The sequence below is a fragment of the Halobacillus alkaliphilus genome (assembly GCF_900113125.1).
Classification (GTDB): Bacteria; Bacillota; Bacilli; order Bacillales; family Halobacillaceae; genus Halobacillus; species Halobacillus alkaliphilus.
On the sequence record NZ_FOOG01000024.1, the window covers coordinates 1 to 57,671 of the forward strand.

Genomic DNA, 57,671 nt, shown 5'->3' on the forward strand with positions numbered 1-57,671 from the left:
ATCCCCTAAAGTTTCTGTAATAGCTTGAGCCATAGACCGAAGGTGTTTATTAAGATCCATAAAATTATCCTCCTTTAGAAATTTCATCTAAAAGAGTAACGTTTATAAGGGAGTTACGAAATTGTAGAGCTTAGCTTGACGGGTATGGGGAAATGGCGAGACTCCCATGGGAGAAGGGACTAGGTGAGATCCCGCAGGGAGTGAAACGAGCGAGGAAGCTCACCGTTCCCCCATAGGAAAGCGAGTTATTTCCCCACCAACCCTCATCCCCATTTTAGTAACGGACCCATTTATCTCGAAATCGAGTCTTCTAGTAACGGGAGCTTAACTGTAAGATCAGCTTCGCTGCTTTTGTTAAATTACGCAACCTTTACTGTCGCTTTCAGGTAAAAAAACAGGCTGCCGCTGATTTGCGACAACCTGTCCGCTTTTACTGGTCGAATGTTTTCATTAATGTAGCCATTTCAATGGCTCCGGTCGCGGCTTCCCAGCCTTTGTTGCCTGCTTTAGTCCCCGCACGCTCAATAGCTTGTTCGATCGTATCGGTCGTAATAACCCCAAAGATGACAGGAATTCCGCTTTGCTGAGACGCCTGTGAAACTCCCTTAGCAGCTTCTCCACATACGTAATCAAAATGAGGAGTAGATCCTCGAATAACGGCACCGAGAGTAATCACGGCATCATAGTTTCCGGTTTTCGCCATTTTAGAAGCTACAAGCGGAATCTCAAATGCTCCCGGGACATGAGCTGTTTCCACGCCGTTCATATCCACTCCATGACGTTTAAGAGCATCTAAAGCTCCCTCGTACAGCTTACTGGTGATAAAATCATTGAACCTTCCTACTACAATACCAACTCTCAAACCAGTTCCTACTAAATTTCCTTCGTACGTCTTCACCATTTTATACCGCTCCTTTTTATAAATGAAACATGTGCCCCATTTTAGACTGTTTGGTTTTTAAATAAAGTTCATTTTCCTTCCGAGATTTCATCTGAATAGGTACACGTTCTACTACTTCAAGATTATAGCCTCGAAGTCCAGAAATCTTTTTGGGATTATTAGTAAGCAGATTAAGTTTCGAGATACCCAAGTCTCTTAAGATTTGAGCTCCGACTCCATAGTCACGCAAATCAGGTCCAAATCCCAGTTTCTCGTTAGCCTCTACTGTATCAAGTCCCTGCTCCTGAAGCTTATACGCTCGCAGCTTATTCACAAGACCAATACCTCTGCCTTCCTGACGCATATATAACAAGACGCCGCTTCCATTCTCAGAAATCTGTCTTAATGCATTGTGAAGCTGCGGACCGCAGTCACAACGGTAAGAACCAAATACGTCGCCCGTCAGACATTCAGAATGCACACGAACCAACGTTGGTTTCTCAGGGTCGATTTCTCCTTTGACTAAAGCAATATGTTCTTTGTAGTCAATATCATTCGTGTAGGCAATCGCCCTGAAATCCCCATACTCTGTCGGTAAAGCGACTTCTACTTCTTTATTCACATGGTTTTCGATACGGTACCGATATTGAATCAAATCGGCAATCGTAATCATTGGAATATCAAATTCATCGGCCATTTCACGCAGATCAGGTACTCTCGCCATCGTACCATCATCTTTAATAATTTCACAGATAACTCCAGCAGGCCGCGCTCCTGAAAGCTCCGCTAAATCTACGGAAGCTTCCGTGTGACCGGCACGACGCAGAACGCCCCCTTCTTTAGCAATCAGAGGGAAAATATGACCGGGTTTTTGAAAATCTGCGGCTGTCGCTTGAGGGTTCAGCATTTCCCTGATAGTAAGTGCCCGCTCATCAGCCGAGATGCCGGTTGTCGTATCCTTATGATCAATACTCACGGTAAAAGCCGTCTGATTGGGATCCGAATTTTGATCGACCATCGGCATTAGTTCTAGATGATCGGCTAATCCACCTGTGATCGGTGCGCATACCAGTCCGCGACCGTGCTTGATCATAAAGTTGATCATCTCCGTACTTGCGTATTCCGCAATTCCAACAAGATCCCCTTCGTTTTCACGATCCTCGTCATCACAAACGATAACCAGTTTACCCTGCTTCAATCTTTCTATGGCTTTTTCTATTGTATCAAACATTTTTTCACCTTCTTTTCTAGGCAAAGCCGTTATCAGACAAAAACTGTTTGGTCATTGTCGATTTCGGCTGCTCTGAATGATCGCCCCTTAAAAAGTGGGCGACATACTTACCAATCATGTCACATTCTATATTCACACGGTCTCCGGTTTCTTTCTTCCCTAATACGGTATGCTCCATCGTATGAGGAATAAGAGAAATCGTCACACGGTTGTCTTCCACTCCAAATACGGTTAAAGACGTACCATCTACAGCAATTGAACCTTTATAAACAAAATAATAAATAAGGTCTTCTGACATTTCAATTTCATAATAAACCGCGTTTGATTCAGGTTTCTTTGAAACAATGGTCCCCGTTCCGTCAATATGACCGGATACAAGATGACCACCGAACCTGCCCCCGGCAGCCATGGCCCGCTCCAGGTTCACGGCGCTGCCCTGTTTTAATTCATTTAGATTAGTAGCTCTATACGTTTCCGGCATAATATCAAATTCTACGGAACGGTCTGTATAGCTGGTTACGGTTAAGCACACGCCATTAATGGAGATGCTGTCTCCTAAATTCACATCAGACAGAACTTTTTCTGCTGAAATACTAAGTTCTAGAGCTTCCGTCTTGCTTTTAATGGATTTTAGTGAACCGATCTCTTCAATAATCCCTGTAAACATGATTCTCTCTCCTTCGTGCAGAAACAATTTTTATATCCTCACCAATTTGGTCATGAGATACGACCTGATATTCAGGTGCACTCTTCAATTCGCTGATCCCTTTCCCCGATACTGGTGTAGAAGCATCTTTTCCTCCGATCAGTTTAGGGGCCATGTAGGTGATTATTTCTTCAACTTTTCCAGCTCGGACAAAAGCATCCGCAATGGTTCCTCCACCTTCTACCAGGAGAGAAGTCACTTTCTGTTCCCCTAAATACTGAAGCGCCTGGTGCACGTCTACCTGCTCACCTTCCTGCTGAATCACTATGACATGGTTAAAGGCTTGCAGTTCCTGCACCGCTTCTTTGGACGCCTGCTTACCAGTGAAAATCCAGGTCGGCGCTTCTTCATTTTGAACAAGATAGGAGGATCTCGGAGTTCTTAGCTTAGAATCGAAGACCACTCGGATGGGGTTTCTCCCTTTACCTTCTATTCTCGTAGTCAATTTGGGGTTATCCGAAAGTACGGTCTGTATCCCTACTAGAATAGCATCTGATAAATGGCGATAGGTATGACCATCCTCTCGTGCTTCTTCCCCCGTGATCCATTGACTCTCTCCTGTATGGGTCGCTATTTTCCCATCTAAGCTCATCGCCGTTTTTAAACGGACATAAGGCTCACCAGTTTGGATAAAATGAAAAAAGTCCAGATTAAGCTGGTCTGCTTCTTCTTTTAAAACGTCGGTTCTAACTTCAATTCCAGCTTCCCGCATCATATTTATACCTTTTCCCGATACCTCGGGGTTGGGGTCATGTGATGCTATAACCACCCGCTTAATCCCCGCATCGATAATCGCTTTTGCACAAGGAGGGGTCTTACCGTAGTGGCTGCAAGGCTCAAGCGTCACATAGATTTCTGCACCCTCCGCTTTTTCTCCGGCCATCTTAAGAGCGTGAACCTCGGCATGAGATTCCCCTGCCTTCACATGTACGCCGAGCCCCACCAATTCATTATCTTTGATAACAACGGCTCCTACAGATGGATTCGGGCTGGTCTGACCAACTGTTTCGCTCGCCATCTGGATCGCTGTCTTCATATATCGTTCATCACGGCTCATATTCCGCCTCCTTACGATGAATAAAAAAATAAACCCTGAAGAAGACATACTTCCCCAGGGTTTGTTATTACTTGTGATTTACGTACACCAAATAAACGGTACGAGTTTATCTCCCAGTACCTTGGCGTGCTCCACATCCTTCTCCCATCCAGACTGTAACTGTCGGCTTTGGTTTCTCACCAAATCAGGAGGAAGAGTGCTTTACACTTCTTCCCCGTCGCGGGCTTAGAACGATCGTTCATCACCGCCGGCTGGGATTTTCACCCGACCCCGAAGGACTCTGTATTCTGTTGTATTACTATAAATATATATGAAATGACACGATCTCGCAATTCTTTAGGTTTATTTTTGGATCCTCATTCATTTAATCATCAATGGAACCTGCATTTCATTTGAGTGATTATAGTCTTTCTCCCTATTCCTCAGTATGTTAATCATTCATATGTGAATAATAAAAGAAAATGGGAGGTTAGACACGATGCCATATATAGAGACAGATTCTTCATTCCATATGTACTATACATCTTCAGGAGCCGGGATGCCGATCGTATTTATTCACCCACCCCACATGGGTCATCATGTATTTAAATACCAGGATAGCCTGTCTAATCAATTCAGAGTTATTACCTACGATATCAGAGGGCATGGAAACAGCGGAAAAAATGAGGAGTCCCCAACGATTCCACAGTTTGCTAATGACTTACAGCTACTCCTAGATCATTTAGGTATTGAACAAGCCGTTATCGTAGGATATTCTGCCGGCAGTTCTATTGCTCAAGAGTTTGCACTCAATTGCCCTGGTAGAATTAAGGCCCTTGTGCTTTCAGGAGGATTCCCAGAAGTGAGCACCTTTCTTTTAAGAATGCAGTACTATATAGGATTAGCATTATTAAAAAGTGGAAATAACAAATTTCTATGTAAACACCTGGCTAAATCTCATCAAGTTCAAGAAAAAGATCGAACCTTACTTTATGAAGAATGTATAAAGGCAGATATACAAACGGCTCTAAGTTATTACGAAAATAGCATGAAATATAATTGCACAAACCTATTGAATCTTATGGATTTCCCTGTCCTTACATTATATGGACAATTCAGTCATATTCGACCTTATTTAAAAATATATCAACAACACTTACCGCACGTGAAAAGCGTCTTGATCAGCAGAGCATTTCACCAATTGCCCATCAGAAGTTATTCTTCCTTTAATCATGCCCTATCCACGTTTATCCATGAGATGAAAATTTAGCAGATGACCTTCCTCACATTCTTCTTTAAGAGTGAGAGCCTTAACCCTGCTAAATTAATCACTTCTACATAAGGATAATAACAAACAACTATCAAATTAGAACCATCTCTTTTGAAACAAACTTTAAAAAAGAGGGGAATCTAAAAAGACCCCCTCTTTAGTTGTGTAAACAATGATTATAAAAAAATAGGAATGTATTGCTCCTGTAATAAATCAATCCTTATTTTTGCACTTCCTTGGAAAGATCGTTTACGAGCGTCATGTTTATCGTTACCATCCGTGTACCAAACAAAATAAATAGTTTGTATTTGATCTTTGATGGGACTCACATAATCTTGATAGTATTCATAGTGAGTGGACGCGTTCCCCTTATTTGAAATAAAAGAGTACGATTCTCTTTCCGTTTTGGAAAGTATAGGTGGTTTCAGCCAGCTTACGTTCACCACTTTTTCCCAGGCAGTTGGATGTTTTGTAATCTGGATAGTACGTTTATGAGGATCACTTACATAATGAATATCAACCTCAAGTACCCCGCTTATAAACGCCGTAGATGAGTGTGGAAGTACATGGGTTTTCACAGATTGAAGCTTACAGTCTAAGTTTAATACCTCAAAGATGTCATCTGCCAGGTTCAAAGATTCTAATACTTGGATGTCAAGGTCCAACTGGGTCAGCACTACAGGCATCTTGACTAGAAGAAGTTGTTTTTCTTCTAGAACAGTTGAATCACCCTGTTCAATCGTCTCTTCGTTTTCTTCTAATGTGACTTCATGCTGACAGCATTCTGGTAAAGCCGGCATTTCTTTTTGTTTTGTAGTCAGAAAGGGAGGGCAGAACTCGCGCTCAAGAATATCTGAAAACCTATTTGATAGCGGGAAGACATCCTTTAAATAAATGACAGGATCCTTCTCATATTCACCGGAGGAAAATAAAAGTTCCTGGTCTTGGTTGAAAGAGGATTCTAAATCAGCTCCGTCAATTCCATCCAAAATCTCTGATGAAGATTCGTTTAACATGGAAGAAATTTCTTTATAGATTGCCGGCTCACTTATATGAGATGGGTTACCGTCCAGATCTGGGTCTTCCTCATGAGGTATTTCCGAAGACTCTTGAGAAAACATATCTGACTGACTGCTTTCCATTTGAGCTACATAGTGTTTTTTAAAATTATCGTATTCATTGGAGGACTCGTTTTCAATCGATGAAACAATATCTTTTAACATAGAGTAATCTTCTCCAAAGAATGGTTCATGCTGGGCATGGCTCTCGTGTGACTGACCTACTTCCATTGACGATGACTCGCCTAACATCGAAATAAACTCTTTTAAGAGAGACTCGTTTTTATCATGATTATCAACAGATTTCCCTTCTACTGAATCCATCTTCCCCCTCCAGCCAAACTCATTTTCATTTGAACGTGCAGCTAGATCTTCTTGCATAGGAGGCGCGGTTTCATGAACATTCATTCCTGTAGTTTTTTTTAGGTTGTTGAAATATTCTCTTCTGTTGGAGGAAAGACGCTTTCTCATTTCAGAAGCACTGTCTGCTTTTTTCTTTTTACTTTTAGCCTTTAGTTCAGGCACCTTTTCATGCTCAGAATCTTCCTTTAATTCTTGGTCAAATACTTCCGGCGGCGAAGAAATAACTGGATGGAGTTCTTCTGCTTTCTTTTGAGGAGAATAGATTCTGTTCCTTTTTGAGAGATTCCTTGCTTGCTGCTTTTTCTCTTCAGGGTGGAGCTCATCATATGCTTCCGTAAGATCACCCTCAAAAATCTCACTTGATGAAGTTGTAAGTTTTCTTCTTGTAAGGTGAGGGTTTCTCCATTGCTTTTGAATGAACGTGTTTTTATCCCTTTTCATATACCCTTGAAAGGTGCTTTATTAAAAGCATCCTTTCCAGCCCTCCTTTCTTTAAACTTCGGAGAAATGAGTTCAGCAAGGATCATTCGTAGTGGAAGCGACACGTATTTGCTGGTCTTGCAGGACTTTCAAGCGTACATCCAATACCATTTTTTCTTCTACTTTGGTGAAGCACCCTTCGTAAAAAGAAGCTGGATCATGAAGAGGCAGGCGATCCAGCGCTTCATCCCATTCAATAATCTTACTGGATACTAGTTCACAATACGCAAGCTCATTGTAGAATTGAGAGCTCTCCTGGTGAAATTGGGAGATGTCACTGGATAACAACTGATCTTTTTCAGGGTAGCCTGAAGGTAATGACTTCGATATTCCAAAGTCAAACTCTTGGCGATCATTCAGCTTAGGCAAAACTGGCATCGACAGGAAATCCTTGATTTCTGTTACACAGTCAAACGGAATATCTACCGTGTACGAATGTAAATCAGAAGCGACTGATTGATGTGTACTATGCTCAATCTCATGACAAGGACTGGCGTATTGAATGTTTTTTCGGACAAAACCTTTAACAAATAACTTATGAGTGGGAAGCAATAATCGGCATTGAGTAAGAATGACGCGTTTCTTAATATCTTTGATCTCCAGTACTGGTTCTGGAAAAGTAATGGTTTCATTTATATTGATTTGTAAATCGAGTTCTGCCAGAACCACGGGAACCTTGGTGAAAACCTTTCCAATACTGACGCTTGGTGTAACGGATTCGTTTTTACAAGCGTTGATAGTGGAAGACCCCTTACAATCATAATGATGTGAATCCTTGTGTAAATTTTTGTGTGTATCAGTCATTTGATTTCCTCCTCAAAAATTATAGTACATCGTATGTGGGCCAGATCACTATGTTTGGGCGAAAGTCTGAATTCTGATTTGGTGTATAGGCTATAGCCCTTGAATCGCAAGGAAATTATTTGGAGAGATTTTTTTATTATACTTGTCCATCATTACTCCGAGATGAATGACCCAGCGCCGCGTTAACGGCCCATATGTTCAAAGCTTACTGCTGGATTAAAATCAGGATTAATAAAAAAACAACCATCCTTATCAAGTCTAAGGACGGTTGTTTTTGACTTAACCAGCTGTAATGCGAACTTGTTGTTCCTGTAAAACGCTCACTGTAAAAGTAACCATCATTTTTTCAACTACGTGATGGAAGTGTCCTTCCTCTACAGGGCTGTGATCATAGTCGTAATGATAAGATTGTCTGTCTGTAGCTTCATCCCATTCAATTATTTCGTGTGACAATAATTCACAATACGGAAGAGCATTGTATGCAGCTGTACTTGTTTGATGGAACTGGGAGATATCACTAGATAGAAACTGATCTTTTTCAGGGTAGCCTTTTCCAAGGTCCTGAGATCTGAAAAAGTCGAACTCGCTTCGCGTATTCGTAACAGGCAATTGAACAGGTGATTCAAGAAGTACACTCGTCATACACTCAAATGGAACTTTTACCGTTAATGATTTCAATTTTGAAGACACGCATTTTCCTGCTTTATTGTAACAAGGGGTGGCATACTGAATGTTTTTGCGTACATACCCTTTAATGAATAATGGGAAAGGCCCACTGGCGAATTGATCATCTCCCCCGGTGGATGTACGAGTCATAAGACGGCACTGAAGAATAACAACTCTTTTCTTAATGTCTTTAATCTCTGAAACCGGATATGGAAACTTAATGTTAGCTACCATGTTCGTAGTGACATTGAAATCTCCTAAATTCACAGGAATTCTAACTAAACGCGTACCTGCAGGTGTGACAGGTGTGTCCGTGCCCTCATTCATACATTGTTCAATAGAGGCGGACGTATTAAGGTCCACACAATTGTGGTGGTGATGTTCTTTGTTACTCACTTTTTTTCCTCCTTTAATTTTTACCTCACTGTATTCTATGCAGTTCAACCTACTAAGCATAGTTAGATGAATCAGTCTATTAGCGGAATTTAGTAGGAAATGATAGAAATAGAAAACCATCTGCAGTCTTTGATTTTTTTAAGAAGTTTCGGTTGTACGCGCACCCTTCCCCGCCCAATTAGCATAGGCTAGCCCATCGGGAGGTCGATTAAATGACGAGAAATAATATCTTTGCGGTTGATTTAGGAAACAGCTGGTATAAGGTTATGGCTTCAGATGATGGAGAGTTGGTGGAATATCAATTACCTAATGCACTTGCATTGTTTGATGAAGAATTTTACGAAAAGCCCTACGAGGAAGAAGATGTAGACTTTGAGGAAAATTTAATCGTAGAAATTAAAAGCTCTGCCGTCGTGGACAGACGCGAAATTTACTACATCGGCAAATCAGCCATGAAACAGCGCAACGTCAGTCTCACTTCGTTTAATAACCAAAAAATTGATGAAGATCGCACTTATATTCTTTTACATTCAATAGCCGCTTATCATGCCCTGATCTCTCATCCATCTAAAGGGGAAATTAATTACCACATTGACCAATTAGCTGTTTCGCTTCCAACCACACAGTATAAGGAGAAAAAAGATGTATTCAAGGAACGCTTAAAGGGTGTTCATACGGTCATATTCCATAAAGTGCCCGGGATGCTTGAGCCGAAAGAAGTAGTTGTAAAAGTGCATATTGAAGATGTCATTGTAGGTGCTGAAGGGGCCCTTGCGTACCTGAGCTTGACACGTGACCCTCATTCTTTAAAGGTTACCAATGAATCGCTTGCTAAAGAATCCCAAAAAGGAATTATTATCGGAGATTTAGGCGGGGATTCCGTTGACTTTGTAGGGATTAAGAATAGTAAGCCTGTCGCATCTGTGGAAGGCGAACAGTTTGGGATTAATCAATTTCTTGATAACATCATCCAAAAAGTCAGTAAAAATGAACTCTACAAATTCAATTCACGATCAGAGCTTGAAGAGAAATTAGCGGCGGGACAGTCGGAATGGTATGTAGAGCCTTTTGCGGGTGTTAAAAAAGATATAAGTAAATATATTATTCCACAGCTCAAATCTATGGCTATCAAATATTTGGAACATTTTGACCGGGTGCGAAGCAATTCAAACGAAATCAATGGAGCGGTAAGATATATTGCTGTAGGAGGAGCAGCTGACATTGCTCAAAGACAAATTAAAGAAGCTGCTGTTAAATGGAGCGAGCGAGGACGCCCGATTGACTTATTATTCCCGGAAGACATGGTTAAATTAAACGTTCAAGGATTGATGATCCTTGCAAAAATGAGTCTGCTCAGTAAGGAAAAGGAATATGCGATCGCTAAAAAATAGAGGGTGAAAAAATGTCACGAATATACAGAGATTATTTTAATCAAACTGTTCTAACTATTCCTGACAGCTTTATTGATGTTAAAACAGGAGAAAAACGCCTGGTTGCTCCTCCTATCATTGAACAACTTGAGTACCATTCCAGGAATAATACACTCCAACACTTTATCATTTCAGCCCTTACCAGCTACTTAATTGCATCCCCTAATCACCAGGGCCATGCGGATGAAGTATTGCAGGAATTATTAGAAATAAAAAGAATGCTTCAAGTTGGAAATGGTGGAAATCATAACATGGATAAGACCTCTGTCGGGAATAAATTCTTTTCATCAGGTGAAGTAGGATCAAAGGAAATTGAAGATGTTTTAGAAGCATTCGGAGGATAAACATTTATGTAAGAAGGTAGTCTAACAAGGATTACCTTCTTCTATGTTTTTTACAACCATTATTTAGTGACGTAAATGAATGGCTGGCAGGCAAGTGATCGAACAGAAGCATGACAAATCAACCGTAATGCAAATACCAGTTCCTATTAAGTCATCCAACTCTTTATGATCAATCTGACCGCAAGCAGAATGATCACCTTTACTATGGCATTTGTCCGTATGATCCTTGGAATACTTTAAATCTGATTTGAATACGAGTAATTCGAGAACCGCACACTCTTTTTCGATGTCTTTAACCTTGAAAAGAAAAGAGTTTACACATTTGAACTTTGTTTTCTTCGAGTGACAGTGATAGGTGGTAACCCCTGTGCCTTTATAAGGTTCACATCCGCAATATAAAATAAATGGAATTGTATTTTTCTTTACTTTCTTCTCTTCTCCAAGCAAATCTGCTATAGACTGTCTACAGGATGTGTGACAGCTATTATCTTTATCTGCTTTCTTCTGAGCGGCTAGTATAGCTTCCAATACGTCTGCCACACAGTTTTCATAGTGCTTTCCCTTTTTTTTATCTTCTTTTTTGTGATAGCCGCAATCTTTTTTATGATCGTCCTTCCAGTCCTGGTCATAGCTTTCATAATCATAATCTTTAAAATACATAATTATATCCTCACTCCTTAAAGGTTTAAGGTAGTATACGCTGAACAAACTACTTCGCGTAATAACTACGCCTACCTGGAGTGAAAAAACATCCTCATGGTTCTACAAATAGTGATATAACTTAACTAATTATTGGTTATTTTTAATCAAAAACAATGGATGGAAGGTCCATGGTGTCTATGCATAGTGACCACCGATTTTCTTACTCCGCTCGATCGTGATCCCTCCACTCGTGTAACTGCTGGCTCTAAGGAGAGCCGTAGAGCCATACTCATCACGAATGCGGTCCACCACCTGTGCTAAATCCTTCTTCTTCGGTTCGTTATCAAATAAGCTGAGCTGAACATCCATCCCCTCCCCTAAGTTGGTTAAAGCAACAGATGCTCGCCGGATCTTACTTTCTCCATCATAAAAACGATGAAAAAGTTTCAAACACATATGATACATATCCTCTGTTATATTGGTTGGAGACTGTATGGACATGGACCGGCTGAAACCTCCTCCTGTTTCACTCGAATATCCTATTCCCAGATGAACCGTCCTGCCTTCCTTGTCATCGGTTCTTGCCCTGCGGCAAGCTTCCTCGCATAAATCAAGCAGGCAGGCATAAATTTCCTCTTTTTCATAATCTCTTAATAACGTAATTCCGTGACCGTAAGATTTCTGCTCTGTCTTTACAAAGTTTCCATACACAGGACTCAAGTCAATCCCCCAGGCATGCCAGTACAATTGCTCTCCCATGATGCCGAAATTTTTCTTCAAATACTTTAAGGGGTGGCGCGCTAAGTCCCCGAGCGTCAAAATCCCCATTCGATTTAAATTCTTTGTCATTCTTGATCCAATTCCCCAAACGTCATGAATATCACACGGCCACAGCTTTGCTTCTACGTCTTCGTACCGGCATTCTGCAATTCCGTCTTCTGCCTTTTTTGCATGAATGTCCATAACGACTTTGGCAAGAAATTTGTTATCCCCAATTCCAATCACAGATTCTATGCCGAATTGCTCTCTTATCTCAAATTGAAGCATATGAGCGATTTCATACGGGTTTCCATACAGCTTATTCAAGCCATTAATGGTGACCCATAATTCATCCACCGAGTATACGTGGATAGCCTGCTGAGGCACATAATTCCTGATCATTTTGGTAATTTCCACAGATACTTCCAGGTAATCTCCCATGTGTGCAGGCGCTATAATTAAACTGGGATCGTCAGGCAGTTCAAAATATCTGCTGACGTTACTGATTCCATATCTCCGTTTCAGCGTGGGAGAAGCAGCGAGAACAATACTCCCTCTTCGCGTAGTATCCCCTACCACCGCCAATAACGCTTTCTTAGGATCGAGTCCTCTTTTCATACATTCCACACTTGCGTAAAAACTGCGCATATCAATACAAAGCACATCATTTCGCGGATATCCTTGATAATCCACTCTCACCACTCCATACGAACATTTGTTCTTATTATAAAAAAATATTATCATGATGTAAAGGATTCTAATCCACTATATATTTTAAGCATTTGATGATTTTTTACACCATAAGGAGATGAATAACAAAATAATCAATATGTGAGGAGATGGAAATGAGCGCTTAGGCATCATAGCAGTAAAAGAAGGGTTGTGGTACGTGCTATCTCTCCATCAAACTTTCTCCAGAAGGTAGCAATGAGTTCTTCATCATTAATGATCTATGGTTCACCATGTAATAGCACGAGACAGTTCTTTCGTCTTAAAACCAACCGCTACTAGAATACAGAAGGAAAAAATTCATACTTAATTTGCTGTTGAAACGAACCAACAACAGTTAAAAAGTCCATTCACCAGCTATTGTCAAAGTAAAGAAAATCAGATACTATATAATTACTAAAAAAGGCAAACGATTGCACAATTGGTTACTATTTTTCCATGAAATAATTATTCAATTAAAAATTAAGCAATGTAATAATTAGTAGTGCAAGCGCTTGCACTACTAATTGCTTTAATTACTCATTCTTTATTTTTCATGTACAATAGTTTAAAAGAACCTGTCTTCATAGCAATTAAATCCAGAAGAAATGAGGGATCGATATGGAACGTGTTTGGTGGAAGGAAGCTGTAGGATATCAAGTTTACCCGCGAAGTTTTCAAGACTCAAATGGAGACGGTATTGGTGATATACAAGGAATGGTCGAACGACTCGATTATCTGAAAGATTTAGGAATCGATTTTATTTGGATCTGCCCCATGTACAAATCCCCGAAGGACGACAACGGATACGATATCTCCGATTACAAGGATATTCTCGAAGAATTCGGTACAATGAACGACTTTGACCAGTTATTAAAGGAAGTTCATAAACGGGATATGAAATTAATCATTGATCTCGTACTCAACCATACCAGTGATGAACATCCATGGTTCATTGAGTCACGTAAGTCTAAAAATAACCCTAAACGTGATTGGTATATTTGGCGTGACCCTAAAGACGGGAAAGAACCAAATAACTGGGAAAGTATTTTTGAAGGGTCAGCCTGGGAGTATGATGAAACATCAGGTCAATATTACCTTCATGTGTTTTCCACTAAGCAGCCGGATTTGAATTGGGAGAATGAAGAAGTACGCGAAGAGTTATATGATACGGTGAACTGGTGGCTTGAGAAAGGAATTGATGGATTCCGTATCGATGCGATTAGTCACATTAAAAAACGTCCGGACCTTCCTGATATGCCGAACCCAGAAGGCGAAGAATACGTTTCTTCTTTTGATATGCACATGAACCAGGAAGGGATTCACGAGTTCCTTGAGGAGTTTAAAAATAAGACGTATGCTAACTACGATGTAATGACAGTAGGTGAAGCAAACGGAGTAAGTGCTGAGGAAGCAAATCTCTGGGTCGGTGAAAATGGAAAAATGGATATGGTATTCCAGTTTGAACACTTGGATCTCTGGAATAAAGATGGAGACGACAAGCTTGATGTTGTAGGCTTAAAGAAAGCTTTAACACGATGGCAAAAAGCATTGGAAGATGATGGTTGGAATGCTCTATTCATTGAGAATCACGATAAAGCCCGCGTAGTTTCCACATGGGGAGATGACGAACAGTATTGGAAAGAAAGTGCCACTTCTTTTGGTACGATGTACTTTCTGATGCAGGGTACTCCTTTTATCTATCAGGGACAGGAAATCGGGATGACCAACATCGCCTTCCCTTCTCTTGAAGACTATGACGATGTTGCGGCTAAAAACCTTTATAAAAAGAAGAAAGCTCAGGGAGCTTCTCATAAAGAGATCATGGAGATTCTTTGGAGCACCTCCCGTGACAACAGCCGGACACCGATGCAGTGGAATGACCAGCCCAATGCAGGTTTCACGAGCGGAACTCCCTGGATAAAAATCAATCCTAATTACAAGGAAATTAACGTAAAAGACCAGCTGGGACGATCCGACTCCGTTCTAAACTATTATAAACAAATGGTTTCTCTTAAAAAACAGTATCCCCTTTTCACTTATGGAATCTATGACCTACTGTTAGAAGAAGATACTCAAATTTATGCTTATACGAGAACACTGGAAAATAAATTGGCGCTGATTATTACAAATCTAACCTCAGATGAAGCTGATTTTGAATCAAATTACTCTCTCTCTAGTGATCATTTAATATTATCGAATTACGACACGGAATCCCACGAGGATATAAAGTCGTTTACTCTCCGCCCTTTTGAGGCAAGAGTTTATATCATGAATCAATAAGCAAAGAGAAGGGTGAACGTGACACGTTCACCCTTCTCCTTTAATTTGTTATTCTCTGCCAATTGAGGGTTGTAATTCAAGCGCTACATTTCCTTCAATTGCTCTTGAGATCATACAGCTCTTTTCAGCTTTTTCAACCAGCTTGTTCAACTTATCCATATCTTTATCGGAAGCTTCAGACTTCAAAAGAACACGTGGCTTGTGAATGATTTTATTATATGTGAACACTCCGTCGGTTACGTCCACAATCCCTTCCGAGTCCATGCTCATCTCTTTGAGCGGTAATCCTGCTCTCTCAACCATTGCACCAAGTGTAATAATATAACAAGTCGCCGCAGCGCCTAGCAGCATTTCATCAGGGTTAGTCCCTACATCTGGCCCGTCCATTTCTTTGGGAATGGATATTTGGGTTTTAAGTTTGTCTGCTTCTATCGTGCCTACTTCATTACGACCTCCAGGCCACTCGGCTTTCAAGTGAAAGTGATGCCATGTCACTTTGACCCTCTCCTTTCTGCTGAACACTCTTTTTTAATTATAAAGCTGTTTTAAACGTTATGGTTAACCTTTTTTAAGAAAAGCTTTCCACTATGATTAAAGAAAAGCGATTTTATATGAAAAATTAACAGTAAGGGTACCAGAATCTATTGTAAAAGACTCCCCTTACCACATGTAACCATTATGCTCACACAGGAATACCACCTTTTAGGACGAATAAATACAGAAAGGAGGAATTCTACATGAGATACCTATCTACAAAGGCATTCGAGACTTCTAAAAATTATATCCTAACAAACGCTCGTGATCTTGAACAAGCACGCTGCTCTTATCTCTTTGATAGGGGAGCGGAGCAAGCGATTATAAAAGCGTTAGATACCTACCAAAATCAAGATGGAGGATTTGGCCACGGACTGGAAGCAGATTTCCGTCTTCCTGCTTCCTCACCGATTGCTTCTTCGGTAGCTTTGCAGGTTTTATATTCCATAGATCATTATCCTGAAGCTCAGGAGATGATCAGTAAAGCGCTCAACTACTTTGAACGGTCTTTTAATAAAGAACGTCAAGGCTGGCTCGCCGTACCTTCTGAAGTAAACCATTATCCTCATGCCTTCTGGTGGACGGTACACGAAAATGGAACTTCGTGGATCGATGACAACTGGGGGAACCCTTCTGCTGAAATTATCGGTTATCTTCTGGCCTATAAAAATGAGGTCTCAAAACTGAATGCAGACCAACTCGTCAGCTTATCAATAAAGCACTTACTGTCTATTGATAAGTTTGAATCAGAACATGAAGTTTTTTGTTATCTGCGTTTTTTCAAAATGCATCCTTCTTGCATGAATCAGGAAATTCATACAAAGCTCAAGGAGGGTGTACGTCAACTTGTGACTGTAAATCAGGAAGAATGGAAAAACTATGTTCCCCTCCCTTTGCAGTTCAAGCCCACACCAAATAGTCTTAATGTAGGAATCTCTTCATATGCGATAGAAAACAACCTTGATTACTTAGTAGACCGTTTGGAGGCCAAACCTTATATTGAACCAGCCTGGAAGTGGGATGCCTATGAAGATGTTTGGCGTAAGGCGAAAGAGGAGTGGCAGGGAGTACTTACACTGGAAGCCTTACAATGGCTCTCTTCCTATGGTAGAGTAGTCAGCTAAGTTTTTTCATCTTCACAAATTCATATACATTTCCATTTGTCGGTTGCATATACGTACGAATAACCTTAAAACCAGCATTTTTATAAACTCGGATTGCCCTTTTATTAAAAGTGGCGACAGACAAAGTAAACGAGCGGGCTCCATAATGCATATCAGCGTAATCAAGAGCTTTTTGCAGGAAGGGCCCGCCTTTTCCTTGTCCTGTCATATCAGGTCGCAAGCCTAAACCTAAGTCAACGGTTTCTGGTTCAACGGGAGTTATTAAATAAAAGCCAATTAATTTTTCTCCTTCGTACACACTAAAGGCATGCTCTCCTCTCGTTTCCTCATTAATGAACTCTTGGTAGTCCTCTTCATCTGCTGTCATGTCATAAAAACTATAAATTCCAGAGTATTTCCAGTTAGCAATGATTTCCGCTTCTATTTGCAACATTGGCTTAACCTTCAATCTTGGACCTCCTTTGTTCCTTATTCTGCAGTAAGTAAACCATCACTCCAATGACGGGAAGAATCCCCCACAAGAAGCTTTTGTTTTGAACGCCGGTTTTCTGTTGATCCCAATGAAGCGTAAAGATACTCAATCCTGTCAGGACAAATAAATCAATGGTCATAACATGTACAAATTGAGAGTTTTGAAAGGCCTGAGCATAAAAAGTGAAATCACCCTGCAGAAGTCCGTAAATGATAAGGATAGCAGTACCGATCATCAATAATACGTGAAAGTAAACAGCATTCAACACTTTTTTTAGTATGTTAGGTATTCGGTCGCTTCGCTTCTTCTCTGCAGTAGATAAGAAGAAAAAAGGGAGCAGGGCGAAGGCCCCCAATACAAACGACCCGGCAGCAAAAGGCCAGGCCGGGAGACGGCTGTTATCATGAGACAGCAAAAGAATCATAAAAGTAATTGGAAACAGTCCAAGCAGGCTGAAAACAGTGAAGAGCAAGGGATCAGGCTCATTCATACGAATCAACTGATTTAAATAACCATCATTCCCGTTTGGAGCGACCATCCAAGCATAGAGAATAAAGCCTGACCAAACGAGAAAAAACACGATTTGTCTTATCTTCATTCCTGATCCCAGTCTTTTTTGAAACGCTCCATTTTAATTTGCAGCTGTTGAATCATATCCAATATTCGGTTGAAGTCCTCCATATCTACTTGATCAGCGTCCATGGAGGACACGACTTGATTTAACATTTTGATTCTGTTCTTTATGTAATGGAACTGATCTGATGGATGCTGTGCAGCTTTCCCCATCTCTTTCCCCTCCCTAATGATTTACTTTTATTTTACCTTTCTCTGAACATAAGGAAAACTTTTAAGGCTTATATAACTCTCTTCTCAAAGGAAATTGTTTTTTGTTGTTTCATGCCATAGCCCAAGCTTTAAAAAAGACCTGTAAGATTATTACAGGTCTTTCAACTTATTTCTTGTTTTTTTTGGGTGATAAAAACCACCCGAGAGCCGCGATAATGACCAGAACAGCATAGAAGCTTACTTTCCAAAGTGCTGAATGAGCAAAATGTTCATCAATGACCTGAACATTAGGGTGCGCGAGGGTAGAAACCACTAATTTTACCCCTACCCAGCCTACGATAACAAAAGCCGCTATTTCCAGGCCGGGCCTTGAATGAAGCAGATTAACAAATACATTGGCTGCAAACCTCATAATTATAATTCCAATCATACCACCAGTAAGAATGACAGCGAATTGACCGCCATCCAGGCTCCCTACGTTAGGAAGGCCTGTCTCAGGCAGAGCAACCGCGAGAGCAACAGCTGCTAATATAGAATCAACAGCAAAAGCAAGATCTGCCAACTCTACTTTTAAAACAGTTGCCCAAAACCCTTTGCCTCTTTGGGTTTCCTCATCCTGCTCTTCTTCCTCCGATTGCTCCTCATCCTTAGTGCGCCATTTGTCCCATAAGTGCTTCCCTGAAATAAACAATAGATAAGCGGCCCCAAGTGCTTGAACCTGCCATACATCCACGAGAAATGAAATAATGAATAAAGACCCAAAACGGAGCAAGAAAGCACCAAATAACCCGTAAAACAAGGCTTTTTTACGCTTTTTCTCAGGAAGGTGTTTAACCATAATAGCTAGAACCAGTGCATTATCTGCAGCTAAAATACCTTCCAGTCCCACTAATACGATCAATACCCATCCATATTCAAGTAATAACTGTGCATCCATGTTTCTCTTTCCCTTCATTAAGCAAGATGATTTGTCTTATGGGTAAAAACCGCATCTCAGCGGGTAAAGGTCTCGCCAACAATGATTAATCTTACCCGTAAACATGGGGATCTATCCCAGAATAAGGACTTTATTGTTCATCTTTCCCTTTACTTAGTATTCAGCCTTGATTTGTCAATTGCATGCCGACCGCTCTAATCACAATTATTTCAAATATTGTCAAATTCATGTTCCTTTACGAATAAGCATTCCCTTAACACCATTAAACAAACGTTCAATTAACAGACAAAATGGATCAAAATCAGGATTTTTCTTCAAATAGCCGAGCAATTTCAACAATAACGTTCACGGCCTTTACCATATGATCGAGAGAAATATATTCGTACTTGCCGTGGAAATTCTGCCCGCCCGTAAAGATGTTAGGTGTTGGCAGTCCCATGTACGACAGCTGGGAACCATCTGTTCCTCCACGGATAGGTTTAATCAACGGCTCGATACCCAGATTATCCATCGCTTCTGAAGCAGTATCTACAATTTGTTTAACAGGTTTGATTTTGTTTCCCATATTATAGTATTGATCACTGATATCTATAGATATACGCTCTGCCCCATACTTCTTTTTCATCTCCTCTACTAAATGAGAAAGCCTGTCCTTTTTCTCTTTGAATAAATGCTGATCGTGATCACGTACTAAGTAAGTGAGCGAAGCATGTTCTACATCTCCATGAACAGAATTTAAGTGATAGAATCCTTCATAATTCTCGGTGTACTCAGGAGCTTCTTTTTTAGGGAGATTCTCTTGAAACTCAATAGCCAGTTTGACGGCATTGATCATTTTTTCTTTTGCAGTTCCAGGATGTACACTATTTCCGTAGAAGTCAATACTTGCAGTTGCCGCATTAAAACTCTCAAATTGCAGCTCTCCAAGTGGCCCTCCGTCTACTGTATAAGCATAAGAAGCGGCAAATCTATCTATATTGAATTTATGAGGTCCACGGCCGATTTCTTCATCCGGTGTGAAAGCTACCCGAATTTTCCCGTGCTTGATTTCCGGATGTCTGATCAAGTAATGTAATGCGGTCATAATTTCAGTGATGCCTGCTTTATTGTCTGCCCCCAGCAATGTCGTTCCATCTGTGGTGATCAATGTTTGTCCTTTGTAGCTGCTTAATTCAGGAAAATCCAAAGGAGAAAGGTTCACTTCTTCGTTTAGAGAGATGTCTCCTCCATCATAGGACTCGACTACCTGGGGGTTCACATTTTCCCCTGTGAAGTCGACAGCTGTATCTAAATGGGCAAGAAAACCGATAACAGGTACATCTTTCTCTGTATTAGCCGGAAGCGTCGCCATAACATAAGCATTCTCATCAATAGAAACTTCACTCATACCAATCTCCTCAAGCTCCTCTGCCAATTGACGGGCCAGGTTCCACTGCCCCTCCGTTGATGGCGTCTCTGAACTATTTTCATCTGATTGGGTATTTACCTTTACATAAGAACAGAATCGTTTTAAAATTTCATCTTTCATTTTTATCCTCCTTTGATATCCTATATAAACTCCATTCCATTATAAGTATAATTGGTTAAATGATGTAAATGTATGACTATTATCCATTAGTTCTGGTATCCTTAACTAGACCTTTTCTTTTTTTGTGATAGAGTAATGAATCCAATTTATCTTGAAACTGGGCCTTACCGAATCGAGGCCTTATCCGAAAGAGTTAATATCAACAATATGATTTAATAGAGCCATTTATTTAAGAAGGGATAGCCCCTTCCAGTAACGAATATTCATAAGAGCATTTAAATTTACATAAAGGTGTGTCGTCTTTGATCCATAAACGCTGGTTCCAAACCATTGTCGCAGGTATCTTAATTTCGCTTCTTATACTTCTCCTTCATGAAATCCAGTTTTTCTTTGAACCGGTATTCACGTATATAGGTGCCATTGCGCTCCCTTTGATCGGCGGAGGAATATTATTTTATATTTCCAGGCCTGTCCTGCATGTTCTGGAAAGATACAAGATTCACAGGCTTATTGCCATACTAATCATCTTTTTACTTTATATTTTAATAGGCTTTATCATCGTTCAGTTTATTGCTCCAATTGCCCAACAGCAATTTACGAGATTGATCAACAATCTCCCAGGCATGATTGATATGTTCGGGGATACAATCAGTTACTGGCAGCAAAATCAGGATATTATCCCAAGCCAGTTTGACAGCACAATAAACAATGTCGTGGAAAACCTTCAAAGCTATTTACAGGACGCTTCCAAAATTATTATTAATGTTATCAGTCAATTGATTGGATTTGTATTCGCCCTCGTACTCATTCCTTTCTTCCTGTTTTTTATGTTGAAAGACGGGGACAAATTTGTTCCTTTTATTCAAAAGTTTCTTAGTAAACGTGCAGCCAGAAGCTTTGGAAAATTAGCTTATTCGGTTGATCATACACTGAACGCTTTTATTCTCGGCCAAATGACTGTAAGTATTGTTGTGGGGCTATTGTTACTAGTCGGCTATTTAATCATCGACCTGGACTACTCTTTAACGCTTGCTTTATTCGCTATGCTCATGAACGTCATTCCTTTCGTAGGTCCCTTTCTCGCCGTAATTCCTGCGATGCTTGTAGGACTTCTTCAAGAACCAATCTTAGCTTTATGGGTAGCTATAATTATGGTCATTGCTCAACAACTGGAAGGAAATTTCGTCTCTCCTAACGTTATGGGGAAAGCGTTAAGTATTCATCCGCTGACGATCATTACGTTAATTCTTGCGGCTGGAAGTCTGGCAGGTTTTCTTGGTCTATTATTTGCAATCCCTACCTACGCTGTCTTAAAAGCCGTCACCACTCACTTTTATGAAGAGTGGCTGGAAAGAAGAAAAGAAACGCATGATTAGACAGCATTCTATTGACCTTCCCCCACCAATCATTATAAGCAGTGGGGGTTTCTTATGAATTCTATAGAAAGTGAGAGATCCCAAATGCAGTCATCACTCCCGAAGCTATGGACGTGGCCCTTTATATTTTTAATACTTGGGAACTTGTTCACGTTTATGAGTTTTCAAATGCTATTGCCAAACCTGCCACCTTACATAGAATCGATAGGCGGAAGCAGCCTGCAAATCGGTTTAATCACCACCATGTTTGCCTTTGCTGCTATCCTTATCCGCCCTTTCATAGGCCATCTGCTTATGACACGCGCTCGTAAAAAGCTGGTTCTTATTGGCTCCATTTCACTGCTGATTATGACGACATTGTATCCGATCACTCAGATAGTTGTTGTTCTTTTAATCATCCGCTTTGTGCATGGTATGGCCTGGGGATGGTCCACCACAGTGAACGGAACGGCAGCAGTCGATTTAATTCCCCGGCGCCGCGTTGGCGAGGGTATGGGATATTTTGGTCTGTCTGTTACAGTAGGCATGATTATGGCACCAAGCTTAGGAATTTATCTATATCAAAATTTCACCTTCCAGCTCCTCGTCTGGATTGCAGCAGCTTTAGGTGCTGTAGCTCTCATCTTACTTTCAGTGACCAGCTTTGTAACCCCTGAAAGTGTGTACGAAAATCAAAAGCAGCCTCCTCCCTTCTCCTTTGTAGGTTCTTTAGTGGAAGGTAGAAGCCGATATCCTGCTCTTGTAACTTTCCTGAACACTTTCGGCTATGGAGCAGTAGTTACTTATCTTGTTATTTTCGGCAATGAACAAGGGTTAACCGGAACCTTCCTTTTTTATTTTTTCAATGCGGTGCTGGCTACCATCTCCCGACCGATCACTGGTAAATATTTTGACCGCAAGGGACCCTGGAAGCTGATAATGGTGTGTTCAGTGTTATCCTTTATTGCCATGTGGATTCTCTCCCTTGCCAGTACTAATGTTCACTTGATTATAGCCGGGGCTATCTTCGGCATTGGATTTGGCTCTATGATGCCCGCGCTTCAGGCCTGGGTGATTTCTAAGACCACTACGGAACGAAGTGGCATTGCCAATGGCATGTATTATTCCTGTATTGACCTTGGCATTGGGTCAAGCGCACTTATTCTCGGCTTTATCTACCAATTTGTCGATACAGCCACGCTGTTTAAGCTTTCAAGCTTCTTGTTCATTCTTGTGCTCATCCTTACTTATATGGATTATCGTAAACAGACGGATCCCTGGGAGCCGGTACATTAAAAAACCATCATGTCCTTAATCGGACATGATGGTTTTTAGCCAATAACGATTATTCTCCAGCTGCTTCAATCTCTTCCTGGAGTTTATCAAGGATTTGTCCATCTACCGTTGAAACCTCGTTACGATAATAGTCACGTACAGGCATCGCCTTATCTTTAAACATTTGACGCTGCTCATCCGTCAACTCAACAATCTCTGTTGGGTTCTCTGTATCCTCTTTAATCGTTTTTAAATATTCTTCGTTTTGTTTCTTCTGTTCTTCAAATACCCACTCTTGCATTTCCTGAGTCGTTTCATCTACCATGGTTTTCATTTCATCGTTCAAACCTTCATACCAATCCGTATTAACGGTCGTCATCGCAACGTAGTTGTTATGATTAGACAATGTCATATAGTCCTGTACTTCGTGGAAAGAAGCATCCCCAATAAAGAAAATCGGGTTCTCTTGTCCTTCGACGGTTCCACGGTCAAGAGCTGTGTATAATTCTGACCAGCTCATCGGAGTAGGTTCAGCACCATAAGCTTTATAAGACTCCAGAATCAAAGGAGAGGTCTGCGTACGCATTTTGAAGTTCTCGAAATCGGCTGGTTCCGTAATTTCTTTACTGGATGTCCATTGCATCGCACCTTCTGTCCAGAAAGAAAGTGGTGAAATACTGTGTTCTTCATACTTTTCACGAAGATCTGTGTTTAAAGCTTCACTGTCATTCAAAATCTGCTGGGTTTTCTCAACACTTTCTGGAAATAAGAAATGGAGAGCAAAGATCTGTCCTTCTTTTACCATGTTGCCGGTAAAACCTGGAGACATAACCGCCATTTCTACAGCTCCATTTTGCAGCTGCTCGACCTGGTCGGTTTCACTTCCTAGTCCTCCAAATTCATAGACCTCGATGTTTACAGCCCCGTCAGACTTCTCATTCATGCGTTTAGCAAATTCTTCTGCGTATTCAAATTGAACTTGTCCATCTACTTCTTCCGTAACAAACTTCCAATTGTAAGTCTGTCCTTCTCCGCCGCTGGCACTGTCTCCGCCATCGCCGTTTCCGCCACCACAGGCAGCTAACAAGATACCTAATACAAACATCATGGCTAATCCAACCATACGTTTCTGTTTAATAATGATAATGACCTCCCAATTTTTTATATAAACTCCCTCTTCTTGTTAAATCAATAGAAGGGAAAGCTCCTCAAAGAATATGAGTAAGAATGAAATAACTACCATCATAATGATATAAGGCGGAGTGCCCTTAATCACTTCCAGATACGGCTTATTAAATACGGCACTGGCCGTAAATATATCCACTCCAAACGGTGGTGTAGCTGAGCCTAAGGCAGCTTGGAAGGTAATGACGACTCCCAGGTGAATAGGATCGATTCCAGCATCCATTGCTGCCGGGTAAAAGATCGGAGTTAACACCAGGATCACGACTATAGGATCCACAAACATACATCCTATGAAGAAGAACACCGTGACCATAAGTAATACATAAACCGCACTAGGATCTGTTCCAAGAACCGTTTCTGTGATCATCTGTGGTATGCGGGCAAAAGAGATAACCCACGTAAATGCCTGTCCCCCTGCTACCAGCACGAACACGGCCGATGTGACTAACCCCGTAGATCTGGCGATTTTCGGTAATTCCTTAATGTGAATGGAACGATATATCACCACTTCCAGGATAAAAGCATAAAGCACTGACATACCGGCGGCCTCAGTCGGGCTGAAGACCCCAGTATAGATACCGCCAATTATGATAATTGGAAACCCTAACGGCAGAATTGCCTTCCGGGTCAATCGCAAGCGCTCGCTCCAGGAAACCTTATTAGCTAAAGGAATATCAGCTACTTTAGCGTAAATGATACTGTAAATCGCAAAACTTAAAAATACGATAATACCAGGAATAATACCTGCAATGAACAAGTCACCTACTGATGTACCGGATACGAGACCATAGATGATCATGCCAATACTTGGTGGAACAAGTAACGCGACATCACTGGAATTGATGATCAGTGCCATGGCTGTAGGGTCTTTGTAACCAATTTTCAAAAGACGTTCACGCATTGGTTTACCAATCGCTACCACCGTAGCCTGGGTGGATCCTGAGATCGCACCGAATAAGGTACAGGCCGCAGCCGTTGTAACGGCATACCCGCCGCGAATATGACCAATAAATGAACCAATAAAATCGAGCAGCCGATTAGACGTTTTCCCCGTCGTCATAATATCAGCCGCAAAAATGAATAGCGGAACCGCTAAAAGGACGTACGGTTCAATTCCTGTGGAAAACTGCTGCATTAAAATCATAGGATCCAAGTTGGGAAAATAAATGAACAATACAATCAATGGAGCCGCCATTAGCGGAATCATCATTGGAAAATTCAATAATAGAAGGACCACCATGATCGTTAGTAGTGTGGCAACCATATTGTTATCCTTTCTTCTGCTGTATTTTTTTATAAGTGTGTGCCTTCATGAATTTCGTGTTTTTCTTGATCATTGTAATCTTTCGCATCTGTACCAAGATAAACCTCATCCCGGTGCTTAATATTTATCCACATATTTCTAAGGAATTGTATTCCGCCCAGCAAGAAACCGATGGGAATGAAAATGTATAAATAGTAAGAGGGCATCTGAAGCGCTGAAGTAACCCTGCCTGACTCATATACATCGTAAACGTAAAGAGCTGAAAAGTAAGTAAGTACAAATAATACAAGCGCTGTAACCAGCGGTATGAATATGGCTAGAATTTTTCTGACTTTAAACGGAGCCAGGTCATAGAAAGCAGACATGCTGATATGTCTCCCTTTTCGGGCTGCATAACTGATCCCCATAAAAGTAGCGACTACAATCGCAATTTGACTAACCTCATCTGCAAAAGGCGGAGTGTAAGTAAAGATCGCTCGGCTTAAAGCCTTGCCTACTACCATTAAGGCAATGATGATTATCGCATAACTGAGAATGAATTCTTCAACTTTAAGTATAATTTTGTCGATGATCTTTAATGGATTCAACTCATTTAGCCTCCTAAATTGGCAATAAGTGAGGTTTTTGAAGCTCACTTACTAAACATCATACCGAACAAATAGAGAACACTCAAATTAACTTATACAGAATTTTTTGTATATTATGTTCAAATTTAATAATGTAATGAAATTGTAATTAAATTTCTTATATATCATCTCTATAGCTTTCTATAGATAGTATTTTCTCCAGATTTAATCTTTTTATTTCCAATTACTAGTCAATAAAGTGATATACAATTGAATTACCTATCCATTCATAACCAATCTTTTTATAAATGGAGTTAGATGAATGGTTATCAAGGTCCGTATATAGAGAACAAAACTGGTACCCCTGATCCAATAACTTCTTTGTAAGCGTCCATACGGCCTGCGTAGCATACCCTCTTCTTTTAAATTCATCGGGTGTAAATACGGCATTAATAGTAGCTCCATGGGGGGTCACGCGAGCTCTGGCAACCATAGAGACAGCCTCTCCATTAACTATCCAAAGGTGCATTCGCCGTGTGCGTATCATTTCCTCTGCAATTTCAGCGGTTCGTTCTTTTATAGTTCCTTCATTGGTTTCTTCTCCGAACCTTGTTAACCATTTCTTAACGAGCTCAAGATCTGACTCCTTCGCTTCGATTAGTTCACCTTCGTTCATATGAATCGGCTGCAGTTCATTCAAACGGTAGATACCCTGACGCATATGTATTATAGGGTTCTCGCCGGTAATATTGATCCATTCATCAATAAAATGCTGAACAGCTTCCCCTTCCCCTAGAATTCCAGGAACTTCAAATTGATTTTCAAACAAGTAACGAGCTAAACTCTTAATATGGCCGGAAGTAACGGCGGGAATGGACGGTAAAATCCAAAGATGGGGCGGGGTTCTCATCGTCATAAAAACTGGACGCCCTTCCTCTTCAATTTTAATCAATAAAGAATTCTCACTTGAAGGTGACTCCTGTAGCCGCTGTAAAATCCCTAACGGCAGGTTATTTTCAGCTTCTCTTTTGAGAAGAAGCTCTTGAATGGATGACGTAAACGATTCTACATTCTGTTCTTGAATTATTTTCATTTTGCTCCCCGCCCTCTGCTGTATTTTTACTTCTGTATGATAAAATTAGACAAATTTGAAAATTAATACTATTATACTTTCTTGAGAAGTCTTCTACAATAGAAGAAAGGAGAGAGAATTCATGAATAAGAAGGAAATTCAGGATCAAATCGCCTTTTTAAAAGCTGATTATATAAGAATCCAAGGAGATTTAGACAAGCTGGAAGCGAACGGAGCTAATGTGAAGAATGCTGAAGCTCAATTAGCACGTATGGAAAAAGAGCTGAAGGATTTGAAGGCGCAGCTGGCTGAAGCTAACGCCTAAACTAAATAGACCTTTCCGCTTAATATGGTAAAATAAGAGAAAGGACCGCTATTTGAGCGGTCCTTTCTCTTATTTTTTCTGCTTTTTATTTCCGTTTTCTTTTCTCTGTTCTTCAAGTTTCTCTTGTATTTTTTCAAATTCTTTACTAGGAGGAGTCAATGCTACTACCACATCTCCATTTTCAGCCCTGTTTTCCACCTCTGGACTAAAGAATTCAATCTTCCCTGAAGGTTTTTTGATGAACAGGATGACCGCTTCGCTATCGATATTATTCAAGTAGTTTTCGTATTTATACTGTTCCGTTATATTTGTTTTCCGGAATACATAACCACTTTCAACCATGATGTTCAATTCCTCCCAGGAGGCTCCTTCTTTAAAAAGAACTCTTCCTCCGATTGTATGAACAAGATTCTCCAGATTATCTCCTTCACGATCATTCAAACTTAGCTGATACAGATTATTTCGACCGAATTCCGGAACAAATGTCGTACAGACAAGCGCATTATAGGAATCCAGCTCTGTCGCAGCTATCAGATACTCATATGGCGTCATATCCAGATAGTACTCCGTTTGTTCCGACAAAATCTCTCCATGGTAAGATTTTATTCCTGCGGCTCTGGTACGCGACAATCGTTCCCAGGAGGAATCGGCAATAAGAACGGGAACTTTCAAGTCTTCTAATGTCTTAGCCATTCCTGTTGCAAATTGACTTCCTCCGGATATAAGCACTCCAGGCGGTCCTTCCATAGAGAGCCCGAGCTTCTTAGAGATCCATCCGATTGTAAACCCATGTGCTACAACTGTAGTAAACACAAGAGCAAATGTAAGGGAAATGAGTATTGAAGCATCCTCAAAACCTGATTCCAAAAGGATACTCGCAAAGTAACTGGCTACAGTCAAAGCAACTATGCCTCGCGGAGCTATCCAGCCGACGAGTAATTTTTCTGATTTCGATAGATCGGTCCCCATGGTGGACAAAAAGATGGATAAAGGTCGAACAATAAACAACATAAGTAAAACAAAACCGATAATTTGCACATTAAAGATTTCAACTAAAGTCTCCTGAGTCAGAGAAGCTGTCAACATAACGAATATCGTTGAGATCAGCAACAAGGAAATATTTTCTTTAAAATGCCTCATATCTGCTATAGATGAAATGTGCATATTAGCCAATGTCATCCCCATCGCCGTGACAGAGAGCAGCCCGGTTTCATGAGTGATTTCATCAGCGATGGTAAAACAAGCAATGACAACGGTAAAGACCACAGGTGACTTTAAAAACTCTGGTACATATCCGGTTTCAAACATCCACCCGACTCCCTTGCCGCATGCCCAACCTAAAATCACAGCAAATAAGGAAGCCAGGAAGAATAGAAGAAGTTCAGAAGGATTGACGTTTGTTCCCATAATAAACTCGATAATTTCAAAAGCAAAAACAGCTAGCAGCGCTCCAATTGGATCAACTATAATACCTTCCCACTTCAGTATCTTAGCAGGTCTGGGCTTTAATTTAGCCTGCCTTAATAAAGGAAGAATAACGGTTGGACCAGTAACAATAAACAATCCACCAATCACAAAAGCTACTGCCCATGAAAGCCCGGCTACGTAGTGAGCAGCCAGTGCGCCCAGAATCCAGCTTAAAAAAGCTCCAAACGTTACAATACGAAAAACAGGCCGTCCGAGCCCCCGTACCTCTTTCATATCCAAATTTAAGCTGCCTTCAAATAATATAACGGCCACAGCCAAAGAGATAATGGGTTTATATAGTTCACCAAAGTCTTGCTCTGGGTTCATTAAACCGAAGACCGGTCCGACTAAGAGTCCAACGATCGACATCACTACGATGGCCGGTAGACGAAAACGCCAGGCTATCCACTGTGATCCAACCCCAAGACTTCCAATTAACATAAATTGTAATAATAGTGAATCAATCATTAACGTGTCCCTCATCTCCAGTATGTTATACACATCGTGTTATGACATAGCCATATTCTATATCCAGATCTTAGTTCTGTAAACTAAATTGGCCTTTCATAACCCTGTCCGATAATCACAATCTTTCATTAGAAAACCCACCGTTTATTATTTAAGACTGCGTACTCTTGGTGTTGATTTTACAGTTTAGCTCTTGATACTGTAAGACTCATTTTCGAGATAGTTGGGTTTGTTGCGTTAAATGGAAGAGGGATGGGTGGGAAATAAGTCGGTTCCTGCGACCCACACGACGTAGGGCCGCGGAAAGCGAGCCGTTCCATGGAGCCCCCTTCTCTACACTATTTCGAAACTGAGTCTTCCACAATCCAGTCCGTTAGTTTAATTAACCTCATATGAAAATTTTCACCAATATTTAGCAGAGGCATTATTTAAATTAAAAGTATTGACATAATTTTTTGACATTGATAGTATTACGGCGTTGTATAAGTATTCGATTATTGATCTTCCTATACCTTAGTATGCTCTCAGGCGATCACTCTTGGTTTGGAAGGTCTTTTTTACGCACAATATAGACAGACGTCTTAGGAGGAGCATATTTATGAGAGCTAGAGATACAGTATTCATAGGTTTTACACTGTTCGCCTTGTTTTTTGGGGCCGGTAATCTTATTTACCCCATCTCCCTGGGTATTGAATCAGGTACTTCCTACCTTCCGGCTATAGCAGGCTTTGTACTTACGGGTGTAGGTCTGCCTATAATAACGGTTGCGGCCATCTCGTATTTTAGAAATGGAGCTACTGAACTCGCCGGCAGAGTCCACCCTTTATTTGGCTTGTTGTTCACTGCCATGGTGTATTTAGTCATCGGCCCTTTCTTTGCAATTCCACGAGCTGCTAACGTCGCTTTTGAGACTGGAGTAGTCCCATTTGTAAGTGGAGGCTCTTTAATGCTATTGATCTTTTCTATTCTATTCTTTGCCATTGTGTATTTAGTCAGTCTAAATCCCTCTAAGCTTGTGGATCGAATAGGACAAATCTTAACTCCAGCTTTGTTTCTCGCTATTTTAGGATTGGTCATAGGAAGCTTCTTCTTATTGGATGGGTCGGTTCAGCCAGCGGGAGAAAAGTATGCATCCCAGCCGTTTTTCTCAGGCTTTGTTGAAGGGTATTTAACTATGGATGCCATTGCCTCACTGGCATTTGGCCTCATCGTGGTGACGTCTTTCCGTGATCGCGGGGTGACAGACCAGAAAGAACTAACTATGCGCACCCTAAAGGCTGGTTTAGTTACGGCTGTCGGCCTCGCAAGTGTATATGTAGGTATTGGATGGATCGGTACAAAAATGGCTACAGAAGGCACGTATGACAATGGAAGTGCCATTCTATCGGGTGCAGCCGAAATTATGTATGGGTCCGCTGGCACGATTCTCCTTGGTGTCATTGTAAGTCTGGCCTGCTTTACTACCTGTGTAGGGCTCACCGTTGCCTGCGGTCAATTTTTCTCTAAACGTATAGCGGCATTATCTTATAAACAGGTGATCCTTATCGTGACATTGATCAGCTTTGGTATCTCCAATATCGGGCTCAGTCAGATTATTTCCTACTCGGTTCCGGTTCTTGTATTTGTATATCCTATTACTATTGTGCTTGTAGCTTTAACTTTCGCAGGAGGGTTCTTTAATCACTCCACCTACGTGTACAGAGGAGCTATTATATTTACTTCATTTATTAGCCTCTATGACGGGCTTGCCGCCTTTGGAGCTGATGTTTCTGCTTTTAAGCCTCTGGTTCAGAACCTTCCTCTATCAGAGCTTAACTTAAGCTGGGTTCTTCCTGCACTTATTGGAGCTGCAATTGGGGGACTGGTCCACTATGCTAAGCGAGAACCTTTACCTTCTAAAAACTATCAAAACTAATATTAAAAATCACCCTTCTTTTTAAAGAAGGGTGATTTTTGTGCTTTTATTGATCAACCAATGTGACACTGACTTTTACATCAAGGTTTTGACCGCCTCCACGATAGACTCCTTGAAGAGGACTTACATCTGCATAATCCCGACCGCTTCCTATACGAATATGCTCTTCCAGGGCTTCTACATTATTAGTAGGATCTAATCCTACCCAGCCTATCCCTGGTATCATAACTTCAACCCAGGCATGAGTAGCTGCATCTCCAATTAAGGCTGAACCCTCGCCAACATACAAATAACCACTTACATAACGAGCTGGTATTCCTTTGTCTTTTAGTACAGCGATCATAACATGCGCGTAATCCTGACATACTCCCGCCTTCAATGGCCAAGATTCATAAGCTTTCGTATTCACTTGGGTTACGGTACCGTCATAAACAATGGATTGATGAATAAAGGCCATGAGATCAAGGGAAAATTGAATCGGATCAGATGAATCTCCCACAGCTTCTTCTATTTCCTTGATTTGCTCTTTATACATAAACGTATAAGGCGTCTCATTTAGAAAAGCGAGATAATGACTGCGAAATAAATCGGAATGGAAAATGGTGCGCATTTCATCAGAAAAGTGGATCATCTTAATGAGAGGACTCTTTTGAATACTGACTGTAGACTGGGTTTTGACAGTTAAATGCTGGTGCTTTTCCGGAATAAAGAAGGTTTCTACATGATTTCCCCAGTAATCGATATGTTCCTTCATCACTGAATTTGGAAGTACTTCTGAACGATAAGCAGATAGCCGCTGACATTCATCCGTTGTGGGTTTTAACCGTATATGATTCATACTTTGATCTACAAAATTCTCATAATAGAACGTGTTAATATGTTCGATTTCATACTTCATGAACTTTCCTCCTGCTAATTATAACCTACCTCACGTGCACGGGCTCAATCAGATAATAAGTTTCAGAGAACATCCGGCTGACAGTAAGACAACGATCCTGAAAATGATCCAGAAAACTCATCAGTTCCTCCATATCCATATGTTCAATATCCGCTTCCTTTATTTCTTCCTGTATTGTTTCAAGCATTTGGAATAGATCTTTAGAATAATGAGATATCTTCCCACCTTCAAGACGTTGAACAGCTTCCATCACGTGATCCATGCAATAGCGAATGGATCTTGGAAATGATCTTTCCTTGATCATAAAGTCAAGCACATGTCTCGACTCCATCGTAGGCGGATGTTCTTTAATATATGCATCATATCCATGCAGAAACTGAAGGGCTGTCAGCCAATAATAATAATTATTCGTTCCATAGCTAGATTCTTTCCTATTTTTTTCACAGATGACATTTAAGACACGTGCGGTTTTATCAGCACGCTCGATCCATTTTCCGACTTTTATGAATGTATAAGGAATTCCCCGGCTCATCGTTGATTCGATAATTCCTTGTGCAGTCATCGAAGTCGTTTTCACCTTTTTCAGATACTCCTGAGTATGCTGCCTAGTATTCGGCAGCTCCTGCCAATCTTTCTGTGCTAGATGAAATTCATTGAGAATTTCCCATAACTCGTTGGGAATGATATCTCTTGTAGCCCTTGCATTTTCTCTCGCATAATTCATGCTGTTCATAAGCGAATTGTCATTTACCGGACTAATAGTCAAATACTGAATAATCGTTTCCCGGTCAATACGTTCGTAACGATCCATATAATCAAGCTTAGAAGCACAAATATCCAGGACTTCACCCCAATCACGGTCCATGACCTCTTGATCAGATGCTTCCAGCATGTGAATCAGCTGGACACTAAGAACTCTGGAGTTGTTTTCCGCCCGTTCAATATTACGAGCCATCCAATATAAGGAGTCTGCTACACGACTAAGCATGAGTCTCTCCTCCTTCCGACAAAATCCAAGTGTCTTTTCCGCCGCCGCCTTGTGATGAATTCACCACTAACGACCCTTCTTTAAGGGCTACTCTCGATAAGCCTCCAGGAATGACATGAGTATAGTCTCCAGTCATTACAAACACGCGCAAATCTACATGACAAGGATAAAAACGCCCTTCCTGATATGCAGGAGCTCTTGAGAGTTTGATCGTCGGCTGGGCTATATATTGATGGGGAGCTTCAATAATTTTTCTTCTAAATTCATTCTGTTCTTCCGGCTCTGATTGCGGACCAATTAACATATCATATCCACCCGAAGCTCCGACATTTTTTATAACTAATTGATCAATGTTTTCAAGAACATACTCAAGTTTTTCAGGGTCACTTAGGAAGTAGGTTTCTACATTAGGAATAATAGGTTCTTCGTCTAAATAAAAACGGATCATATCAGGAACATAGACATAAATAGCCTTATCATCGGCGACACCATTCCCGATTCCATTTAAGATCGCAACATTTCCTTTTTTGTAAGCCCTGAGTAAACCGGAGACCCCTAAAGCTGAATCCGGGCGAAACGCCTCGGGATCAAGGAAATCATCATCAATGCGTCTATAAATAATATCTACTCTCTTTAATCCGCGTATAGTCTTCATATAAGCAACGTCATCTTTTACAATTAAATCTCTTCCTTCTACAAGCTCAATACCCATTTGCTGCGCCAAAAATACGTGATCATAATAAGCTGAGTTATAAATTCCCGGGGTCAGTAATACTGCCGTAGGGGTAGATTGGGGCTCTGCATTTGGCGGGGTGTGGCTTATAACTGCTTTGTGAAGTTCAGAAACCTGGTGTTCAAGGGTTTCAATTGAATGTTCAAAGAATAATTCCGGGTAGACTTGTCTCATCACGTATCGATTCTGAAAAACATAAGACATCCCTGAAGGGTTTCGCAAGTTATCCTCTAGAACCCGGTAATCCCCGTTTTCATCCTTAATTAAGTCTACCCCTGCCAGAAATACATGATTATTTAAAGGGACGTTTACGCCCCCGATTTGTTTATTGTAATAATAAGGATTGTTCTCAATTAGATCTCTAGGTATTATACCTGCTTCTATAATTTTTTGATCGTGGTAAATGTCTTCTAAAAACAAATTGAGGGCTTTTATTCGCTGCTTCATTCCTTCTTCTACCTTATTCCATTGAGGTTCAGGAATAATAATAGGCACAAAATCGAACGGCATCGTTCGTTCCGTACCTCCTGTATGGTTATAAACTGTAAATGTAATTCCCTGCCTCAAGAAGTTTAACTGAGCCGTTTCATGTTTTTCACGCAGCTCTTTTTCGGAAAAATTTTCCATTAATTGGTAAAAAGATCTGTAATGACGTTTAGGATTCCCATTGTCCTCCATCATCTCGTCAAAAAATACTCCAGTATTATAGTGGTTTAGCAACAAATTCTCCTCCATTCTGACGATATGTTTACTGCTTACCCTAAGTTTACCGCAACTACACAAAAATTGTAAGAAAATTTAAACAAAAACGTCTCCCGCTGTTATAATTAATAGCGGGAGACGGGATATTCGCTCAGCCTATTTCATAGTAATAACTATTTTTCCTTTAGCATGGTGACTTTCACTGGCTTCATGTGCTTTTCTTATTCCTTCTTCACTAAGTTTATAACGATTTCCTATGACAGAGGTTAACCGTCCTTCTTCCATCATTTCTGCCATTTTAGAAAGTCGCTCACCGTTCGGTTCCAACCAGACAAATCCTGCTTTAACTCCGTGCTGCTTGGCTTTTTCTTCATCTGGAGGCTGAACAATTGAAGCTAAACGTCCGCCTTCTTTCAGAATACCAAAGCTTTTCTCCTGGTTTTCTCCTCCTAGTGTGTCGAGCACGATATCTATTTCACTGAGCACCTCAGAGAAATCTTCTTGTTTGTAGTTAATAAAACGATCGACACCAAGCTCTTCTACCCAGTCCTGATTCTTGCCACTGGCCGTAGTAGCTACATACGCACCCATTTGTTTAGCGAGCTGGATTGCGTAATGGCCAACACCTCCGGAACCTGCATGAATAAGCACCCAGTCCCCTTCTTTAATTTGAGCAAAGTCCACGAGACATTGCCAAGCTGTCATACCTGCCAGAGGAACCGCTGCTGCTTCGTCAAAAGGGATATTCTCAGGAATGCGGGCCAGTTGTTCCTCATCAATTACCGCGTATTCAGCATAAGTGCCCAACCGAGTGGTAGCAGGACGCGCAAAAACTCGTTCTCCTACTTTGAACTGATCCACATCTTGTCCAACTTCTTTAATTACCCCCGCTGCATCCCAGCCTATAATAATAGGAAAATCAAAGTCCAGCATATCTTTCATATAGCCTTCTCTTACCTTCCAATCAATCGGGTTAATTGAAGTTGCTTCCATTTCTACTAAAACCTGCCCCGCTTCTGGTTCGGGGGTATCTATTTCTTTCTCTATTAGTTGGTCAGTACCGCCATATTGTTCAATTACAATAGCTTTCATTAAGTTACACTCCTTATTTATGAAAGGTTACACACCCCTCTGTTTTCCCCTATAATAAATTATAAAACGTGATAAGATGAGGAAAGGTTCCAGTACTCATAACCACACAATTTTTATAGAATTTACACCTATCTATTTTTTCACATAAAAGGATGATCATAATGATGCAGCAGGCTGAGGAAATTTTACAAAAATACTATGGCTATTCTTCTTTTCGGAAAGGACAGAAAGAAGCGATCAGTCATGTACTCCACGACCGTAATACATTGGCTGTCATGCCTACAGGTGGGGGCAAGTCGTTATGCTATCAAATTCCAGGCTTAAGTCTTGAGGGCACAGCTATTATTATCTCCCCGCTTATTTCCTTAATGAAGGATCAGGTTGATGCTCTGAATTCCTATGGAATTGCCGCAACTTATATTAATAGCTCTCTTTCAGCAGGTGAGCAGAGACAGCGTCTTCAGGATTTAAGACAAGGGCGTTATAAGTTTGTTTATGTTGCTCCTGAACGATTTGATTCCCCTCAGTTTTTGTCAACGATTCAGAGCATTCCCTTATCTCTCATTGCCTTTGATGAAGCCCACTGTATTTCGCAGTGGGGACATGATTTCAGACCCAGTTATCGTTCCATCGTACCGACCCTTTACCAGATCACTAATTTACCTGTTTTAATGGCGCTCACCGCTACGGCTACCCAAGAGGTAATCCGGGATATTAAACAGCTGATTGATGTACCGGATGAATCGATCGTCAATACAGGGTTTGCGAGGGACAACTTATCATTCCGCATCATAAAAGGCCGGGATAAAAGGGATTTTGTAGAAGAATATTTGAAAGCCCGCCCTAATGAATCCGGCATTATCTACACCGCTACTAGAAAAGATGCGGACAGTTTACAACACTACTTATCTAATAAAGGCTTCTCTGCCGGAAAATATCATGCAGGGATGACAGAAAACCAGAGAAAACAGGCTCAAGTGGATTTTGTCCAGGATGAAATTACTACAATTATTGCAACCAACGCTTTCGGTATGGGGATCGATAAATCCAACGTGCGATATGTAATCCATTATTCGATGCCTATGAATATCGAATCCTATTACCAGGAAGCTGGACGCGCGGGACGGGACGGTGAGCCTGGTGACTGTGCTCTTTTATTTTCCAGTCAGGATATTAATCTCCAGCGTTTTTTAATTGACCAGTCACCTTCAGAAGAAAAAAAGAAAGAGGAATATGCCAAGCTTCAGGCTATGATTAACTATTGTCATACCCATACTTGTCTGCAGCAGTATATTCTCGATTATTTCGAAGACCCATTTTCTTCAGAACCTTGTGGTAAATGTTCCAACTGTACGCTCGTAGGTGAGGTTCAGGACATGACCCTTGAAGCCCAGATGGTTTTATCCTGCGTTAAAAGAATGGGAGAACGCTTCGGTGCAGGTTTAACGGCTAAAGTACTGAAAGGGTCTTCCGATCAGAAAGTAAAACAGTTCAAGTTTAACACTCTCTCAACATATGGCATTATGTCCAACTATACGGAGAAAGAATTAACACGCTTTATCCATTTTCTGACGGCAGAAGGATATCTCACTCCTGGAAAAGGTCGTTATCCTGCTCTACAGCTGACAGATGAATCCGTTACTGTCCTCAAAGGGGATAAACCAGTGGAAATGCTCGTGGAGTCCACCACTGCTAAACACGAAAGTAACTACAATGCAGACTATTTTGAAGAACTGCGGCAAATCCGAAAATCAATTGCAGATGAAGCAGGACTTCCACCATATGTTATATTTTCTGATGCGACACTTAAAGAATTCACCATTTATTTGCCTGAAAATAAACACGAGATGTTAGCTGTTAAGGGAGTCGGAGAACGGAAATTTGAGCAATATGGAGAAACGTTTTTGGAGACCATTCGCCCATGGGCCAGGGAAACGGATTCGAAGCCCGTTCCTGACAAAAGCCCTTCTATCTCTATTAGAAAAAAGGATTCGAATGATGAACGTCCAAGTTACCAGGTTACATTTGAGATGTGGAAAGAAGAACACAAAGAAATCGGAGAAATTGCAAAAGAACGCGGTTTAAGTTCGCAAACGATAGAAAACCACTTGTTCCGAAGTGCCCAAGAGGGACTGGAGCTGAATTGGGATCGCTGGTTTAACGAAGAGCAAGAGAAGAATATTCTTCAACAACTTGAAGAAATGGAAGAAAAAAAATTGAAGCCATTGAAAGAGGCTTTGCCCGAAGATTATACGTATTCCATGATTAAAGCGGTACTGAACAAGCATGAACTTATGAAGTAATTCATTTTATTTCACGGAGGGATAGTATGACAAAACCTAAAATAACATTAGAGACGGCAGAAAAGCTCGATCAAAACGATATGCTTCATAACTTTAAAAAGGAGTTCTACACAGACGATAATCGCTTCTATATGGATGGTAATTCATTAGGGCTACTTTCCAAAAGAGCGGAGCAGGCTTTACTTACCTCTGTTGACGATTGGAAAACCCATGCGATTGGCGGGTGGACAGATGGACAAGAACCCTGGTTTTATATGTCAGAAAAGTTAGGAGCTAAAACTGCTCCCCTGCTGGGTGCCAAACCTGATGAGGTCATCAGTACTGGTTCTATCACTTCCAATCTTCACCAGCTGCTGACTACATTTTACCGTCCGCAAGGGCAGCGGACGAAAATCCTGGCCGACGAACTGAATTTTCCATCTGATATATATGCTTTAAAAAGTCAATTGGAACTCCATGGAATGGATCCAGATGAACACCTTATTCAAGTAAAGAGTGATAATGGGGCTACGTTGTCAGAAGAGGATATCATTAAGGAGATGAGAAGCGATATCGCTCTCCTTCTTCTCCCTTCCGTTCTTTATCGCAGCGGGCAGCTTCTGGATATTGAAAAGATTACAAAGGCAGCCCATGAGCAAGGAATTATTGTTGGCTTTGATTTAGCCCACTCTATAGGTGCTCTTCCCCATAATCTCGATGATTGGGGCGTCGACTTTGCGGTCTGGTGCACCTATAAATATTTGAACAGCGGGCCAGGCGGCGTTGGAGGTTTGTATGTAAATGAGAAGCATCTAGGAAAGAAACCTGGTCTTGCCGGGTGGTTCAGCTCAAAGAAAGACAAGCAGTTTGACATGTCTCACGACTTAACCCATGCTGAAACAGCAGGTGCCTACCAGATGGGAACCCCGCACATTTTGAGTTCCGCTCCTCTTCTGGGTTCTTTAGATCTCTTTCAGGAGGCCGACATCAAAAATGTACGCTGCAAATCGCTGAAAATGACAAGGCTGATGCTCGACCTGATTTATCAGGAGCTCGACGGATTAGGTTTTCAGATCATCACCCCCTTGGAGGACGAGCGCCGCGGAGGCCATATTAGTCTTGTACATTCAGAAGCAGCAAGCATTTGCAAAGCTCTTAAAAAAGAGAATGTCGTGCCCGACTTCAGAGCTCCGGATGTAATTCGGCTTGCTCCTGTCGCACTTTATACTACTTACAAAGAAGTCTATGAAGTAATGATGATCTTAAAGGAAATTATGGTTAACGAAACCTATAAAAAGTTTAAAAATGAAAGGGATATAATTGCTTAAGGAGGATTTTATGAAACTCATTGATATATCCATGCCACTAAACAACGAGACACCGGCCTGGCCCGGAGATGAACCTTTCCATTACAAACGCACAATGACGATGGAGGAAACGGGTTCAGTTAACATCGGACAATTTAAAGCAAGCAACCACACAGCCACACACGTGGATGCCCCTTACCACTATGATGAGAATGGACTAAAAATAGCTGAACTCCCGCCTGAACGCTTTATCGGTGATGCTCTCGTCGTGAATATGGAAGGGAAAACCATCATTCAAGCAGAAGATCTTCGTGCTTTTGAGTACACGGGTGTAACGAAGCTCTTATTCCGCACGACAAGCTGGAACGATCGGAATGCATTTCCTGAACATTATACAGTTATAAGCAGTGATGCAGCTGAATTTTTAGATTCTCAGGGAATTGACCTCATTGGAATTGATACACCATCGGTGGACCCTGTGGAGAGTAAAGAGCTTGCGGCTCACCATTCCTTGTATAAGCATGATATTTTGATTATAGAAGGTTTGGAACTCGATCACGCAGCGCCGGGTGTTTATGAGTTAATGGCTTTTCCATTAAGGATGGAAGAAGCAGATGGCAGCCCAGTACGAGCAATCTTACGGCAAAAATAAAACTCGAGCGCATATGGTCTTCATATGCGCTCGAGTTTTTCTTATTTTTTCAATAAATTTTGTTCTTTTGCCATTTGCTTAGCCACTTTAGGGGCCAGCCAAATCATTGGCAGTAAAAGAAGCGAAACTGGAACAGCAGTTACAACGATAAAGTTCTGAAGCTGAGTAATTCCGCTGTTCCCTGTAATGAGGAGAATAACAGCTACCGAGCCCATCAACACAGCCCAGAATACACGAACCCAGCTTTGAGGGTTGCCTTCACCGGTTACGGCCATAGCAATCGTATAAGACATAGAATCACTAGTCGTAACAACAAATAGAATAGTTAAGATTAAAAACAACGGTGAAATTATGCTGGCAAGTGGAAACTGTTCTGTAATAGCGAACATGGCCGCCGGGTTCCCTGCTGCATTGAGAGCATCAGATACAGAGCCAGGATTGTTTAGTTCAAAGAATATTCCAGATCCGCCTAATACGGTGAACCAGAACGTTGAAATAACTGGTGCAAATACGGATACTGCAATAATAATATCACGGATCGTCCGACCTCTTGATATACGGCTGACAAGAATAGCCATCATTGGTCCGTACCCAATAAACCAGCCCCAGAAAAAGACGGTCCATCCGGATAACCAGCCTGTATCCCCGCGGAAGGTACTCATCGGAATAAACCGATCAATATAAGTACCAAAACCTGAGATAAAGTGATTTAAGATAAATCCTCCAGGTCCAAAGATCACAATAAATACCATTAAACCAATTGCTAATCGAACATTAAAGCTACTTAGATATTGAATTCCTTTATAGAGTCCCGTTACTGCGGAAATGGTAGAAATTAATACCACAGCAAAAATAATGGTGAACTGAGTACTGAACTGGTTAGGAATACCGAATATTTCCTGTAGTCCGTAGCTTGCCTGCAAACCAAGAAAACCTATCGGTCCAATAGTACCTGCGGCCACAGCAATAACAGAGAACGCATCAATTAATGTACCGAACCAGCTATGGCGGATCTTTTCACCAAAAATCGGATACAAGAGAGTACGTGGTTTCATCGGCATGCCTTTATGATAATGTCCATACATCATGACAACGGCACTTATCGTACCGAGGATGGCCCAGGCTAAGAAGCCCCAGTGCATAAAGCTTTGAGCAAGCGCGGGATTGATAGCTGCCTGCGTCCCCGCTTCGATTCCTGACTGATGAGGGGGAACGGTGAGGAAGTGATACATAGGTTCAGCTGCTGCCCAGAATACTCCTCCGCCAGCAAGTAAGGTAGCCATAATAATGGACAACCATTTGTAAAGACCAATTTCCGGCTTATCCATATTTCCCATTTTGATGTTTCCATATTTAGAGAAACCTAACCCAATACCTACGAAAAACGTTGCAAGCATAAGAACCTGCCAAAAAGCCCCAAAGTATTTCGCTGACCAGGCAAAGCTTTTGTTAACAATTGTTTCTATTAAATTAATATCAATAAGTGCAACGACCACGAAGAGTACTAAAATTCCTCCACTAATCCCGAAGACCGGCCAATCAATTTGACCTGTTTGTTTGTTATTCATTGATGAACTCCTTTATATTATGATGAATGCTTTTTAACACAATTAAATACTCTAACACTATCCTTATTATGGTGTAAAGTTTAAACTTTTAGCCGTATGATTGTAATCGGGGGGCTCTAAACAAATTGACCACGACAGTGTTGTCGTGGTCAGTTCTTACTCTGCTTCATCGTAATCTATATTTTTATCCTTATGACGCTTTTGACATTCTTTACAAAGCTTAATTTCGGCTTCTTTCTTAGAAGTTAATAATTTACCACAATTGCTGCATTTTCCAAACTCATTAGGGTTTGCCTGAAAACCTGGAAGTTCGTTTTCTGGTCCTGGCATTCTCACTACTCCTCTCAGTAAATGTGTTTATGCTTTTTCATTCCCATAATTCACTTTCTTCAATCATCTTGTAAGTTCTTGGGCTGCCATTAACCCGGAGAGGGTTACTCCAAGGGTCCCAGCGCCTGGGAAAACGGTATCTCCGCATTGGTAAATCCCTTTAATCCCTGTACGAATAGAATAGCTTCGGATCCAACTGTACTTACCGGTAGGCGCATATCCCCCTACTTTCCCCTGATCTCTGCGTAACCACTTCTGAAAAGTAACCGGTGAACCGGGTAACACAAGATCCAGACCATCTATAAATCCCGGAAAGTAATGGTTTACTGTTTCAATCAATCGTTGATTCATCTGCTGCTTTGCAGCCTCATAATCTTTACTCTCCCACCACTGAGACACGTTTGTATGGGTAGAAATCGTCAAGGAGCGCATACCTCCAGGCGCCATTTGATGATCAGAGGGATCTGACAGGGACAGTAAGAACTGTCCTCCATCATGCAAATCGTCAGGATGATTGGGGTCGATAAATTGATGGTAAAGTACATCGGTATTTTTAAAAACGTCTTCGTGAACCCCCGCATGAATGATGAATGCTCCCCATGCTTCTCTTGATTTTTCTTTTTCTGGCTTAATGTAGGATTTGTTTCTTAATTCTTCCGATAATGTATCATGCAAATTGTGAACAGAATTATTTAAAATGACATAATCTGCTTTAAAAACCTTGTTTCGTTTAGATTGCAAATGATAGTCTGATCCCTTCTTTTCCACTAAGTGTACGGGATGACGTAAAAACACATCATTTCCACTCTCTTTAATATACTTAGATAATTGTTCAGCTACAGAAGCCAATCCTCCATGCACAGCAAATGCACCTTTATGGAACGTTTGCAGTGCCGTAAATCCCAGAAAAGCCGGACACCTTTCTACGCTTGTTTGGACACTGTCCATCAACTCTCCATTTAAAAAGATCTGAAACAGGCGATTTTGGTGAAGTTTATATTTTTTCAATCGGTCATAGACGGTCTGGTTCATGTAAGGAAGTAATTGAATGGAATTGCGACTGATCATGGGGGTTAATCGGATCCAGTCACTCAAGGTTTTCGGTGGAAAGACAGGAAGCTTCTCAACCATAGCATCTACCATTTCTCCCACCCGGAAAACTTCATCATAGAACGCTTTAATCTTAGAGGCATCTTCAGGAAATTGAGATTCAATTTCTTTGTACCATTGTTCTCGCTTACTGTAATAATGAATGGTTCGATCAGGCATATGGATATCCATGATCGGATTCAATAATCTCATAGAAGGTTTATCCAGACCGAGTGATGAATACAAACGGTCAAAAACACCACCCGGCTCGAATCCCATCCCGACGGTTGCTCCAGATTGAAATCGATAGCCCTGGCGTTCATATTTGCCTGCACTGCCGCCTAACTCATTAGATGCTTCCAGTACAGCTACACTCATTCCTTTTCGAGTCAACTCTGCCGCTGCTGCAAGGCCTCCAAAACCTGCTCCAACTATACACACATCATACTTCATTGGCATCGCCTTCCTTTACCTACTCCTTTCCCTCTCTTTGTTCATTTTAAATTAACATGAGCCTATCGAAGATTCTTTGGGATTCTAACTTCCAATGAATGAAGTATTCTTTTACATCCGCTTCTCACAAAACTTGTAAAAAACTAACGCAAAGGTACTAAAACAATAAAGTTATTTCACTATAGGGCGGAATAGTTGAAGACTCGATTTCGAGATATTTGATTATGCTGAAGGTCCTGCGGGGGACGATTCGCTTTCCGCGGGCATGTGCTGAGTCTCCTCAGTCTTCGACTTCCGGGGTCTCACCGATCATGTTTATCCCACAGGAGTCTTCATCGTCCCCCTCCGGACCTTGCTGAACTGAGAGGCTCGAAACATTGGCAAAAATAACTTGGTTAGGAAATATGAAAATCAAGTCATGAGTTCCTGTTTTCTCTAAGTTTTGTTAGAAAAGGCCTGATACCACTGGATTTAGAAAGGATTAAGTTCAACCCCCGCCCTTCTAAAGAAGGGTCGGTTCACAACATTATAGTTGGGTTGGTGGGGAAATGATAAGACTCCCGTGGGAGAAGGATCTAGGTGAGACCCCACAGGGAGTGAAACGATTGAGGAGGATCGACTAAGGTCGCCACGTCTTATGGCAACGTCGCGATCGACCCTACGTCGTATAGAGCCACAGGAAAGTGTTCAAATGTGGAATCCCCCCGAAAGAAACGAACAGCATAAGCCGAGCATCAAAAGGAGGGTGGTTTTTCCGTCCGTTGATGAACGGCTTATGTCTCGAGTGTCTTGGTGATGGAACAAGACGAATTATTTTCCAACCAACCCTTATCCTCATTTTCGTAACGGACCCATTTACCTCGAAACTGAGTCTTAAACAAACGGGAGCTTTTCTGTAAAAACAACTGGGGCTAATAAGGCCATTGTTTAAGTAGTTAAAAAAAGAAGACGACCTGGCTCTTTACCGGTCGTCTTCTCTGCTTCTTTTTATTCGAAGGAAATAGCCCAGCTGCCTTGGCGCATCACAGCTTCTTTATTTCCATCTTCCATAATTCCATCAATATCCAGTTTGTCGGATCCCATCATAAAATCAACATGAGACAAACTATGATTAATTCCATTTTGATCAAGTTCCTCTTCACTCATATCAGATCCGCCTGTCATATTGTTCGGATAGGCTTTTCCTAGTGCTAAGTGACACGAAGCATTTTCATCATACAACGTGTTGTAGAATATTAATCCAGACTGAGAAATTGGTGACTCATGAGGTACAAGTGCCAATTCTCCCAAACGACGAGAACCCTCATCCGTATCAAGCAAATGCTTTAATGTCTCTTCTCCTTCTTCAGCAGAAAAGTCAGTCACTTTCCCCTCTTTAAAAGTAAGAGTAAAACCATCAATTACATTTCCTCCGTAGTTCAAAGGCTTCGTACATGTTACTTTACCATCTACTCCGTATTTATGAGGAGCGGTGAACACTTCCTCTGTCGGCATATTTGGATTGAATTGAATATTTTCCTTCTCTGTCGTTGCAGGGCCGCCTTTCCAAATATGGCCTTTTGGAAGAGCTACCTCTAAATCAGTGCCAGGTGCCTTATACACCAGCTTGCTGTATTGTTTTTTATTCAAATATTCTCGGGCTTTAATCAATGTTTCATTGTGCTCTTCCCACGCAGCTACCGGATCTTTCTGATCGACGCGGACAATACTAAAGATCTGCTCCCATAATTTATCCTGAGCCGTTTCTTCGCTTTCTCCCGGGAAAATCTTTTGGGCCCAAGCCGGAATTGGGATGCTTACAATCGACCACTGGAGGCGGTCATTCATCGTGTAATTTCTGAATGTCGACATTGCTTCTGACCTTGCCTTATTAGCTGCTGCCACTTTACCTGCATCGATACCTTTTAATAGATCAGGGTCAGTAGAACGGATGGAAAGAATGGCAGCCCCTTGTTCAGCAAAATAGGTGAACTTTTGCTGCTGCCATTCTGGAACTTCGGATAATGTCTCTTGCGATGCATGTTCATACTTCATACGCGTAAGTTCATCGTCACTCCAATTAATATGTACATCCTCAGCCCCCATTTCAAAAGCTTTCCTTGCAACAATACGAGTAAATTCAGCACCTTCAATGGTAGAGTTAATCATTAATTTTTGCTGCTCTTGTAAGTTGACCCCTGTTTTTAAAGCCAGTTCTGCATATTTTTCGAGTTTATCTTGACTTGGCATTCTCATCTTGTACTTCCTCCCTATCGAATAATTGTATCCGTATTCATTATTCCATATTTACATTCCTATGTCACAATAAGAGACCCGGCTGTCCGGGTCTCTTAGTATTATCCATCCTTTTCGATTTCTTCCACAATTAATGAAAGTTCTTCCCAACGCTCCATCTTTACCTCTAAATTGTTTTCCAATTCTTCTTGCTTTTTATAAAGCTCTTGTACCTTATCGAAGTCACTCGCAGCAGCTGAAATTTCTTCTTCCACTTCCTCAAGTTGAGTTTCTAAAGTGGCAATTTCGTCTTCAATGGTTTCCCATTCTTGTTTTTCACGATAGGTGAGTTTACGTTTTCTATTCGATCTTCTGGTTGCTTCCTGGGCAGAGGAGTTTTTTCTTTTACTATCCTCTTCCTTCGCTTCCTCGCGGCGCTGCTCTAAATACTCTGAGTAGTTTCCATAAAAACGCCGGATTTTCTCCCCTTCAAATGCAACGATCTTGTCAATCGTCCGGTCGAGGAAGTAGCGGTCGTGAGAAACCGTAATAACGACTCCCGGAAATTGGTCCAGATAATCTTCTAGTACACTAAGCGTTTCTGTATCTAAGTCGTTAGTAGGCTCATCTAAAAACAGCACATTTGGTTCACTCATGAGTACGCGAAGCAGGTAAAGCCTGCGGCGCTCTCCACCTGATAGACGCTTAATATACGTCCATTGCTGAGGTCTCGGAAATAAAAAGCGTTCGAGCATCTGCTCCGCAGATACTTCATCACCATCAGCCGTAGTAATTACCTCGGCCACTTCTTTAATATATTCGATAACTTTAAGGGATTCGTCCAGTTCTTCGTGGTCCTGAGTATAATAACCAATCTTGACAGTTGAACCAACCTTTACCTCACCAGCATCCGGTTTAATTCTTTCTGCCATAATATTTAAAAGCGTCGTTTTTCCAGAACCATTAGCACCTATAATCCCTAATCGCTCACCTGGTAAGACGAGATAATTAAAATTCTCTACAATTTGATGGGGCCCAAAGGCCAGGGATACATCATCTAATTCAATGACTTGATTTCCTAGTCTTGTCGAACCGATGGCCATATCCACTTGCTCTTTATGCGTATCAAATGTCTCATCCTTCATTGCTTCCACACGCTGTTTTCTAGCCTTCTGTTTGGTCGTACGGGCTTTCACACCACTTTTCAGCCAGGCTAATTCTCTTTTTAGTGTATTGCGGTGCTTTTGTTCAGCCTGGCGTTCCCACTCTTCACGTTCTGCCTTTTTCTCTAGGAAAGTTTCGTAGTTTCCTTCATAAATATATAAACTCCCTTTATCCAGTTCATAAATTAAGTTGGTTACTCGATTTAAGAAGTATCTATCGTGAGTAATGACCATCAATGCACCCTTATAAGAGGCCAAGTATTCCTCCAGCCATTCAATGGTTTCATTGTCTAAATGGTTGGTAGGTTCATCCAGCAACAGCAAATCGGCAGGCTGGATTAGTGCTTTTGCGATAGCTACTCGCTTTTTCTGACCGCCGGACAAGTCTTTTACCTGTTTCTGGTACGACTCGATTCCAAGCTTTGAGAGAACAGTCTTAGCCACGGTATTGGCTTCCCAGGCATTTTTCTCCTCCATTTTTTGCTGCAGATCCAACATTCGCTGCTGAACATCAGGGTCTTCAGGACTTTCAGAAAGTTCAAGCATCACCTTCTCATACTTTCTCATTACTCGCATTATGTCTGAATCACCGTAATAAATCTGTTCAAGCACAGTTTTATCCTCTACCAGGTCCGGATCTTGAGGTAAATACTCAACCGTAAAGTCTTTAGCATGATCGATTTGCCCACTGTCCGCTGTTTCCAGTTTGGCTAAAATTTTCAGCAAAGTAGATTTGCCTGTACCATTTACTCCAATAAGCCCAATTCGCTGCTGATTGGTTATGGTAAAAGATATATCCTCAAATAAATCCTTATCTCCGAAACTTTTGCTCATATGATCAATTGATAAAATACTCATCACGCTCATCCTTTTTCACACGAATCTTTCCCCATCATATCACATGAACTCAGCTGAGTGCTGAGTGAAGCTCATATGGGAAGGGTCTTCCTTGTACGGACCTAAAAACCCCAGGACTCTAGAAGTCCTGGGGCAATCCTTATCTTTGTTGAGCTTGTCTTTCCGTTTCCTCTGCTTCAATCGGCTGGTCCCGTCTCCAATACTCCATTCCTTCAACACCTGGAAGGTGATCCTGATAGAAGACCGGATCTTCGCCTGCCATACGCTGCTTCCTATAATCCTTAAGTGCATCGTAGGCCACGGAGGATAATCGGAAAATGGCGTAAAGGTTAATTAAAGCCATAATACCCATTGTTAAATCTGCAAGCGACCAGACAAGAGCAAATTCTGCAACCGCGCCAAACATTACCATAAACAATACAGCTACACGATAAATGAAAATATTAGATGAACTGGATTTAATAAACTCGATATTTGTTTCACCATAATAATAATTTCCAATGATGGAACTGAAAGCAAATAAGAATATAGCGATCGCAATAAAGATCGAAGCCCATGTTCCTAATTCAGATTCAAATGCCGACTGAGTGAGTTGGATCCCATCAAGGTCAGTACCTACATAATCACCTGCAAAGAGAATAATAACGGCAGTAGCGCTACAGATAAGTAAAGTATCTGTAAATACTCCAAGGGTCTGAATTAATCCCTGTTTAACTGGGTGCGTCACTTCTGATGTAGCGGCGGCGTTAGGGGCACTCCCCATTCCCGCTTCATTTGAGAACAGCCCGCGCTTAATCCCTATCAGAATCATACCGCCAAAAGTACCACCGGCTATTTCTCTAAACCCGAAGGCTCCTTGAAAGATTTGACCAATCATAGTCGGAACTTGACCAAGATTGACGAAAAGCACATATGCAGCCAGAATAATATAGAAAATTGCCATAATCGGAATAATATATTGAGTAACTTGAGCAATACGCTTTAAGCCCCCGAATATAATTAATGCCACAATCAAGGTTAAGATTATACCCATCACCCATTTTTGAATATCAAACGACCTTTCAAAAGCAAGCCGGATCGTATTCGATTGAACAGAACTAAAAACCAGCCCATAAGTAAAAGTGATAGTAACAGCAAAAAGAATACCTAGCTTACGATTCTTCAGCCCTTTTTCCATATAATAAGCCGGACCGCCCCGGTATTGATCTTTATCAGGAACCTTATAAATTTGCGCCAATGTACTCTCAATAAAGGCGGAGGCTCCTCCGAGTATCGCAACAAGCCACATCCAAAACACAGCGCCTGGTCCACCCACCGTGATTGCAGCAGCTACACCAGCTAAGTTACCTGTTCCCACCCTGGAAGCCGTACTAATAGCAAATGCCTGGAATGGTGAGGTACCTTTCTTCCCTGCTGCCGAGATTGAACGCTTGTCGAACAGAACCTTAATCATTTCTGGAATGTAGCGGAACTGCACAAAATTAAGTTTGATCGAAAACCATAACCCACACCCTAGCAGGGTAGCCACAAGTATGTAACCCCACATGTAGGTATTTAAGGTTTCAAGTAAAGCACCCATGCTTCTCCACCTCCATAGTTTATTCAAATAATTGCCAATTATGGGACATTTCCCAATATAAGGCAGAACTAAACCGCTTTCTAATTAATACATCTCTATTAATCTACCAATAAACCCAGTTAGACTCAAATGAAATATTTTTACAAATATCGAAACGTGATCTTTCGTAATTGAAAGTAGATTTGGAAAAAGAGAAGCTGGAGATTTTATAGTAAATGAAGAAGCAACGTAGTTATTGATATTTCTATTGACTTGAGAATTATTTTCATTACAATAGAAATTGGAATTGAAAATCATTTTCAATAAGAGAAAACAATATATTACATACGAGGTGAAGGATATGAAAAACAAATGGTTTTTAGTAAGCATTCTTCTGATTGTATCCATCTTTGCTTTAGCTGCATGCGGCAGCGGTAACGATGAAGGCTCTACCAATGAAAATGAAGATACTGAAGAGAGCTCTTCTAATGAAGGTTCTTCTGAAGAGAACGCTTCTCAAGAATCAGAATCGGGCGGCGAAGTTAATTTATACACGGGCCGTCACTACGAAACTGATCAGGAGCTATATGATACATTTACAGAACAAACTGGTATTAAAGTTAATGTAATTAAAGGCGACGATGATGAACTGATCGCACGTCTCGATCGTGAAGGAAAGGCTTCTGAAGCTGACTTGTTAATGACAGCTGATGCAGGACGTTTATACAGAGCAAAATCACAAGATCTCCTGCAGGAAGTTAACAGTGATGTTCTAAATGAGAATATTCCTGAGAAACTTCGTGATCAAGAAGGTCAATGGTTTGGACTTACAAAAAGAGCGAGAGTTATTGCCTACCATAAAGAGCGTGTAAATGAGGAAGATATTCAAACTTACATGGATCTTACAAAAGATCAATTCCAGGATAAAGTGCTGATTCGCTCTTCTTCTAACATTTATAATCAGTCTCTTCTTGCTTCTATGATTGCTTTAGAAGGAGAAGAGAAAGCAAAAGAATGGGCACAGGGGATCGTTGATAACATGGCACGCGAACCAAAAGGCGGTGACCGTGACCAAGCTAAAGCTGTTGCAGCAGGCGAAGGTGACGTAGCAGTTATGAACACTTACTACCTTGGAAAACTTCTGAACTCTGAGGATCCAGAAGAAGTGAAGGTTGGAGAACAACTTGGCGTTATCTTCCCTAACCAGGATTCAACAGGTACACACGTTAATATCAGTGGAATCGGGATGACAGCCAGCAGTAAAAATAAAGAAAATGCGCAGAAATTCATGGAATTTCTGACGACAGAAGAAGCGCAGAAACAATTCGCAGAAGCTAACTATGAATACCCTGTGAATCCAGATGTAGAGCCATCCGAGCTTCTTAAGAGCTGGGGAGAATTTAAAGAGCAGGACATTAATCTTTCTAAGCTTGGTGAAAACAACGATAAAGCAATTAAAATTATGAACGAAGTAGGCTGGAAGTAATACCAATGCCCAAGTGCCGTACTCTTAGAGTACGGCACTTGGTATATATACAAAACAATTGAGAACTGTTATCATCTTTATAGGTGTTCACTCTTGAATCGACTAGACACAAGGCTGTCTGGCGGATTGAGGATTGAACTCAACCATGCCCTAAAGGACGTGTCCCGATTGAAGCTGTTCCGTAAGCTGCCTGGGTATATGAACATATGGTCTCTGTTTAGCTTGATCATTGTCATACTCATCTTGCTTCCAAACCTAACTATTCTAATTAACTTTTTTACTCAAGAAGCCGATAACTGGGCTCACATTCAGGAGTTTATTCTTCCAGACCTGCTTAAAAATACAAGTTTGCTAATCATATTTACAGGAATCCTCACAATTTTAATTGGAACGAGCTTAGCCTGGCTGGTCTCAGCTTATGATTTTCCTATGAAAAAATTCTTTAAATGGGGGCTTATTCTTCCTTTAGCTATCCCGCCATATATCGCAGGATACACGTACAATGGCATTCTAAATTATACGGGAGTCATCCAGTCAACTATTCGAAATCAATTAGGATGGGAAGTCAATCAATCCTACTTTGATATATTAACTCTTCCAGGAGCCGTTTTTATTTTTACCCTCTTTCTGTTTCCCTATGTTTACACTATCACAAGAGGTTTTTTAATGAATCAATCTGCTTCTCTAGTTGAGAATGCCCGGCTGCTCGGGAGGAGTCCCTGGGAAATTTTTTTCCGTGTTGTGCTTCCGATCTCACGAAGTGCAATTGTTGGAGGCGTAAGTCTTGTGCTTTTGGAAGTACTGAATGATTACGGTGTTGTGCAATACTTTGGAATTCCTACTTTCAGTACAGCGATTTTCCAGACGTGGTTTGGAATGAACGACTTGAACTCAGCTATTAAACTATCTGCTACTCTCATGTTTATTGTGTTTGGTATCCTAATTCTCGAAAAAGTGCTAAGAGGCCGTAAAAAATACAGCTATTCTCAAGCTAAAGTGAGGCCGCTGACTCCAATAAAGCTTAAAGGAGCTAAAGCATGGTCTGCTTTCAGTTATAGTCTGATCATATTTTTACTTGGGTTTTTGATTCCGTTTATTCAGTTAGTCGATTGGATGTTCTTAACATTTGATAAAATTGCATCCCCTCAGTTTATGCAGCTCATTTGGAACTCGCTCCTCGTTTCCTTTACAGGGGCAACTGCCATAATTATATTTGCTGTGATCATTGCGAACTTTTCACGAATGCACCAGAGTATCCTTTCTAAGTCAGCCGCACGAGTTACCATACTAGGTTACTCAATCCCAGGTGCAGTCATCGCAGTTGGAATAAGCACCGTTTTCATCCAGATTGATAACTTGTTGTTTAATTTCTATGAATCCATTGGTATGGAATCTACCCTATTCTTAAGTACCAGCTTGTTCATGTTGGTTTCCGCCTATGTAATTCGCTTTCTTGCCATTGGATATAACTCGATGGAGTCTGGCTTTGATAAAATCGGCAACAAATTTACGGAAGCTTCCCGTATGCTCGGAATGAATTTAACCAAAACCTTCTTTAAAGTAGACCTTCGTATGGTTAAAGGTCCACTAATCAGCGGATTTATTCTTGCTTTTATTGAAATATTAAAAGAACTCCCTTTAACTCTGATTTTAAGACCCTTTAACTTTGATACCTTATCTACTAAGGCCTTTCAATACGCCAGCGATGAACAAATCCATGAAGCTTCGCTCGCCTCTATTATAATCGTTCTTATTAGCGGGATTGCTATCTATATTTTCCATCAAGTATTAGAAAAGGAGCCAAATTGATATGTTTATCCAAATCGAAGACCTTTGCTTTAGCTATGGAAATTCAAAAAATAATACCATACAAAATTTCAATTTAACAATTGAACAAGGTGAAATAATCTCGATTCTTGGAGAGAGCGGCAGCGGTAAAAGTACAATACTGCGATTACTTTGCGGACTGGAAACCCCAAGCTGCGGAAAAATTGAAATCAATAATCAAGTGATGACCGATGATCGCCGTTTTATATTACCTGAAAAGCGCGGTATTGGTATGGTATTTCAGGACTATGCTCTCTTCCCTCATATGAATGTGAGCGAAAATATTCAGTTTGGACTGAAAGGTTTTGGGCGGAAAGCTAAGAAAAAACGAGTTCAGGAGGTTCTCGAGCTCGTTAATATGGAAAGCTACGCCAAGCGGTATCCGCATGAATTAAGCGGTGGTCAGCAGCAGCGAATTGCTCTGGCGCGAGCACTTGCTCCTAAACCTTCTTTACTGCTTCTGGATGAACCTTTCAGCAACTTGGACGCGGATCTACAAATTAAGATCCGCAATGAATTGAAAGAAATTATTAAGAAGACAGGGATCACTTCCATTTTTGTAACCCATGATCGTGAAGATTCAAGAGCTATAGCAGATCGTATTATAACGATGAGAGATGGAGCAGCCCACGACTGGAACTCCATTTGTACATCACGTTACGATCAAAAAGCCAATCAGAAAGAGTTCGTCAATATTACCTAGACCCTTCCATACAAAAACGCTGCCGTTCAACACGGCAGCGTTTTTTTACTTATCTATTTCTTTTCCAAGGCAATTTAGTACCGAATTTCTCCGCAAGTTCTTTCGATTCTTTCCGTCTTTCTTTACGGTATTCATGACGTCTCTTCGCTCCGTCATGCAGCCACTGTTCTTCTTCTGTTTCGGGATAGACACCTGGTACTGTGGAAGGCTGGTTGTTGTCGTCTATCGCAACCATCGATAGAAAGGCTGTGGTACAAACTTTACGGTCACCTGAAAGTAAATTCTCTGTTGTCGCTTTGACAAACACTTCCATGGAGGTGTTATGAGTGTAAGTAACAAAAGCCTCTACACAGATCGTGTCCCCTTCTTGAACCGGCTGGAGAAAGTCAACAGAATCTGTTGAAGCTGTTACGACCGGCTTTCTGCAGTGTCGCACCGCAGCGATAGCAGCTACATCATCAATGTAGGCCATCAGCCTGCCTCCAAATAAAGTTCCGTGACTATTCGTGTCAGGAGGAAGTACATGCGAGCTTTTAACAGTAAGTGAATCAATACATGGTTTTGCGTCCATTAGTTTCGTCTCCTTTTTTTATATGGAATCGTTCTCTGATGATAGTATACCATGAACGTCTAAAATCAATCGGCAGGCGGCAAGTGGATTTCGAATAAGGCCCCCGGCCGCTCCGGGTTGTTTGCGGCTCTTATTTTCCCACCGCTTCGTTCAATAATGGCTCTCGATATAGCCAGACCCAATCCTGTTTCCCCTTCTTTTCCCTTAATGAAACGTTCAAATAATTGGGGCAGGAGTTCTTCAGGAATCCCTTCTCCATCATCACTTACGTGGACTCGAAGACCTTTCTCGTCTATGAACGAGTGTATTTGAATTTGACTTTGAGCATGGCGAATAGCATTACTTAAGATATTTATAAAGGCTTGCAGTACTCTCTCCTGATCTACCTTAGAGTAAAATAAATCATTGGTCTCTACCTCAATTTCCACGCCTTTTTCCTGAGCTAACGGCAAGAGCCTATCCTTTGCCTGATGCACTAGTTCGATAATCTCGGTGCGCTCAGGATGATATACATCCTCACTGCTGTCCAATTTGGCGAGCAGAATCATTTCATTTACTATTTTTTTCAACCGATCCGTCTCACTGACTATCACATTCAACCCTTTTTCGGCGGCTTCTCCCTCGAACACACCATCACGGATCCCTTCCGCATAGCCTTGAATAGACATCAGCGGTGTTTTCAGTTCATGAGAAGCATTTTGAAAGAATTGCTTCTGAGAGTGTATATAGCGGGCCAGTTCTTCTGCCATGTGACGAACACTTTGTTCTACTTCTTTAATTTCACCAGTTGCTTCTACAGAGCGCACATCCTTAAATTGCCGTTTCTCAATTTTTTTGACTTCTTGTTTTAACTTCGTTAGCGGTGTCACCAGTCTCCGAGTCAGGAAGTAGCTGACTACAATAGCAAGAACCAGTCCAATTAAGAAAACGACAACCATACGAAAAGCGAATACTGACTGCACGGCCTGCAAATCATTGAGCGGTGTCGCCATCACTAGTACTTCATCACTTTCTACTGATAACGGAAAGTCATAGACAACGTACTTTTCTCCCCCGCTGTCCCAAACTTCCTGGTTCTTCAATTCACTTTCGTATTCGGCCATCCAGGTTTGTGCTATTTGAGGCGGCATCGTTCGAAATAATATAGTATTTTCCCTACGGTTGAATAATAGGATAGGATAATTTCGATCCTGAAGAAGCTGAGAAACTTGCGGACTCCTGGAAGCATCTTCTTCGTTAATAATATCAATTAACAGTTCTGCTCTCGCTTTTAGCTGTCTTTGTTCATCCTGAATCAGCATGTCCATTAGAAGAGAGTAGATGAAAAAAGCGGTAATTGACATGATGATGATAATTAAAGCAGTAAATGCTGCATTCAATTGATAAAGGAGTTTCATGAGGACTGCCCTTTATCCCGTAGCCGATAGCCATATCCCCATACCGTTTCGAGGGGAAGCTGCTTCATCTTTTTACGTAATCGTTTTACAAGGTCATCAACAGCTCTGTCACTGCCAAAGTAGTCTTCTCCCCATACCCTGACTAGTAATTCCTCACGAGAAAAAGCCCGATTTTCTTGAGAAGCCAGTATCTTGAGCATTTCAAATTCCTTGGTTGTTACCTCTACTTCTTCGCTCTGAAAGTAAGCTCTCCTCTCGTCTTCATTTAGAAGGAGCTCTCCACTTTCAATTCTCCCTTCATTCGAATGGGACTCCGGCTGCATCACTTCCCAACGTTTCAAGTGACGCTTCACTCTTGCCACAAGCTCCCTAGGACTGAAAGGCTTAGTCAAATAATCATCTCCGCCAAGTTCTAATCCAAGGATTTTATCTACCTCTTCATCCTTAGCTGAAATAATAATAATCGGGACCTGGGAGCTCTCTCTTACTTTTTTACAGAATTCATAGCCATCCATCCCAGGAAGCATAATGTCCAGAACCCATAGATCAGGCGATTTACTTTCAAATATTTCCCACGCTTGCTCTGCTGTCTCAACTGCTGTTACTTTCAGGCCCTCTTTTTTTAAATATCCTTCTACTATATCTCTTATATTCGGATCATCTTCTACCAATCCAACGAATTGATTCACTCGGACCACCCTCCTAAAGTTCAGGTTTTCTCTATCATCTCATATTTTTATACTCTCCTCTCGTTTTACACACTTTTTCCACATTTTCTCCAAAATCATTCCGTATATGAGTCGTAGAATAAGAATTGTACAAAGAAACGCAGCACGAATTAGTCAGCAGTACTTATTCCTTTAAGGGAGGTTATTGCATAAAATGATGGACGAAGAACAAAAAAAACAAGCCAAGCGTAGTTATAAACGTACAGGATTAGCATTTGGTGTATTAGGAGCTATTATAGCTGTTTTCATAGTAACCACAGTTTTTCAATGGAAAGGCGTTTCAATAAACGTTAATACAGACAAGCCTACTGCCCAAGCTGATGAATTGAACCTGGGTGAGTCTCAAAGCGCTACTACCCAGGCAATCAACGAGGCATCTGAAGCAGTAGTTGGTGTCAGCAACATGAAGGAAACACCTCAAGGAACTCAAAAAGCCGGCACAGGGTCTGGGGTCATTTACAAAAAAGATGGTGATCAAGCTTATGTCGTAACTAACCACCACGTGGTAGAACAGGCTAACAGTCTGGAAGTTGTCATAAGCGGCGGTAAAAAGGTAGAAGCCGAACTCAAAGGCAGTGACCCATTAACAGACCTAGCCGTTTTACAAATAGATAGCGAACATGTCAAAAAGGTTGCCGACTTAGCTAAAGCAGAAGACGTAGAGGTCGGACAAACAGCCATAGCCATAGGTAACCCACTTGGCATGGAATTCGCAGGTTCCGCAACGAAAGGTATTGTCAGTGGTCTCGAGAGAAATATCCCTGTAGATCTTAATGGAGACCAACAGCCCGACTGGCAAACCGAAGTTATTCAAACGGACGCAGCGATTAACCCGGGGAACAGCGGTGGTGCTCTCGTTAACCTGCAAGGTGAAGTCATAGGTATCAATTCTATGAAAATCGCTAAAGAAGAAGTCGAAGGTATTGGCTTCTCTATCCCGATGAACGTAGCTAAACCAGTCATTAAAGATCTAGAGACAAATGGTGAAGTAAAACGCCCTTACATGGGTGTATCTCTTCAAGATCTAAGCCAAGTTCCCGGATCTATTCTGCAGAGAGATCTAAACCTGCCTGCTGATGTATCTAAAGGCGTTATTGTCCAGGCAGTTGCTGAGAACTCTCCTGCTCAGAAAGCAAACCTAAGTCAATACGATGTAATTACTGAAATTGATGGCAATAAGATTGATTCCCTTATGGATCTGCGTCAATTCCTTTATAACGATGTAAAAGATGGCGAAACTGTTGAGCTAACAGTTTACCGAGACGGAGAACCTATGAAAGTAGAACTTAAACTTTCTTCCCAATAAGATAATAATTCCGGTGGGAGACAATTGAAGGAAGTGGACTTAGCCCGGCACTTCTGAGGTAGTTGTCGTTCTTACCACCAGGCATGCTAACTATTTTCAAAAACCATAAAAACCTCTCTCTTGTAAGGGTATCCATCGATCGCTCGTGGATACCCTTTTTTTATTGTTCTGATAACAAAAAAACCACTAGCCTACGGGGCAGCGGTTTATATGTCTTCATACTTCTTCTTATTTTCTCACTCGAATTCGCACTTCACTCATTAGCTCATCTTCATTAGCAGTTATGAATGCATCCACAAGCTGACGGATAAGAAAGGGACCTTCAGGATAATACCCTCTCTTTTTCACATACTCTAATAATTCTTCATATAAAGAGGTTTTAATACTATTTCTAGTATAAACAGCTGCATACATTCCTTCTTTTAGTAGTATTGTTC

At 41.2% G+C, this 57,671-nt stretch carries 50 protein-coding genes and 1 riboswitch (1 of these 51 running past the window's edge); of the genes, 16 read left to right on the top strand and 34 right to left on the bottom strand.

The genetic code is table 11. From position 1 onward, the window contains the following. Nucleotides 1–430: 430 nt before the first annotated feature. Genes ribH through ribD form a run of 4 tightly spaced genes read right to left on the bottom strand, consistent with a single transcriptional unit; the run spans nt 431 to nt 3,874 of the window. On the bottom strand, nt 431–901 hold the full coding sequence (gene ribH, locus BMZ06_RS12900) for a 6,7-dimethyl-8-ribityllumazine synthase (protein ID WP_089752403.1): 471 nt from the start codon (nt 899–901) through the stop codon (nt 431–433). A gap of 16 nt (nt 902–917) precedes the next feature. Next, complete coding sequence (locus BMZ06_RS12905) at nt 918–2,111, bottom strand: bifunctional 3,4-dihydroxy-2-butanone-4-phosphate synthase/GTP cyclohydrolase II (protein WP_089752404.1); 1,194 nt, start codon at nt 2,109–2,111, stop codon at nt 918–920. Between the two features lie 16 nt (nt 2,112–2,127). Then, nucleotides 2,128–2,778, bottom strand: a complete 651-nt coding sequence (gene ribE, locus BMZ06_RS12910; RefSeq protein ID WP_089752405.1) for a riboflavin synthase — start codon at nt 2,776–2,778, stop codon at nt 2,128–2,130. Continuing rightward, a complete protein-coding gene (ribD, locus tag BMZ06_RS12915) occupies nt 2,759–3,874 on the bottom strand; it encodes a bifunctional diaminohydroxyphosphoribosylaminopyrimidine deaminase/5-amino-6-(5-phosphoribosylamino)uracil reductase RibD (RefSeq protein ID WP_089752406.1) in 1,116 nt (371 codons plus the stop codon). The genes ribE and ribD overlap by 20 nt, the downstream gene beginning before the upstream one ends. Before the next feature lie 132 nt (nt 3,875–4,006). Continuing rightward, nucleotides 4,007–4,156, bottom strand: a riboswitch (FMN riboswitch). 196 nt (nt 4,157–4,352) lie between these two features. On the opposite strand from ribD, the gene BMZ06_RS12920 reads away from it, so the two are divergent. Beyond that, complete coding sequence (locus BMZ06_RS12920) at nt 4,353–5,123, top strand: alpha/beta fold hydrolase (protein ID WP_089752407.1); 771 nt, start codon at nt 4,353–4,355, stop codon at nt 5,121–5,123. A gap of 176 nt (nt 5,124–5,299) precedes the next feature. On the opposite strand, the gene BMZ06_RS12925 is transcribed toward BMZ06_RS12920, so the two are convergent. The 3 genes from BMZ06_RS12925 to BMZ06_RS12935 all read right to left on the bottom strand — a co-directional run bounded on the left by BMZ06_RS12925 (nt 5,300) and on the right by BMZ06_RS12935 (nt 8,890). Continuing rightward, nucleotides 5,300–6,985, bottom strand: coding sequence for a hypothetical protein (locus BMZ06_RS12925; protein WP_089752408.1), 1,686 nt, complete (start codon nt 6,983–6,985; stop codon nt 5,300–5,302). A 72-nt stretch (nt 6,986–7,057) separates the two neighbouring features. Next, nucleotides 7,058–7,828, bottom strand: a complete 771-nt coding sequence (locus BMZ06_RS12930) for a CsxC family protein (protein ID WP_089752409.1) — start codon at nt 7,826–7,828, stop codon at nt 7,058–7,060. Nucleotides 7,829–8,107: 279 nt separating this feature from the next. After that, nucleotides 8,108–8,890 (bottom strand): CsxC family protein, encoded by a 783-nt coding sequence (locus BMZ06_RS12935; RefSeq protein WP_089752410.1) that lies wholly within the window; start codon nt 8,888–8,890, stop codon nt 8,108–8,110. Between the two features lie 212 nt (nt 8,891–9,102). On the opposite strand from BMZ06_RS12935, the gene BMZ06_RS12940 reads away from it, so the two are divergent. Both BMZ06_RS12940 and BMZ06_RS12945 read left to right on the top strand, forming a co-directional pair. Further along, nucleotides 9,103–10,281: a ParM/StbA family protein gene (locus BMZ06_RS12940; protein ID WP_089752411.1), complete on the top strand. Its 1,179-nt coding sequence runs from the start codon at nt 9,103–9,105 to the stop codon at nt 10,279–10,281. Nucleotides 10,282–10,292: 11 nt separating this feature from the next. Continuing rightward, on the top strand, nt 10,293–10,664 hold the full coding sequence (locus tag BMZ06_RS12945; RefSeq protein WP_089752412.1) for a hypothetical protein: 372 nt from the start codon (nt 10,293–10,295) through the stop codon (nt 10,662–10,664). 63 nt (nt 10,665–10,727) lie between these two features. Here BMZ06_RS12945 and BMZ06_RS12950 read toward each other — a convergent pair whose 3' ends face one another. Both BMZ06_RS12950 and BMZ06_RS12955 read right to left on the bottom strand, forming a co-directional pair. Next, nucleotides 10,728–11,324: a CotY/CotZ family spore coat protein gene (locus BMZ06_RS12950; protein ID WP_089752413.1), complete on the bottom strand. Its 597-nt coding sequence runs from the start codon at nt 11,322–11,324 to the stop codon at nt 10,728–10,730. A 177-nt stretch (nt 11,325–11,501) separates the two neighbouring features. Further along, on the bottom strand, nt 11,502–12,758 hold the full coding sequence (locus tag BMZ06_RS12955; protein WP_089752414.1) for a DNA polymerase IV: 1,257 nt from the start codon (nt 12,756–12,758) through the stop codon (nt 11,502–11,504). Nucleotides 12,759–13,394: 636 nt separating this feature from the next. Here BMZ06_RS12955 and BMZ06_RS12960 point away from each other — a divergent pair. Beyond that, nucleotides 13,395–15,056 carry an alpha-glucosidase gene (locus BMZ06_RS12960; RefSeq protein WP_089752415.1) on the top strand — a complete coding sequence of 554 codons (1,662 nt, stop codon included), beginning with the start codon at nt 13,395–13,397 and terminating at the stop codon, nt 15,054–15,056. Between the two features lie 48 nt (nt 15,057–15,104). Here BMZ06_RS12960 and BMZ06_RS12965 read toward each other — a convergent pair whose 3' ends face one another. Continuing rightward, nucleotides 15,105–15,551, bottom strand: coding sequence for an OsmC family protein (locus BMZ06_RS12965; protein ID WP_089752416.1), 447 nt, complete (start codon nt 15,549–15,551; stop codon nt 15,105–15,107). Nucleotides 15,552–15,793: 242 nt separating this feature from the next. On the opposite strand from BMZ06_RS12965, the gene BMZ06_RS12970 reads away from it, so the two are divergent. Next, complete coding sequence (locus BMZ06_RS12970; RefSeq protein WP_089752417.1) at nt 15,794–16,714, top strand: hypothetical protein; 921 nt, start codon at nt 15,794–15,796, stop codon at nt 16,712–16,714. Here BMZ06_RS12970 and BMZ06_RS12975 read toward each other — a convergent pair. From BMZ06_RS12975 to pepT, 5 genes are all read right to left on the bottom strand, one after another. Further along, a complete protein-coding gene (locus BMZ06_RS12975) occupies nt 16,707–17,147 on the bottom strand; it encodes a GNAT family N-acetyltransferase (RefSeq protein WP_139205831.1) in 441 nt (146 codons plus the stop codon). The genes BMZ06_RS12970 and BMZ06_RS12975 overlap by 8 nt on opposite strands. A 4-nt stretch (nt 17,148–17,151) precedes the next feature. Continuing rightward, nucleotides 17,152–17,784 carry a hypothetical protein gene (locus tag BMZ06_RS12980; protein ID WP_089752419.1) on the bottom strand — a complete coding sequence of 211 codons (633 nt, stop codon included), beginning with the start codon at nt 17,782–17,784 and terminating at the stop codon, nt 17,152–17,154. Beyond that, nucleotides 17,781–17,972, bottom strand: a complete 192-nt coding sequence (locus BMZ06_RS12985) for an SE1561 family protein (RefSeq protein WP_089752420.1) — start codon at nt 17,970–17,972, stop codon at nt 17,781–17,783. Before BMZ06_RS12985 ends, BMZ06_RS12980 begins: the two co-directional genes overlap by 4 nt. A gap of 166 nt (nt 17,973–18,138) precedes the next feature. After that, nucleotides 18,139–18,909, bottom strand: coding sequence for a TerC family protein (locus BMZ06_RS12990; protein WP_089752421.1), 771 nt, complete (start codon nt 18,907–18,909; stop codon nt 18,139–18,141). Between the two features lie 301 nt (nt 18,910–19,210). After that, nucleotides 19,211–20,437 carry a peptidase T gene (gene pepT, locus BMZ06_RS12995; protein ID WP_089752422.1) on the bottom strand — a complete coding sequence of 409 codons (1,227 nt, stop codon included), beginning with the start codon at nt 20,435–20,437 and terminating at the stop codon, nt 19,211–19,213. A gap of 302 nt (nt 20,438–20,739) precedes the next feature. On the opposite strand from pepT, the gene BMZ06_RS13000 reads away from it, so the two are divergent. Further along, nucleotides 20,740–21,813 (top strand): AI-2E family transporter, encoded by a 1,074-nt coding sequence (locus BMZ06_RS13000; protein WP_089752423.1) that lies wholly within the window; start codon nt 20,740–20,742, stop codon nt 21,811–21,813. Nucleotides 21,814–21,867: 54 nt separating this feature from the next. Then, nucleotides 21,868–23,088, top strand: coding sequence for an MFS transporter (locus BMZ06_RS13005; RefSeq protein WP_089752424.1), 1,221 nt, complete (start codon nt 21,868–21,870; stop codon nt 23,086–23,088). Nucleotides 23,089–23,137: 49 nt separating this feature from the next. Here the strand turns inward: BMZ06_RS13005 and BMZ06_RS13010 are convergent, their stop codons facing one another. The 4 genes from BMZ06_RS13010 to BMZ06_RS13025 form a co-directional block, all read right to left on the bottom strand. Beyond that, entirely contained in the window at nt 23,138–24,175 is a 1,038-nt protein-coding gene (locus tag BMZ06_RS13010) for a DctP family TRAP transporter solute-binding subunit (RefSeq protein WP_245756009.1), read from the bottom strand. A gap of 75 nt (nt 24,176–24,250) precedes the next feature. Then, the gene (locus BMZ06_RS13015; RefSeq protein WP_089752426.1) at nt 24,251–25,516 is read right to left on the bottom strand and encodes a TRAP transporter large permease; all 1,266 of its coding nucleotides are present in this window, start codon (nt 25,514–25,516) and stop codon (nt 24,251–24,253) included. Nucleotides 25,517–25,545: 29 nt separating this feature from the next. Then, on the bottom strand, nt 25,546–26,103 hold the full coding sequence (locus BMZ06_RS13020; protein ID WP_089752427.1) for a TRAP transporter small permease: 558 nt from the start codon (nt 26,101–26,103) through the stop codon (nt 25,546–25,548). Nucleotides 26,104–26,329: 226 nt separating this feature from the next. Further along, complete coding sequence (locus BMZ06_RS13025) at nt 26,330–27,175, bottom strand: GNAT family N-acetyltransferase (protein WP_089752428.1); 846 nt, start codon at nt 27,173–27,175, stop codon at nt 26,330–26,332. A gap of 121 nt (nt 27,176–27,296) precedes the next feature. Between BMZ06_RS13025 and BMZ06_RS13030 the strand changes: the two genes are divergently transcribed. Beyond that, nucleotides 27,297–27,479: an SE1832 family protein gene (locus tag BMZ06_RS13030; protein WP_089752429.1), complete on the top strand. Its 183-nt coding sequence runs from the start codon at nt 27,297–27,299 to the stop codon at nt 27,477–27,479. Between the two features lie 69 nt (nt 27,480–27,548). Here the strand turns inward: BMZ06_RS13030 and BMZ06_RS13035 are convergent, their stop codons facing one another. After that, nucleotides 27,549–29,414 (bottom strand): cation:proton antiporter, encoded by a 1,866-nt coding sequence (locus BMZ06_RS13035; RefSeq protein WP_089752430.1) that lies wholly within the window; start codon nt 29,412–29,414, stop codon nt 27,549–27,551. A gap of 598 nt (nt 29,415–30,012) precedes the next feature. On the opposite strand from BMZ06_RS13035, the gene brnQ reads away from it, so the two are divergent. Beyond that, nucleotides 30,013–31,329 carry a branched-chain amino acid transport system II carrier protein gene (gene brnQ, locus BMZ06_RS13040; protein WP_089752431.1) on the top strand — a complete coding sequence of 439 codons (1,317 nt, stop codon included), beginning with the start codon at nt 30,013–30,015 and terminating at the stop codon, nt 31,327–31,329. A 46-nt stretch (nt 31,330–31,375) separates the two neighbouring features. Here brnQ and BMZ06_RS13045 read toward each other — a convergent pair whose 3' ends face one another. The 4 genes from BMZ06_RS13045 to BMZ06_RS13060 all read right to left on the bottom strand — a co-directional run bounded on the left by BMZ06_RS13045 (nt 31,376) and on the right by BMZ06_RS13060 (nt 35,742). Further along, entirely contained in the window at nt 31,376–32,227 is an 852-nt protein-coding gene (locus BMZ06_RS13045; RefSeq protein ID WP_089752432.1) for a transglutaminase family protein, read from the bottom strand. A 25-nt stretch (nt 32,228–32,252) separates the two neighbouring features. Further along, nucleotides 32,253–33,215 carry an alpha-E domain-containing protein gene (locus tag BMZ06_RS13050; protein WP_089752433.1) on the bottom strand — a complete coding sequence of 321 codons (963 nt, stop codon included), beginning with the start codon at nt 33,213–33,215 and terminating at the stop codon, nt 32,253–32,255. Further along, entirely contained in the window at nt 33,208–34,668 is a 1,461-nt protein-coding gene (locus BMZ06_RS13055; protein ID WP_089752434.1) for a circularly permuted type 2 ATP-grasp protein, read from the bottom strand. The genes BMZ06_RS13050 and BMZ06_RS13055 overlap by 8 nt, the downstream gene beginning before the upstream one ends. A gap of 138 nt (nt 34,669–34,806) precedes the next feature. Next, nucleotides 34,807–35,742 carry an NADP-dependent oxidoreductase gene (locus tag BMZ06_RS13060; protein ID WP_089752435.1) on the bottom strand — a complete coding sequence of 312 codons (936 nt, stop codon included), beginning with the start codon at nt 35,740–35,742 and terminating at the stop codon, nt 34,807–34,809. Between the two features lie 161 nt (nt 35,743–35,903). On the opposite strand from BMZ06_RS13060, the gene recQ reads away from it, so the two are divergent. From recQ to kynB, 3 genes are read left to right on the top strand one after another with little or no spacing between them, the layout of a single operon-like run. After that, nucleotides 35,904–38,045: a DNA helicase RecQ gene (gene recQ / locus BMZ06_RS13065; protein WP_089752436.1), complete on the top strand. Its 2,142-nt coding sequence runs from the start codon at nt 35,904–35,906 to the stop codon at nt 38,043–38,045. A gap of 26 nt (nt 38,046–38,071) precedes the next feature. Continuing rightward, complete coding sequence (gene kynU / locus BMZ06_RS13070; protein ID WP_089752437.1) at nt 38,072–39,352, top strand: kynureninase; 1,281 nt, start codon at nt 38,072–38,074, stop codon at nt 39,350–39,352. Nucleotides 39,353–39,362: 10 nt separating this feature from the next. Beyond that, nucleotides 39,363–39,983 carry an arylformamidase gene (gene kynB / locus BMZ06_RS13075; RefSeq protein WP_089752438.1) on the top strand — a complete coding sequence of 207 codons (621 nt, stop codon included), beginning with the start codon at nt 39,363–39,365 and terminating at the stop codon, nt 39,981–39,983. A gap of 41 nt (nt 39,984–40,024) precedes the next feature. Here the strand turns inward: kynB and BMZ06_RS13080 are convergent, their stop codons facing one another. From BMZ06_RS13080 to BMZ06_RS13100, 6 genes are all read right to left on the bottom strand, one after another. Then, complete coding sequence (locus BMZ06_RS13080) at nt 40,025–41,551, bottom strand: BCCT family transporter (RefSeq protein WP_089752439.1); 1,527 nt, start codon at nt 41,549–41,551, stop codon at nt 40,025–40,027. Between the two features lie 156 nt (nt 41,552–41,707). Next, entirely contained in the window at nt 41,708–41,881 is a 174-nt protein-coding gene (locus BMZ06_RS20750) for a hypothetical protein (RefSeq protein ID WP_175477884.1), read from the bottom strand. Nucleotides 41,882–41,944: 63 nt separating this feature from the next. Next, nucleotides 41,945–43,423, bottom strand: a complete 1,479-nt coding sequence (locus BMZ06_RS13085; RefSeq protein ID WP_245756010.1) for a phytoene desaturase family protein — start codon at nt 43,421–43,423, stop codon at nt 41,945–41,947. Between the two features lie 987 nt (nt 43,424–44,410). Beyond that, the gene (locus BMZ06_RS13090; RefSeq protein WP_089752441.1) at nt 44,411–45,658 is read right to left on the bottom strand and encodes an aminopeptidase; all 1,248 of its coding nucleotides are present in this window, start codon (nt 45,656–45,658) and stop codon (nt 44,411–44,413) included. A gap of 101 nt (nt 45,659–45,759) precedes the next feature. Then, nucleotides 45,760–47,658 (bottom strand): ABC-F family ATP-binding cassette domain-containing protein, encoded by a 1,899-nt coding sequence (locus tag BMZ06_RS13095; protein WP_089752442.1) that lies wholly within the window; start codon nt 47,656–47,658, stop codon nt 45,760–45,762. 139 nt (nt 47,659–47,797) lie between these two features. Continuing rightward, the gene (locus tag BMZ06_RS13100) at nt 47,798–49,237 is read right to left on the bottom strand and encodes an alanine/glycine:cation symporter family protein (protein ID WP_089752444.1); all 1,440 of its coding nucleotides are present in this window, start codon (nt 49,235–49,237) and stop codon (nt 47,798–47,800) included. Nucleotides 49,238–49,577: 340 nt separating this feature from the next. On the opposite strand from BMZ06_RS13100, the gene BMZ06_RS13105 reads away from it, so the two are divergent. The 3 genes from BMZ06_RS13105 (at nt 49,578) to BMZ06_RS13115 (ending at nt 53,232) form a co-directional block, all read left to right on the top strand. Then, a complete protein-coding gene (locus BMZ06_RS13105) occupies nt 49,578–50,702 on the top strand; it encodes a Fe(3+) ABC transporter substrate-binding protein (RefSeq protein WP_089752446.1) in 1,125 nt (374 codons plus the stop codon). 198 nt (nt 50,703–50,900) lie between these two features. Further along, a complete protein-coding gene (locus BMZ06_RS13110; protein ID WP_089752460.1) occupies nt 50,901–52,511 on the top strand; it encodes an ABC transporter permease in 1,611 nt (536 codons plus the stop codon). Nucleotide 52,512: 1 nt separating this feature from the next. Then, nucleotides 52,513–53,232 (top strand): ABC transporter ATP-binding protein, encoded by a 720-nt coding sequence (locus BMZ06_RS13115; RefSeq protein WP_089752448.1) that lies wholly within the window; start codon nt 52,513–52,515, stop codon nt 53,230–53,232. 49 nt (nt 53,233–53,281) lie between these two features. On the opposite strand, the gene BMZ06_RS13120 is transcribed toward BMZ06_RS13115, so the two are convergent. From BMZ06_RS13120 to BMZ06_RS13130, 3 genes are all read right to left on the bottom strand, one after another. Then, a complete protein-coding gene (locus BMZ06_RS13120) occupies nt 53,282–53,803 on the bottom strand; it encodes an acyl-CoA thioesterase (protein WP_089752450.1) in 522 nt (173 codons plus the stop codon). A 65-nt stretch (nt 53,804–53,868) separates the two neighbouring features. Further along, nucleotides 53,869–55,200 (bottom strand): sensor histidine kinase, encoded by a 1,332-nt coding sequence (locus BMZ06_RS13125; RefSeq protein ID WP_089752452.1) that lies wholly within the window; start codon nt 55,198–55,200, stop codon nt 53,869–53,871. Continuing rightward, on the bottom strand, nt 55,197–55,889 hold the full coding sequence (locus BMZ06_RS13130; RefSeq protein ID WP_089752454.1) for a response regulator transcription factor: 693 nt from the start codon (nt 55,887–55,889) through the stop codon (nt 55,197–55,199). Before BMZ06_RS13130 ends, BMZ06_RS13125 begins: the two co-directional genes overlap by 4 nt. Before the next feature lie 193 nt (nt 55,890–56,082). Between BMZ06_RS13130 and BMZ06_RS13135 the strand changes: the two genes are divergently transcribed. Then, a complete protein-coding gene (locus BMZ06_RS13135; RefSeq protein WP_089752456.1) occupies nt 56,083–57,234 on the top strand; it encodes a S1C family serine protease in 1,152 nt (383 codons plus the stop codon). A gap of 228 nt (nt 57,235–57,462) precedes the next feature. Here the strand turns inward: BMZ06_RS13135 and BMZ06_RS13140 are convergent, their stop codons facing one another. Continuing rightward, nucleotides 57,463–57,671, bottom strand: partial view of a hypothetical protein gene (locus BMZ06_RS13140; protein WP_089752458.1) — the 3' end only. 487 nt of this gene lie beyond the right edge of the window; only the last 209 of its 696 coding nucleotides appear in the window; its start codon lies beyond the right edge, outside the window; its stop codon occupies nt 57,463–57,465.

Coding starts and splice junctions, on each gene's coding strand:
- BMZ06_RS13110 (WP_089752460.1), top strand. CDS start 50,901: ATGAACATATGGTCTCTGTTTAGCTTGATCATTGTCATACTCATCTTG.
- BMZ06_RS13090 (WP_089752441.1), bottom strand. CDS start 45,658: ATGAGAATGCCAAGTCAAGATAAACTCGAAAAATATGCAGAACTGGCT.
- BMZ06_RS12920 (WP_089752407.1), top strand. CDS start 4,353: ATGCCATATATAGAGACAGATTCTTCATTCCATATGTACTATACATCT.
- BMZ06_RS12980 (WP_089752419.1), bottom strand. CDS start 17,784: ATGAAGATAAGACAAATCGTGTTTTTTCTCGTTTGGTCAGGCTTTATT.
- BMZ06_RS13105 (WP_089752446.1), top strand. CDS start 49,578: ATGAAAAACAAATGGTTTTTAGTAAGCATTCTTCTGATTGTATCCATC.
- BMZ06_RS13025 (WP_089752428.1), bottom strand. CDS start 27,175: ATGAAAATAATTCAAGAACAGAATGTAGAATCGTTTACGTCATCCATT.
- BMZ06_RS13015 (WP_089752426.1), bottom strand. CDS start 25,516: ATGGTTGCCACACTACTAACGATCATGGTGGTCCTTCTATTATTGAAT.
- ribD (WP_089752406.1), bottom strand. CDS start 3,874: ATGAGCCGTGATGAACGATATATGAAGACAGCGATCCAGATGGCGAGC.
- BMZ06_RS12945 (WP_089752412.1), top strand. CDS start 10,293: ATGTCACGAATATACAGAGATTATTTTAATCAAACTGTTCTAACTATT.
- BMZ06_RS12970 (WP_089752417.1), top strand. CDS start 15,794: ATGAGATACCTATCTACAAAGGCATTCGAGACTTCTAAAAATTATATC.
- BMZ06_RS13050 (WP_089752433.1), bottom strand. CDS start 33,215: ATGCTTAGTCGTGTAGCAGACTCCTTATATTGGATGGCTCGTAATATT.
- ribH (WP_089752403.1), bottom strand. CDS start 901: ATGGTGAAGACGTACGAAGGAAATTTAGTAGGAACTGGTTTGAGAGTT.
- BMZ06_RS13120 (WP_089752450.1), bottom strand. CDS start 53,803: ATGGACGCAAAACCATGTATTGATTCACTTACTGTTAAAAGCTCGCAT.
- BMZ06_RS12975 (WP_139205831.1), bottom strand. CDS start 17,147: ATGTTGCAAATAGAAGCGGAAATCATTGCTAACTGGAAATACTCTGGA.
- BMZ06_RS12930 (WP_089752409.1), bottom strand. CDS start 7,828: ATGACTGATACACACAAAAATTTACACAAGGATTCACATCATTATGAT.
- BMZ06_RS13100 (WP_089752444.1), bottom strand. CDS start 49,237: ATGGGTGCTTTACTTGAAACCTTAAATACCTACATGTGGGGTTACATA.
- BMZ06_RS13085 (WP_245756010.1), bottom strand. CDS start 43,423: ATGAAGTATGATGTGTGTATAGTTGGAGCAGGTTTTGGAGGCCTTGCA.
- recQ (WP_089752436.1), top strand. CDS start 35,904: ATGATGCAGCAGGCTGAGGAAATTTTACAAAAATACTATGGCTATTCT.
- BMZ06_RS13095 (WP_089752442.1), bottom strand. CDS start 47,658: ATGAGTATTTTATCAATTGATCATATGAGCAAAAGTTTCGGAGATAAG.
- BMZ06_RS13010 (WP_245756009.1), bottom strand. CDS start 24,175: ATGATGTTTGTATTAGGTATCTTGTTAGCTGCCTGTGGTGGCGGAAAC.
- pepT (WP_089752422.1), bottom strand. CDS start 20,437: ATGAAAGATGAAATTTTAAAACGATTCTGTTCTTATGTAAAGGTAAAT.
- BMZ06_RS12925 (WP_089752408.1), bottom strand. CDS start 6,985: ATGAAAAGGGATAAAAACACGTTCATTCAAAAGCAATGGAGAAACCCT.
- BMZ06_RS13125 (WP_089752452.1), bottom strand. CDS start 55,200: ATGAAACTCCTTTATCAATTGAATGCAGCATTTACTGCTTTAATTATC.
- BMZ06_RS12990 (WP_089752421.1), bottom strand. CDS start 18,909: ATGGATGCACAGTTATTACTTGAATATGGATGGGTATTGATCGTATTA.
- BMZ06_RS20750 (WP_175477884.1), bottom strand. CDS start 41,881: ATGCCAGGACCAGAAAACGAACTTCCAGGTTTTCAGGCAAACCCTAAT.
- kynB (WP_089752438.1), top strand. CDS start 39,363: ATGAAACTCATTGATATATCCATGCCACTAAACAACGAGACACCGGCC.
- BMZ06_RS13080 (WP_089752439.1), bottom strand. CDS start 41,551: ATGAATAACAAACAAACAGGTCAAATTGATTGGCCGGTCTTCGGGATT.
- BMZ06_RS13115 (WP_089752448.1), top strand. CDS start 52,513: ATGTTTATCCAAATCGAAGACCTTTGCTTTAGCTATGGAAATTCAAAA.
- BMZ06_RS12960 (WP_089752415.1), top strand. CDS start 13,395: ATGGAACGTGTTTGGTGGAAGGAAGCTGTAGGATATCAAGTTTACCCG.
- BMZ06_RS12905 (WP_089752404.1), bottom strand. CDS start 2,111: ATGTTTGATACAATAGAAAAAGCCATAGAAAGATTGAAGCAGGGTAAA.
- BMZ06_RS13035 (WP_089752430.1), bottom strand. CDS start 29,414: ATGATTGATTCACTATTATTACAATTTATGTTAATTGGAAGTCTTGGG.
- BMZ06_RS13135 (WP_089752456.1), top strand. CDS start 56,083: ATGATGGACGAAGAACAAAAAAAACAAGCCAAGCGTAGTTATAAACGT.
- BMZ06_RS13005 (WP_089752424.1), top strand. CDS start 21,868: ATGAATTCTATAGAAAGTGAGAGATCCCAAATGCAGTCATCACTCCCG.
- BMZ06_RS13060 (WP_089752435.1), bottom strand. CDS start 35,742: ATGAAAGCTATTGTAATTGAACAATATGGCGGTACTGACCAACTAATA.
- BMZ06_RS13030 (WP_089752429.1), top strand. CDS start 27,297: ATGAATAAGAAGGAAATTCAGGATCAAATCGCCTTTTTAAAAGCTGAT.
- BMZ06_RS12950 (WP_089752413.1), bottom strand. CDS start 11,324: ATGTATTTTAAAGATTATGATTATGAAAGCTATGACCAGGACTGGAAG.
- kynU (WP_089752437.1), top strand. CDS start 38,072: ATGACAAAACCTAAAATAACATTAGAGACGGCAGAAAAGCTCGATCAA.
- BMZ06_RS13045 (WP_089752432.1), bottom strand. CDS start 32,227: ATGAAGTATGAAATCGAACATATTAACACGTTCTATTATGAGAATTTT.
- ribE (WP_089752405.1), bottom strand. CDS start 2,778: ATGTTTACAGGGATTATTGAAGAGATCGGTTCACTAAAATCCATTAAA.
- BMZ06_RS12985 (WP_089752420.1), bottom strand. CDS start 17,972: ATGGGGAAAGCTGCACAGCATCCATCAGATCAGTTCCATTACATAAAG.
- BMZ06_RS12940 (WP_089752411.1), top strand. CDS start 9,103: ATGACGAGAAATAATATCTTTGCGGTTGATTTAGGAAACAGCTGGTAT.
- brnQ (WP_089752431.1), top strand. CDS start 30,013: ATGAGAGCTAGAGATACAGTATTCATAGGTTTTACACTGTTCGCCTTG.